At 66.4% G+C, this 55888-nt stretch carries 57 protein-coding genes (2 of these 57 running past the window's edge); 38 read left to right on the top strand and 19 right to left on the bottom strand.

All coding sequences use genetic code 11. From position 1 onward, the window contains the following. Positions 1 to 70 carry the 3' end of a hypothetical protein gene (locus BJQ95_RS19570; protein ID WP_130178684.1) on the top strand. It extends 479 nt beyond the left edge of the window, so the window shows 70 of its 549 coding nt (coding positions 480-549); the start codon falls outside the window, past its left edge; its stop codon occupies positions 68 to 70. Here the strand turns inward: BJQ95_RS19570 and BJQ95_RS13660 are convergent. After that, entirely contained in the window at positions 42 to 611 is a 570-nt protein-coding gene (locus BJQ95_RS13660) for a sce7726 family protein (protein ID WP_130178685.1), read from the bottom strand. The two genes, BJQ95_RS19570 and BJQ95_RS13660, sit on opposite strands and share 29 nt — an antisense overlap. 575 nt (positions 612 to 1186) lie before the next feature. Here BJQ95_RS13660 and BJQ95_RS13655 point away from each other — a divergent pair. Next, positions 1187 to 1945, top strand: a complete 759-nt coding sequence (locus tag BJQ95_RS13655; protein ID WP_130178686.1) for a hypothetical protein — start codon at positions 1187 to 1189, stop codon at positions 1943 to 1945. Further along, entirely contained in the window at positions 1945 to 2808 is an 864-nt protein-coding gene (locus BJQ95_RS13650) for a DNA-processing protein DprA (RefSeq protein WP_130178687.1), read from the top strand. Before BJQ95_RS13655 ends, BJQ95_RS13650 begins: the two co-directional genes overlap by 1 nt. 198 nt (positions 2809 to 3006) lie before the next feature. On the opposite strand, the gene deoC is transcribed toward BJQ95_RS13650, so the two are convergent. Continuing rightward, positions 3007 to 3702: a deoxyribose-phosphate aldolase gene (deoC, locus tag BJQ95_RS13645; protein ID WP_130178688.1), complete on the bottom strand. Its 696-nt coding sequence runs from the start codon at positions 3700 to 3702 to the stop codon at positions 3007 to 3009. Positions 3703 to 3713: 11 nt separating this feature from the next. Continuing rightward, positions 3714 to 5795 carry a transketolase gene (gene tkt, locus BJQ95_RS13640; protein ID WP_130178689.1) on the bottom strand — a complete coding sequence of 694 codons (2082 nt, stop codon included), beginning with the start codon at positions 5793 to 5795 and terminating at the stop codon, positions 3714 to 3716. Between the two features lie 94 nt (positions 5796 to 5889). Between tkt and BJQ95_RS13635 the strand changes: the two genes are divergently transcribed. The 4 genes from BJQ95_RS13635 (at position 5890) to BJQ95_RS13620 (ending at position 9616) form a co-directional block, all read left to right on the top strand. Then, the gene (locus tag BJQ95_RS13635) at positions 5890 to 7074 is read left to right on the top strand and encodes an ROK family protein (RefSeq protein WP_130178690.1); all 1185 of its coding nucleotides are present in this window, start codon (positions 5890 to 5892) and stop codon (positions 7072 to 7074) included. 183 nt (positions 7075 to 7257) lie between these two features. After that, positions 7258 to 7716, top strand: coding sequence for a PTS sugar transporter subunit IIA (locus BJQ95_RS13630; RefSeq protein ID WP_130178691.1), 459 nt, complete (start codon positions 7258 to 7260; stop codon positions 7714 to 7716). Positions 7717 to 7774: 58 nt separating this feature from the next. After that, a complete protein-coding gene (locus tag BJQ95_RS13625) occupies positions 7775 to 8047 on the top strand; it encodes a PTS sugar transporter subunit IIB (RefSeq protein WP_066597021.1) in 273 nt (90 codons plus the stop codon). A gap of 42 nt (positions 8048 to 8089) precedes the next feature. Continuing rightward, complete coding sequence (locus BJQ95_RS13620; protein ID WP_130178692.1) at positions 8090 to 9616, top strand: PTS ascorbate transporter subunit IIC; 1527 nt, start codon at positions 8090 to 8092, stop codon at positions 9614 to 9616. 225 nt (positions 9617 to 9841) lie between these two features. On the opposite strand, the gene BJQ95_RS13615 is transcribed toward BJQ95_RS13620, so the two are convergent. Next, entirely contained in the window at positions 9842 to 10099 is a 258-nt protein-coding gene (locus tag BJQ95_RS13615; protein ID WP_130178693.1) for a hypothetical protein, read from the bottom strand. Between the two features lie 43 nt (positions 10100 to 10142). Between BJQ95_RS13615 and BJQ95_RS13610 the strand changes: the two genes are divergently transcribed. Continuing rightward, entirely contained in the window at positions 10143 to 11246 is a 1104-nt protein-coding gene (locus BJQ95_RS13610) for a YhcG family protein (RefSeq protein WP_130178694.1), read from the top strand. A gap of 75 nt (positions 11247 to 11321) precedes the next feature. Here the strand turns inward: BJQ95_RS13610 and BJQ95_RS13605 are convergent, their stop codons facing one another. Then, positions 11322 to 11984 carry a hypothetical protein gene (locus tag BJQ95_RS13605; RefSeq protein ID WP_130178695.1) on the bottom strand — a complete coding sequence of 221 codons (663 nt, stop codon included), beginning with the start codon at positions 11982 to 11984 and terminating at the stop codon, positions 11322 to 11324. Positions 11985 to 12163: 179 nt separating this feature from the next. Further along, complete coding sequence (locus BJQ95_RS13600; RefSeq protein ID WP_130178696.1) at positions 12164 to 13096, bottom strand: NYN domain-containing protein; 933 nt, start codon at positions 13094 to 13096, stop codon at positions 12164 to 12166. A gap of 175 nt (positions 13097 to 13271) precedes the next feature. Here BJQ95_RS13600 and BJQ95_RS13595 point away from each other — a divergent pair, with 175 nt between their 5' ends. From BJQ95_RS13595 to BJQ95_RS13530, 14 genes are all read left to right on the top strand, one after another. Beyond that, positions 13272 to 13619 carry a DUF4234 domain-containing protein gene (locus BJQ95_RS13595; RefSeq protein ID WP_130178697.1) on the top strand — a complete coding sequence of 116 codons (348 nt, stop codon included), beginning with the start codon at positions 13272 to 13274 and terminating at the stop codon, positions 13617 to 13619. Between the two features lie 39 nt (positions 13620 to 13658). Then, positions 13659 to 14909, top strand: coding sequence for a hypothetical protein (locus BJQ95_RS13590; protein WP_130178698.1), 1251 nt, complete (start codon positions 13659 to 13661; stop codon positions 14907 to 14909). A gap of 122 nt (positions 14910 to 15031) precedes the next feature. Continuing rightward, positions 15032 to 15475: a hypothetical protein gene (locus BJQ95_RS13585; protein ID WP_205750201.1), complete on the top strand. Its 444-nt coding sequence runs from the start codon at positions 15032 to 15034 to the stop codon at positions 15473 to 15475. Positions 15476 to 15685: 210 nt separating this feature from the next. Continuing rightward, positions 15686 to 16399: a CPBP family intramembrane glutamic endopeptidase gene (locus tag BJQ95_RS13580; protein ID WP_130178700.1), complete on the top strand. Its 714-nt coding sequence runs from the start codon at positions 15686 to 15688 to the stop codon at positions 16397 to 16399. 91 nt (positions 16400 to 16490) lie between these two features. Then, the gene (locus BJQ95_RS13575) at positions 16491 to 16742 is read left to right on the top strand and encodes a type II toxin-antitoxin system Phd/YefM family antitoxin (RefSeq protein WP_130178701.1); all 252 of its coding nucleotides are present in this window, start codon (positions 16491 to 16493) and stop codon (positions 16740 to 16742) included. Between the two features lie 12 nt (positions 16743 to 16754). Beyond that, a complete protein-coding gene (locus BJQ95_RS13570; protein ID WP_130178702.1) occupies positions 16755 to 17150 on the top strand; it encodes a type II toxin-antitoxin system VapC family toxin in 396 nt (131 codons plus the stop codon). 705 nt (positions 17151 to 17855) lie between these two features. Further along, positions 17856 to 19154: an ABC transporter substrate-binding protein gene (locus tag BJQ95_RS13565; RefSeq protein ID WP_165384999.1), complete on the top strand. Its 1299-nt coding sequence runs from the start codon at positions 17856 to 17858 to the stop codon at positions 19152 to 19154. A gap of 78 nt (positions 19155 to 19232) precedes the next feature. Then, positions 19233 to 20111, top strand: a complete 879-nt coding sequence (locus tag BJQ95_RS13560; protein ID WP_130178704.1) for a carbohydrate ABC transporter permease — start codon at positions 19233 to 19235, stop codon at positions 20109 to 20111. Positions 20112 to 20119: 8 nt separating this feature from the next. Beyond that, positions 20120 to 20998, top strand: a complete 879-nt coding sequence (locus tag BJQ95_RS13555; RefSeq protein WP_130178705.1) for a carbohydrate ABC transporter permease — start codon at positions 20120 to 20122, stop codon at positions 20996 to 20998. Continuing rightward, on the top strand, positions 20995 to 21708 hold the full coding sequence (locus BJQ95_RS13550) for a GntR family transcriptional regulator (RefSeq protein ID WP_165385000.1): 714 nt from the start codon (positions 20995 to 20997) through the stop codon (positions 21706 to 21708). Before BJQ95_RS13555 ends, BJQ95_RS13550 begins: the two co-directional genes overlap by 4 nt. 55 nt (positions 21709 to 21763) lie before the next feature. Beyond that, complete coding sequence (locus BJQ95_RS13545) at positions 21764 to 23260, top strand: DUF4127 family protein (protein WP_130178707.1); 1497 nt, start codon at positions 21764 to 21766, stop codon at positions 23258 to 23260. Beyond that, positions 23260 to 24870 carry an FAD-dependent oxidoreductase gene (locus BJQ95_RS13540; protein ID WP_130178708.1) on the top strand — a complete coding sequence of 537 codons (1611 nt, stop codon included), beginning with the start codon at positions 23260 to 23262 and terminating at the stop codon, positions 24868 to 24870. Before BJQ95_RS13545 ends, BJQ95_RS13540 begins: the two co-directional genes overlap by 1 nt. Then, positions 24863 to 25606, top strand: coding sequence for an N-acetylmannosamine-6-phosphate 2-epimerase (locus BJQ95_RS13535; RefSeq protein ID WP_130178709.1), 744 nt, complete (start codon positions 24863 to 24865; stop codon positions 25604 to 25606). The genes BJQ95_RS13540 and BJQ95_RS13535 overlap by 8 nt, the downstream gene beginning before the upstream one ends. Further along, the gene (locus tag BJQ95_RS13530) at positions 25599 to 28250 is read left to right on the top strand and encodes a glycoside hydrolase family 38 C-terminal domain-containing protein (RefSeq protein ID WP_256041384.1); all 2652 of its coding nucleotides are present in this window, start codon (positions 25599 to 25601) and stop codon (positions 28248 to 28250) included. Before BJQ95_RS13535 ends, BJQ95_RS13530 begins: the two co-directional genes overlap by 8 nt. 386 nt (positions 28251 to 28636) lie before the next feature. Here the strand turns inward: BJQ95_RS13530 and BJQ95_RS13525 are convergent, their stop codons facing one another. Beyond that, positions 28637 to 28774 (bottom strand): hypothetical protein, encoded by a 138-nt coding sequence (locus tag BJQ95_RS13525; RefSeq protein WP_256041383.1) that lies wholly within the window; start codon positions 28772 to 28774, stop codon positions 28637 to 28639. 83 nt (positions 28775 to 28857) lie between these two features. Between BJQ95_RS13525 and BJQ95_RS13520 the strand changes: the two genes are divergently transcribed. Next, positions 28858 to 30147, top strand: coding sequence for a bifunctional alpha/beta hydrolase/OsmC family protein (locus tag BJQ95_RS13520; protein WP_130178711.1), 1290 nt, complete (start codon positions 28858 to 28860; stop codon positions 30145 to 30147). Continuing rightward, positions 30144 to 31961 carry a glycoside hydrolase family 15 protein gene (locus BJQ95_RS13515; RefSeq protein WP_130178712.1) on the top strand — a complete coding sequence of 606 codons (1818 nt, stop codon included), beginning with the start codon at positions 30144 to 30146 and terminating at the stop codon, positions 31959 to 31961. Before BJQ95_RS13520 ends, BJQ95_RS13515 begins: the two co-directional genes overlap by 4 nt. A 147-nt stretch (positions 31962 to 32108) precedes the next feature. Here the strand turns inward: BJQ95_RS13515 and BJQ95_RS13510 are convergent, their stop codons facing one another. The 8 genes from BJQ95_RS13510 to BJQ95_RS13475 form a co-directional block, all read right to left on the bottom strand. Beyond that, positions 32109 to 32369: a Txe/YoeB family addiction module toxin gene (locus BJQ95_RS13510; protein ID WP_130178713.1), complete on the bottom strand. Its 261-nt coding sequence runs from the start codon at positions 32367 to 32369 to the stop codon at positions 32109 to 32111. Beyond that, on the bottom strand, positions 32366 to 32617 hold the full coding sequence (locus tag BJQ95_RS13505; protein WP_130178714.1) for a type II toxin-antitoxin system Phd/YefM family antitoxin: 252 nt from the start codon (positions 32615 to 32617) through the stop codon (positions 32366 to 32368). Before BJQ95_RS13505 ends, BJQ95_RS13510 begins: the two co-directional genes overlap by 4 nt. Before the next feature lie 429 nt (positions 32618 to 33046). Next, entirely contained in the window at positions 33047 to 33679 is a 633-nt protein-coding gene (locus tag BJQ95_RS13500) for an HNH endonuclease family protein (RefSeq protein WP_130178715.1), read from the bottom strand. A gap of 258 nt (positions 33680 to 33937) precedes the next feature. After that, positions 33938 to 34318, bottom strand: coding sequence for a hypothetical protein (locus tag BJQ95_RS13495; RefSeq protein ID WP_130178716.1), 381 nt, complete (start codon positions 34316 to 34318; stop codon positions 33938 to 33940). After that, the gene (locus BJQ95_RS13490) at positions 34315 to 34860 is read right to left on the bottom strand and encodes a DoxX family protein (protein ID WP_130178717.1); all 546 of its coding nucleotides are present in this window, start codon (positions 34858 to 34860) and stop codon (positions 34315 to 34317) included. Before BJQ95_RS13490 ends, BJQ95_RS13495 begins: the two co-directional genes overlap by 4 nt. A gap of 17 nt (positions 34861 to 34877) precedes the next feature. Next, positions 34878 to 35867: a radical SAM protein gene (locus tag BJQ95_RS13485; protein WP_205750202.1), complete on the bottom strand. Its 990-nt coding sequence runs from the start codon at positions 35865 to 35867 to the stop codon at positions 34878 to 34880. A gap of 2 nt (positions 35868 to 35869) precedes the next feature. Next, positions 35870 to 36694: a phosphate/phosphite/phosphonate ABC transporter substrate-binding protein gene (locus BJQ95_RS13480; RefSeq protein WP_130178718.1), complete on the bottom strand. Its 825-nt coding sequence runs from the start codon at positions 36692 to 36694 to the stop codon at positions 35870 to 35872. A gap of 7 nt (positions 36695 to 36701) precedes the next feature. Continuing rightward, the gene (locus BJQ95_RS13475; protein ID WP_205750203.1) at positions 36702 to 37835 is read right to left on the bottom strand and encodes an acyl-CoA dehydrogenase family protein; all 1134 of its coding nucleotides are present in this window, start codon (positions 37833 to 37835) and stop codon (positions 36702 to 36704) included. A gap of 129 nt (positions 37836 to 37964) precedes the next feature. Between BJQ95_RS13475 and BJQ95_RS13470 the strand changes: the two genes are divergently transcribed. Next, a complete protein-coding gene (locus BJQ95_RS13470) occupies positions 37965 to 38144 on the top strand; it encodes a Txe/YoeB family addiction module toxin (RefSeq protein ID WP_130178740.1) in 180 nt (59 codons plus the stop codon). A 151-nt stretch (positions 38145 to 38295) separates the two neighbouring features. On the opposite strand, the gene BJQ95_RS13465 is transcribed toward BJQ95_RS13470, so the two are convergent. After that, on the bottom strand, positions 38296 to 38904 hold the full coding sequence (locus BJQ95_RS13465) for an N-acetyltransferase (RefSeq protein WP_240694875.1): 609 nt from the start codon (positions 38902 to 38904) through the stop codon (positions 38296 to 38298). A 266-nt stretch (positions 38905 to 39170) separates the two neighbouring features. Here BJQ95_RS13465 and BJQ95_RS13460 point away from each other — a divergent pair, with 266 nt between their 5' ends. The 3 genes from BJQ95_RS13460 (at position 39171) to BJQ95_RS13450 (ending at position 43190) form a co-directional block, all read left to right on the top strand. Further along, positions 39171 to 40241, top strand: a complete 1071-nt coding sequence (locus BJQ95_RS13460; RefSeq protein WP_240694876.1) for an extracellular solute-binding protein — start codon at positions 39171 to 39173, stop codon at positions 40239 to 40241. Positions 40242 to 40322: 81 nt separating this feature from the next. After that, positions 40323 to 41333, top strand: a complete 1011-nt coding sequence (locus BJQ95_RS13455) for an ABC transporter ATP-binding protein (RefSeq protein ID WP_130178719.1) — start codon at positions 40323 to 40325, stop codon at positions 41331 to 41333. Positions 41334 to 41342: 9 nt separating this feature from the next. Continuing rightward, positions 41343 to 43190 (top strand): iron ABC transporter permease, encoded by a 1848-nt coding sequence (locus BJQ95_RS13450; protein ID WP_130178720.1) that lies wholly within the window; start codon positions 41343 to 41345, stop codon positions 43188 to 43190. Positions 43191 to 43347: 157 nt separating this feature from the next. Here BJQ95_RS13450 and BJQ95_RS13445 read toward each other — a convergent pair whose 3' ends face one another. Together BJQ95_RS13445 and BJQ95_RS13440 are read right to left on the bottom strand one after the other, a co-directional pair. Then, positions 43348 to 43548: a hypothetical protein gene (locus tag BJQ95_RS13445; protein ID WP_130178721.1), complete on the bottom strand. Its 201-nt coding sequence runs from the start codon at positions 43546 to 43548 to the stop codon at positions 43348 to 43350. A gap of 23 nt (positions 43549 to 43571) precedes the next feature. Next, positions 43572 to 44225, bottom strand: coding sequence for a hypothetical protein (locus BJQ95_RS13440; protein WP_130178722.1), 654 nt, complete (start codon positions 44223 to 44225; stop codon positions 43572 to 43574). A 194-nt stretch (positions 44226 to 44419) separates the two neighbouring features. Between BJQ95_RS13440 and BJQ95_RS13435 the strand changes: the two genes are divergently transcribed. From BJQ95_RS13435 to BJQ95_RS13400, 8 genes are all read left to right on the top strand, one after another. After that, the gene (locus BJQ95_RS13435; protein WP_240694877.1) at positions 44420 to 44986 is read left to right on the top strand and encodes a hypothetical protein; all 567 of its coding nucleotides are present in this window, start codon (positions 44420 to 44422) and stop codon (positions 44984 to 44986) included. A gap of 96 nt (positions 44987 to 45082) precedes the next feature. Beyond that, on the top strand, positions 45083 to 45304 hold the full coding sequence (locus BJQ95_RS13430) for a DUF6290 family protein (RefSeq protein ID WP_130178723.1): 222 nt from the start codon (positions 45083 to 45085) through the stop codon (positions 45302 to 45304). Continuing rightward, positions 45301 to 45567: a type II toxin-antitoxin system RelE/ParE family toxin gene (locus BJQ95_RS13425; protein WP_130178724.1), complete on the top strand. Its 267-nt coding sequence runs from the start codon at positions 45301 to 45303 to the stop codon at positions 45565 to 45567. The genes BJQ95_RS13430 and BJQ95_RS13425 overlap by 4 nt, the downstream gene beginning before the upstream one ends. 291 nt (positions 45568 to 45858) lie before the next feature. Beyond that, complete coding sequence (locus tag BJQ95_RS13420; RefSeq protein ID WP_205750204.1) at positions 45859 to 48000, top strand: hypothetical protein; 2142 nt, start codon at positions 45859 to 45861, stop codon at positions 47998 to 48000. A 556-nt stretch (positions 48001 to 48556) separates the two neighbouring features. Continuing rightward, positions 48557 to 49186, top strand: coding sequence for a heme-binding protein (locus tag BJQ95_RS13415; RefSeq protein ID WP_130178725.1), 630 nt, complete (start codon positions 48557 to 48559; stop codon positions 49184 to 49186). Positions 49187 to 49229: 43 nt separating this feature from the next. Then, complete coding sequence (locus BJQ95_RS13410; protein ID WP_130178726.1) at positions 49230 to 49499, top strand: hypothetical protein; 270 nt, start codon at positions 49230 to 49232, stop codon at positions 49497 to 49499. 124 nt (positions 49500 to 49623) lie between these two features. Beyond that, positions 49624 to 50658 (top strand): NADPH:quinone reductase, encoded by a 1035-nt coding sequence (locus tag BJQ95_RS13405; protein WP_130178727.1) that lies wholly within the window; start codon positions 49624 to 49626, stop codon positions 50656 to 50658. 405 nt (positions 50659 to 51063) lie between these two features. Further along, positions 51064 to 51474: a DUF2256 and DUF3253 domain-containing protein gene (locus tag BJQ95_RS13400; RefSeq protein ID WP_130178728.1), complete on the top strand. Its 411-nt coding sequence runs from the start codon at positions 51064 to 51066 to the stop codon at positions 51472 to 51474. Positions 51475 to 51537: 63 nt separating this feature from the next. Here BJQ95_RS13400 and BJQ95_RS13395 read toward each other — a convergent pair whose 3' ends face one another. Then, a complete protein-coding gene (locus tag BJQ95_RS13395; RefSeq protein WP_130178729.1) occupies positions 51538 to 52806 on the bottom strand; it encodes a hypothetical protein in 1269 nt (422 codons plus the stop codon). A 134-nt stretch (positions 52807 to 52940) separates the two neighbouring features. On the opposite strand from BJQ95_RS13395, the gene BJQ95_RS13390 reads away from it, so the two are divergent. Then, a complete protein-coding gene (locus BJQ95_RS13390) occupies positions 52941 to 54500 on the top strand; it encodes a plasmid pRiA4b ORF-3 family protein (protein WP_130178730.1) in 1560 nt (519 codons plus the stop codon). Between the two features lie 214 nt (positions 54501 to 54714). Then, a protein-coding gene (locus tag BJQ95_RS13385; RefSeq protein ID WP_130178731.1) for a DUF3375 domain-containing protein crosses the window boundary here: on the top strand, positions 54715 to 55888 show its 5' portion. Its footprint extends 278 nt past the window's final position; only the first 1174 of its 1452 coding nucleotides appear in the window; the start codon lies at positions 54715 to 54717; the stop codon falls past the right edge of the window.

Raw genomic sequence — 55888 nt, 5'->3', positions numbered from 1 at the left:
GACATGGAGGACCTGGGGTACCTTGCGTCACATCGAATCCGTCAGCCATCAACTCGCCACGATGCCCTAGCCTTCAGCGTTTCGCGCACGTCGGCCTTCAGGTTTTTCGGCGGTGTAACCTCGACGAGCCGTTCCCACAGGTGATGGTTCGCTTTGCCGCGCAACCCTTTGGCGCTTCCAGAACGGTCTAGGAGTTCCAGCGCTTCATCCCGCCAAAGGAGTGTAGCGAGGAACCAAGGGTCGATCTGACGATTAAGCTGCGCGGGCTTCACTCGCCGAAGTCGAATACCTCTTGGCGTCGACTGAGCCTCGATGACTCCCCACCAGGTGGGCAAGAGTGCAGCTGCGTGAACGACATGGCCGCTGGCTACAACTAACGTGCAGTAGTCAAGCACCTTTGAGTATCCCTGCACTTGTCGCGGAAGCCGACGTAGATTATCGGAAGCGCTCTTGATCTCATAACCTGAGAACGCTCCGTTCAAGACGGCCAAGTCGATTCGGACTTCTCCGGCGACACCAAGTTCGTTTACGAATCGTGTCGATGAAAGCTCTCTGCGATGAGTCCGTTGGAGTCTCTCGTGGAGCGCAATGCGCACGTCGATGTCGTGCATAGCTACCTCATCCCAGTAATGGAGGGCTGTTGCGGGCTTCCCTCGGGGCGACGATTCACGAGCAACCTGCTAGCGACGGACTTGTGACACTCGTCAGTCCTTCAGGATCACGTCGAACTGGTCCTGCACTTCGAGACTACCGGAACCAGGGAACGCTAAACCATGGCATGACCGGACGGGAATTGGGATGTGGCGCTGCCGCCCATTGCGAGAGTCTTACCAGCTGGTGGCCTTCGGCCACACAACGATTGGGGTAGAGACTTGGGACACATCTGCCGAATCGATAGGGCGGCTCCTTCGCGGGTGACTTCTTCGCAAAGAACGAACTCAACCCGAGAAAGAATGCCCGGTACTGGAACGCGAGTGGCCAGGTCGGGGTGGCGGCAATCGCCGAGTTTGGACCTCGCAGGCCAGCGTTCTGCCCACCCTCAAGTGACCTAAAGGGGGACTAGCCCACCGAACCTGTGCGCGGCCAAAGTAGAGAACACGAGCAGAAATCAAACGGAAAGCGTAACTTGACCAGGCTGACAGACTTCGAGCTTCCCCCGTATATCCCAAACAGGCGAGGGGGAAAAGTGGAGCGATACAAAATCAGCGCGAACTCTAGGGAGAAGCCCGGCGATCTGCTGTTTCTGTGTGGCCCGCACGAAGCGTATGAGCAGATTGCCAATTTGGCTGATTCGCGCTTCAGAGCGCGCGAGCTCACCGAGAGCGGAACCAAGAACTGGACGCACGTGCTTGAATTCCCTGCTGGCGTGGGGCCGGACGTCCGTCAGCTGCTTGGCATCCTGACGGAGGTCCTATCAATTCCATGCCCCGAGTTCGTAGACATTGCCATAGCGCTCGACTGGTACACGGTCCCGGGTGGCGAAGATCTCGTCCACACGGAGATGGGGGATTGCATCAACTGGACAAAGCACGCAACGCATCCTGAATGGAGCAACTCACGCAGAGCTCGGCAACGAATGGTGGGCGGGCTCTCGGAGTTCATCTCCAGCCACCCGCTGTATTCATCTGCGGAGACCATCATCGCTGCACCGGGACATCTCGGAGACGGCGAGAGCTTCGGCGAGATTCTTGCCAGAGAAGTCGCTCGCAGAGTCGGCATCAAATTTGTGGAGTCTAGGTCCGATGGCCCCCGTCCTGCTCAAAAAGAGGTTAAACAGGACCTTTCACATTCCTTCGAAGTGGATCTGGCGCTCTGGGGAACGGTGATCGTCATCGATGACGTCTATCAATCAGGTGGTAGTGCTCGAGGAGCTGGAGCTGCGGCTCGGAGGGCCGGCGCCAACAGCGTATTCTCGTTGGCAGTGGCCCGAACGATTAGTAATTAATGGAATCAGAACTTCTCTCGCTAAAACTCGCTCTCCTCGCGTTCGGTGTTCTCAGAACCCCGGCGCGTATTGCTGCGGCGCTGAAAGCAGGAGGCCGTGACGCTATAGCGCAAGCGGCTCGCGCAGCTGAATCATCGATGGCAGCAAATTCCGATCTCAAAGCGTCTCAGCTGCACTCCGACGGGGTACGAGCGGTTATCTATGGTGATTCGGACTTTCCGGGAATGCTTGTTGCTAACGGCAAGCCACTTGCGCCAGTCCTGTTCTTCAAGGGAAACAAAGACCTCCTGTACTCCGATGGAGTCGGCATGTGCGGCTCCCGACACGCTTCGAGGCAAGGCCTCATCGCTGCGGACCGCTGCGGGGCTGCCGTGAGTCTGAGAGACCTTACGATCGTGTCCGGCTATGCAAAAGGAGTTGACACTGCCACGCATCTCGCGGCGCTCCAAAACGGAGGCCGCACAGTCATTGTTCTCGCAGAAGGCATAGACCATTTTCGAATCAAACGAGAGTTTGCCGAGGATTTTGACCCCGAGCGCACCCTCGTGATCTCACAATTCTCCCCCACGCAGCCATGGCAGGCCCACGCAGCTATGGCGAGAAACAGCATCATTTTCGGGTTGTCCAGGGCTCTCGTGGTGATTGAAGCGGGCGAGAAAGGTGGAACGCTAGCCGCCGGTGAGGGCGCTATGAAACTTGGCCGACCAGTCATGGTCGTGGACTTCGGAGATGCCACGCCAGCAGGAAACAGAATGCTCCTAGAAGCTGGGGCAACACCAATCCGAGCTCCGGGGGCACTGCACGCATTTCTGGACAATCTTCCGAGGGGACCGATGACCGACAGCCCCGTCGAGCTGTTTTAGGCCGCCCCACTCGTAATTCGAGTTGTGTGTGTGGACGTACTGGAGCTGCGCACTGGTGCCAACCTGTTTGGGGGAGTTGTCCGAACGATTTTTGGGTCGTAGGGAGCCCGCAGAAGTACCGCGCGGGCCATGGGTAGGAATCGTGCATACTTGACAGGTCAACGGCGTCACCAAGACAGGTGTCGCCGAGCGGTGGGATCAGTAGCTGCCTGCCAGGTCGACCGCGGCGGCGTGCGAGAGGACCGCAGTGCTGCCGGAGACTCCGAGCCGCGTGGCGCCGGCATCGAACATGGCCACGGCGTCGGCGAGGCTGCGCACCCCGCCCGAGGGCTTCACCTGGGCCCGGTCGCCCACGGTCTGCATCATCAGCTGCACCGCATGCACGGTCGCGCCACCGGCGGGGTGGAAGCCGGTGGAGGTCTTGACGAAGTCGGCGCCCGCGGCCACTGCCGCCTGGCAAACGGCGACGATCTCGGCATCCGTCAGCGCCGCGGACTCGATGATCACCTTGAGCACCTTTGGACCCGGCACGCTGGCGCGCACGGCCGCGATGTCGGCCTGCACATCGGCGAAGCGGCCGGCCTTGGCGGCGCCGACGTCGATGACCATGTCGATCTCGTCGGCGCCCTGCTCGATGGCGAGGGCGGCTTCGGCGGCCTTGATGCTGCTGTGGTGCTTGCCGCTTGGGAAGCCGCAGACGACGGCGACCTTGAGGTCGGTGCCGGCGGGGATGGTCAGCGGCAGCATCGAGGGGGAGACGCACACCGAGTAGGTGCCCAGCTCAATGGCCTCGGCGATGAGGGCGGTCACGTCGGCGGCGGTGGCCTCGGGCTTGAGCAGGGTGTGGTCGATCATGCGGGCGACGGTGGCGGCGTCGGGGTAGAGGGAAGTCATGGGGCGCGTCCTTAGCTGGTGACGAGTTCGGGGGTGCCGTGGGCCGTGGCGGGGTCGCCGGATGCGGTGGCGAGGGTGGCGTGCGCGGCGGCGATGACCGCGTCGAAGTGGATGCCACGCAGGCGCAGCACCTCGGGGCCGCTGCCGGACTCGCCGAACTCCTCGACCGAGACCACTCGGCCGTCCAGGCCCACCCAGCGGTACCAGGCGTCGCCGCGGCCGGCCTCCACCGCGACCCGAGCGCGGAGGGCTGCGGGCAGCACCGACTCGCGGTACTCGGCGGTCTGCTCGGCGAACCACTCGACGCAGGGCATCGAGACCACGCGGGCGTTGACGCCTTCGTCGGCCAGCCGGGTGGCGGCTTCGATGGCGAGGTGCACCTCGCTGCCGGTGGCGAGGATCGCCAGGTCGCCGCCGTCGCCGTGCTGCCAGCGCACGTAGCCGCCGGCCGTGACCCCTGCTTGCGTGCGCTCGGTGCTGGGCAGCACGGGCAGGTCTTGCCGGCTGAGGATGAGGGCGACCGGACGGTTGGGGGAGGCGAGGATGCGGCGCCAGGCGGCGACGACCTCCACGGAGTCGGCGGGGCGCACGACGTCGAGGCCCGGGACGGTGCGGAGCGACGCGATCTGCTCGACCGGCTGGTGGGTGGGGCCGTCCTCGCCGACGGCCACGGAGTCGTGGGTGTACACGTAGACCGCGCCGAGACCCATCAGCGCGCCGAGGCGGATGCTCGGGCGCATGTAGTCGCTGAACACCAGGTAGGTGGAGGCGAACGGGCGCCACGGACCCTGCAGGGCGATGCCGTTGAGAATGGCGGCCATGGCGTGTTCGCGGATGCCGAACCGGATGAACTCGCCGGCGGGGTTGGCGGCGGAGAACCTGGCGCCGTCAACCTCCACGGTGGTGGACCCGGCGAGGTCGGCCGAGCCGCCCCAGAGCGGAGCCGAGCCCTGCAGGGCTCGGAGTACGGCGCCGTTGGTCTTGCGGGTGGCGATCAGGTCGCCGGGCTCGCCGAGCTTCACCGTGTCGAGGGCGGCGGTATCGACCTCGCCGCCGCGGAAGGCCCGCCACCGGGCGGCCGCCTCGGGCTCCCGGGCGGCCCAGGCGGCGAGGTCGGCCTCCCAGGCGGTGTGCATCCGTTCGCCGCGGGCCAGCGCCTCGCGGGTGTGCTCGAGGGTCTCGGGGGAGACGAGGTCCTCAATCGGAGCGTCTGGGGCGAAGCCCAGGCTGGTCTTCACCACGGCGAGCTCGTCGGCGCCGAAACCGCCCGAGTGCGCGGCGGAGGTGCCGCCGAACTTGGCCGAGGGTGCGCCGATCACGGTGCGGAGGGCGACCAGGGTGGGGCGGCCGGTGCGTTCGGCGGCCTTGTGCAGGGTGGCCTCGACGGTCTCGAGGTCGGTGGGGGTGTCGATCTCGAGCACCCGCCATCCGTAGGCCCGGTACCGGGCGCGCACGTCTTCGGTGAAGGTCTCGTCGGTGCCGGAGTCGATGGTGATGCCGTTGTCGTCCCAGATCAGCACCAGGTTGTCGAGGCCGAGGGTGCCGGCCAGGCTGGACGCCTCGCCGGAGACGCCCTCCTGCAGGCAGCCGTCGCCGGCCAGCACCCAGGTGGTGTGGTCGAGCAGGGCGGAGCCGGGGGTGTACACGGCGCTTTCGTGCCGGGCGGCCATGGCCATGCCCACCGCGGAGGCGACACCCTGGCCGAGCGGGCCGGTGCTCATCTCCACACCCACGGTGTGATGCACCTCGGGGTGCCCGGGGGTCTGGGAGCCGAGGGTGCGGCTCTTGGCGAGGTCGTCGAGGGTGAGGCCGTAGCCGGTGAGGAACAGCTGGGTGTAGAGCAAAAGACTGGCGTGACCGGCCGAAAGAACGAACCGGTCGCGGGCGGGCCAGTCGGGGTGGGAGGGGGTGTGGCGCAGAACTCGGGAGAACAACACGTGGGACACTGGTGCCAATGCCATGGCGGTGCCGCCGTGTCCATGTCCTTTGGCCTGCACCACGTGGGCGGCCAGGGCCTGGGCGCTTGCGACGGCGCGGGCATCAAGGTCGGCGGGCGTCGTCTGTGACGGGAACTTCTTCGTTTCGGTAGCCATGCGAGATACTTTGGTATACAAATGTACTTAAGTCAAACAGTTGGTTTTGCACCACCCGCAGGCCGGGCGGATGCGTTCGAAGGATGGGAATTCCATGGCACACGCTCTGTCCACCGGTTCGGGTGTGGTGCTTGACCTCATCCGCTCCGGCCGTGCCACCACCCGCACCGACCTCATCGAGCAGCTCGGCTGGTCGCGCATCACTCTGGCCCGCCGGCTCGACGAACTGCTGCACGCGTCCATCGTGATGAGCGTGGGGCAGCTCGACTCCCGCGGCGGCCGGCCGCCCGAAGAATTCGCCGTGAACCCGGATGCCGGCCTGCTGCTGGCCGTGGACATCGGCGGTTCGCACACCCGCCTGGCCATCACCGACCTGGTGTCGACGATCCTCAGTGAAGACGAGGCCGACATCGGCCTGAGCGAGGGCCCCGCGCAGATCTTCGAGTGGGCCGGCCAGGTGTTCGATTTCATGCTCGACAGGCTCGGCAAGACCCGCGCGGACGTGGTGGGCATCGGCGTGGGAGTGCCCGGCCCGGTTGACTTCGTCACCGGCAAACTGGCCACCCCGCAGGTCTACGCCGAGTGGGAGGGCGTGCTGGTGAAGGACTACTTCGCCGGCCGCTACGACCACGCCGTCTTCGCGGTGGACCGGGACGTGAACATCATGGCGCTCGCCGAGGTGCGCCGGGCCTGGAGCGACTACCGCGACGTGGCGGTGCTCAAGGCCGGCATCGGCGTGGGCCTCGCCTTTGTGCTCGACGGCTCGATCTACCACGGCTCCCGCGGCGGAGCCGGCGACCTCAGCGCGGTGGGTGCAAATGGTGCCCGGATGCAGCGCCTCGAGTCGATCGCCAGCGGCGCCGTGATGCGCCAGGAGCTGCTGAGCCGGGGCCGCAGCGTGCGCACGAGCAACGACCTCGTGGCCCTCGCCCTGGCCGGCGACGCCGACGTGCTGCGGATGCTCGGCGAGACCGGCACCGCCATCGGCCGCAGCCTCGCCCACGTGGTGGGGCTGCTCAACCCCCAGGCCGTCGTGATCGGCGGCAACCTCGCACAGGCCGGCGAACCGTTCCTCGGCCCGATCCGGGAGGCCATCTTCGCCGGCGCCCGGGACTTCGCCCTGCAGGGCCTCGTGGTGGAGAAGACCCGGCTCGGTCACACCGCCGGGGTCACCGGCGCCTCGCTCATCGCGCAGGACGCCCTCTTCGACGCCGACCGCATCAGCCGGCTCACCCGCGGCGGCGGCGCCGGGGTCTCGCTGCGCACCCAGTCGGCGTAGTTGTCTCGACAGGGCGGCGGCGCTTTCGACCGCCCCGACTGCGAGTTCCCGTGTTCGACGACCTCGGGCACACTTCTCGAATTACTTTGGTGCACTTGTAGACAAAAGGTCGCTTAGGCTTATACAGTCATCCCAGTCGCTCTTGCGTGCGAAGCGGCTTGCACCCAACAAAGGAGTTCCCCCGTGGCTTTCAACCTCGCTGAATCGCTGTCGTCGATCCAGACCCAGGCGACCGCCTCCGACTGGCGCGCGGCGATTCGTCTGGCGGGCGACGGCCTGGTCTCCGGCGGTGCCACCACGGATGCCTACACCGACGAGATGATCGACGGCGTCGAAAAGCACGGCCCCTACATCGTCATCGCCCCGGGCGTCGCCCTCGCGCACTCCCGCCCCTCACCCGCCGTGCTCACCGGGGGACTGAGCTGGGTGAGCCTGGCCACCCCCGTGGAGTTCGGCAACAAGCACAACGACCCCGTCACCCTGGTGATCGGCCTCGCCGCCAAGGACCACGACGCACACCTCCAGGTGATGCGGGCCCTGGCCGGGGTGCTCTCCGACGCGCCGGCCATGGAGAAGCTCCGCACTGCCGACACCTCCGACCAGGTGCGCGCCGTGCTTGGCGACCTCGCCGCCGCCGCGTAAACCGGCCCCCACGCATCCACTTCTCACTTACTTGTCTCACCCAATCGAAAGGCACCCCATGAAGATCGTCGCCGTCTGTGGAATGGGCATTGGAACCTCAGTGCTGCTCAAAATGAACGCCGAGAAGGTTCTCGCCAAGCTCGGCATCGATGCGGATGTTGAAGCCGCCGACATGGGCGTGGCCCGTGGCGCCGCGCAGACCGCCGAGATCGTGCTCACCTCGGAGGAGCTGGCCGAGGAGCTCGGCGATGTGCCCGCCGAGGTCATCATCATCAACAACTTCTTCGATCTCGAGGAGATCACCGAGAAGCTCACCGCCGCCGTCGAGTAACCCCGTTACCGTCTCTCTCTCACAGAATTAGGAGCTCCCACAATGGAGTGGCTTGTCGTCGTACTGAATTTCATCGGGCAGCAGATTCTCAACGTGCCCGCGTATCTGATCGGCATCATCACCGCGATCGGGCTGATGGCCCTCAAGCGCAACTCCGGGCAGGTGATCGGCGGGGCGCTCAAGGCGGCCCTCGGCTTCCTGATTCTCGGCGCCGGCGCCAACGTGGTGGTGGGTTCCCTCGACCCGCTGGGCCAACTGATCCTCGCGGTGACCGGCGCGCAGGGCGTCATCCCCACCAACGAGGTCATCACCGCCATCGCGCAGGACAAGTTCGGCGCCCAGAGCGCCTATGTGCTCACCCTCGGGTTCCTGGTGATGCTCGCGCTGGCTCGCTTCACTCCTCTCAAATACGTGTTCCTCACCGGACACCATATGGTCTTCATGGCCACCATGCTCACCGTGGTGCTCTCGGTCGGCTTCGGCGACGGCGCCAGCTGGCTCGTAGTGCTCATCGGCGCACTGCTGCTGGGCGTGATCATGGTCGTGATGCCCGCGTTCGTGCACCCGTGGACCAAGAAGATCACCGGCAACGACACCATCGCCATCGGGCACTTCGGCACCCTCGGCTACATCGCCGCCGGTGCCGCCGGCCAGGTCGTGGGCCGCAACAGCAAGTCCACCGAAGACATCAAGTTCCCCCAGGGCCTGAAGTTCCTGCGCGACTCGATGGTGGCCACGTCACTGTCGATGGTGCTCATCTACATGGTCTTCGCCATCTGGGGCCTCATCGCCCTGCCGATGCAGGAGGCGCTGGACATCTTCGGATCCGCCGACGCCGGCGCGTTCATCATGGCCGCCTTTGCGCAGGCGCTGCAGTTCGGTGTGGGCGTCGCGGTGATCCTCTACGGTGTGCGCACCGTGCTCGGTGAGCTGGTGCCCGCGTTCCAGGGCATCGCCGAGAAGGTCGTCCCCGGAGCCCGCCCGGCCCTGGACATCCCCATCGTGTTCCCGTTCGGCGCCAACGCCGTGCTGATCGGCTTCCTCAGCTCCTTCGCCGGTGGCCTCATCGCGCTCGGTGTGCTCGCGGTGTGGCTGAACCCGGTGTTCGGTCTCGCGCTGATCCTGCCCGGCATGGTGCCGCACTTCTTCACCGGTGGTGGAGCCGGTGTCTACGGCAACGCGACCGGCGGACGCCTGGGCGCGATGATCGGTGGCTTCGTCAACGGCGTGATCATCACCATCCTGCCCGCCATTCTGCTGCTGGTGCTCGGTGACTTCGGCTTCGCCAACAGCACCTTCGGCGACGCGGACTTCGGCTGGTTCGGCACCCTCGTGGGTGTGAGCGTCGGTGTGGGCGGCGGCCTCGCGGTCATCCTCGCGATCCTCATCGCCGTGGTGCTCGTCGGCGTCGCGATCGTCTACCAGATCCGCGTCGTGGACAAGGGCTGGGTGCCCGGGGCCAAGCGTGACGTGTGGATCGCTGCGGAGAAGGCGGCCGAGAAGGCTGTGCTCGACGCCGAGAAGGCGGAGCGCAAGGCCACGAAGGAAGCGGCGGCTGAGGCCGTGTAGTTTCGGTTCGTTTGTCTCGTCAGAGGGCGGCTCCGCGGTGCGGGGCCGCCCTCCGGCGTGTGCGGAGCGTAGGGAAGGCGGACCTGTCGCGGTCCGCGTGTTGCGCGTTCGAGGCGCCGCTTCGCGGGTGGCGCGCCTCGCACGAAACGGCGCCATACCGGCGGACCGCCGCATGGGCCCGTTGAAAGGTGGCCCGCGCGGGCGCAGACGGACGTTGTGACCCGGTCACGGCATCCGTAGTGGAGTTGCGGCGTTGGCGGGGTTGGCATAGTCGAGCACGGCGTACGCCTCGAGTTCCACGAGCACGTCGGGTTCGAAGAGGAAGTCCACGCCGATGACCGATACGGGTGGCAGCGGCTTCGGCAGGCTGACTTCGTCGATGGGTGGGCCGAGGTGCAGCGGGCGCGGGAACGGTTCGATGCACCGGAGGCGTGGTGCCGGGGAAGGGGAGCGTTCGCCTTCAATGTCGGTGGTCGCGGGCATCCTGAAGACCTCGTGCCTGTCGAATCGACGAAAGGCTCCTCACATGCGTGAAGATGAATCCACTCGCATTCCGGCTGTGCCCGCTCGGTCTGCACTGCCGCGGTGGTATCCGGACCTGCTCGCATCCGTCACTCGGCGGATCGCTGATGGCCGAGTTCGGGCGACTGCTGCTGCCAATCAGCACCTTGTGGCCACCTACTGGGCCATCGGTCGTGACATTCTTGAGCGCCAGGAGCAGGAAGGCTGGGGGTCGCGCGTCATCGACCGGCTTTCCGTGGACCTGCGCGAGGAGTTCCCAGGGACGACGGGGTTCTCGCCGCGCAATCTGAAATACATGCGAGCCTTCGCTGAGGCCTGGCCGAGGAATGCAATTGTGCAAGCGCCGCTTGCACAATTGCCGTGGTACCACCACGTCGCCCTTCTTGAGAAGCTTGGCGCCGCTGAATTGCGGCTCTGGTATACCGCAGCGGCCGTGGATGCAGGGTGGTCCCGCAACGTTTTGGTGCACCAGATCGCCACCCGGCTACATGAACGCTCCGGTGCTGCAGTGACGAACTTCTCGGCGACGCTACCCCCGGCGGAGTCTGACCTTGCGCAGCAGGTGACCAAGGATCCCTACATCCTTGACTTCGTCGCGATGACCGGTCGAAGCGACGAACGGGAGCTGGAGACGCAGCTGATTGCCCATGTGCAGAAGTTCCTGCTCGAGCTCGGTCAGGGGTTCGCCTTCGTGGGGCAGCAAGTGCGGTTGGAGGTCGGTGGCGACGAGTTCTTTGCCGACCTGCTGTTCTACCACCTGAAGCTGCGCTGCTACGTTGTGATCGAGTTGAAGGTCGCGCCGTTCGACCCGGGTTTCGTCGGTCAGTTGGGAATGTACATGGCTGCGGTGGACGAGGTCCTAGCGCAGCCGGACGACCAGCCGGACGACCAGCCGGCCATCGGGCTGCTGCTGTGCAAGACGAAGAACAACATGGTTGCAGAGTATGCACTGCGGAGCTCCTCAGCGCCGATCGGGGTGGCAGAGTGGACGAGCACCATCTCCGACTCGCTTCCGAAGGAGTTCGCCTCCAGCCTGCCCTCGATCGAGGTGCTGGAAGCGGAGCTTGGCGGAGAACCCGGGCAGCGCGAACGCTCCACACAGGAGTGAGAACGGACGCGCGGACAGCGCTGTGATACTGGCGGTCGGCCCCGTCAGCATCCGCTCGCCGGCTCTGACTCGCTTCTAGTCCGCCAGGACGGCCATGTTGAGGTCGTGCACGCTCTGGTCTGTCGCGTCAGCCCAGGTGTGGAGGGTTCCAGCGACCGCGAGGATGCTTCCCTCAAGGATCGTCAGTCCGTCGTAACGGCCGTGAAGAGCCGCAATCGACTCGAAGGCCCGACCCTTTCGGGCCAGGGCGACGATGTCCGTGCCCGCGGCCCTGGAGCGGCTCGCCCAACGCGGAACCCGGGTACGAACCAGTAGCGGGGTGAGACTCGGATCACGATGCCAAAAATCGAGCAGGCCGAGGCTGGCTCCGATGAGGTGAGCGACGGATGGTTCGCCGGGCTGTTTAGGCTCGGGCGCGATGGACAGGATTGTGGCCTGCGCATCCTGCGTTTTGCTCGCGCTGATGGCCTCCGACGTCGATCGGAGCACGCTCAACGCATTGGACCTGGTCACACCAATCGGGGTAAATCGTTCCAGATTCGTTCGCTCAACCGCGCGGCTAAGCGCCGTGTTGAGAGAGGCCATGTCGAAGGTCGACGGATCATTGATATCGATGCCGTCTTCAGCGAGAAGCGGTGCCATTTCCTGCAGTAGATCATTGGCCATGCCTGGCTGGTGAACTATGCCTGCTGCGCCAAAGGCGTTTCGGAGGTCAGGGTCATCGAAGGGGTTGGACATACTCGAAGTTTAACGCCGGGCGCTGTGGGCCGCGACGGTGGCGTCCTCAGTCATGGCCTCGACACTAGCGACCTCGGCAACTCGCTCGGTGTGACCGCGACACTGAGGAGCGGTAGGTCGGCTGGCGGCGGGTTGTCGGAGCCTGGAAGGAAAGAAGGCGTGCAATCTCTCCGGAAGGTTCAGCTCCGTAGGCGCAACAGAATCGGGCTGGACGGGCTCTTCTGGTCAATCTCGATCGCCGCGTGGCGGGACTTGAGGAAATCCGAGAACTGACGGAATCCCAGCGTGCGTTCCTGGAACGACGGGTCCATGCGCTTCATCTGCTGCTTGAGAGTGGAGGCATGCTGCCAGTCCTGGTCATTCTTGGCGAGTAAGTCCATCGCTCTCACGAGCAGGGCGGTTGCGGCTTTGCGAGCGGCTGGGCTCGACGAATCCTTACTCGGCAATCCGGCGTTCGGCGTCGTGACGGCTGGCACTGAAGGCGCTGGCACCGGCGCATCCGTTGGCTCGATCGGCGACTCGGTGAGCAGTGCCGCACTCACCACTCCGGGCAGGGAGTCGTAGTCGGCGAACTCGTGGCAGGCCGCAGCCAGGGCGGTACTGGTCGCGCCGGACACGCCGATACCGATGACGTACCGCCCGAGCCGCTTGCAGCGTTGGGCGAGCGGGATGTAGTCCGAGTCGCCGGCGACGATGACGATGTGGCTGAGGTCGGCGGAACGGAACGAATCCTCCATCACGTCGATGGCCAGGCGGATGTCCGCCCCGTTCTTGAGCGACGCCACCGTGGGGAAGAGCTGAATGAGATCGACTGCGCGGTCGGTGAGTTGCCGCTGATAGCGTGCGTTGACGGCGGCCGACCAGTCGGCGTAGGCGCGGCTGATGACGATGGCGCCAAACGATGAGGCGTAGTCGAGCACGGCGCCCACATCGATCATCGCCAGCTGGATGCGTGCGGTGACCGCGGGGTCGGCCTTGGCATGGCCATTGGTGTGGTGGCGGGCCTTGTCTTTGGCGAACTGATTGGTTCCGTGAAGCTGGTTGTAGCGGGAGATGACGATGTTGTCGAAGTCCAGATAGACCCCAACCTGATCTTCTGACTGCTCGGCCATCCGGTGCTCCTCGTGAGTGACGCACGTGCGACCCCCGCTGGTCAGTCTTTCGGTTGGGGTACGGTCGCGCAACGGGAGTGACCCGGTGAGACCCGGACTGGGGGTAGGACGTGGTCAGGGCTCACCTAGCCGGGATGCGACGCTGACTATTGATCATCAACACCGGGGGAAGCTCATGAAACGTCGTAGTCCCGCAGCGCCGCTGCTTTTGCCCTTCGTCACCTTCGGCATCTACACGTTGGTGTGGTTTGTCAAAACCAAGAACGAGATCAATCTCGTCGCGCACAGCAGGATCCCCACGGCCTGGCTGCTGATTCTGCCGGTCGTCAGCATCTGGTGGGAGTGGAAGCTTGCCGTCGGAGTCGAGGAAGCCACCAATGGTGGACTCGGCCGGCACGGCGCGTTCTGGCTTCTCTTCCTGCTCGGCCCGCTCGGCGCTTTGTTCGTGCAGATCGCGCTCAACGTGGCGGCTGATTCGCCGGCTTCGAGCAACAGAGCGCTTCAGGAATCGGTCCTCGCCTAAGCGGCGTAGATCGAGCCGATTGCTAGACAGGAACCCCGAATGACCGACATCGTGCCCTTCATGCTGGAGGCGGAGATTGTTGAGGAAGAAGCCGCGCGTGACATCGCGAAGGCGGTGAGCGCCCGGCATTCAATCGCTCGCAAGTACGTGATGCGGCTTCGTCGCCGGCATCCGGAGGCGACGCCCGCCGAGGTGATCCAGATGCTCGAGCGTCACTATGGCACGTCGATTACCACCGCGGGCGCGGTCATCGCCGCCGGAGCGATCGCTGCCGACGTCGGCATCGCGCTGATCCCCGTCGTTGGGGCCGCCGCAGCCGGCGCCAAGAGCGCGGGCCAACAGGCCGCCAAGAAGGCCACCAAAGAAGTCACGAAGGTAGCGGCTAAGTCGGCTGCGAAGATGGCCGCCAAGAGCATGGCGTTGGGCGTGGCGAAGACCGGCGCTCAGCGAGCAGCAGCGTTCCTCCCAGCGGGTGACGAACAGCTGCAGTTTGAGATCACCGCGATCTTCGCACTCGCAATCGCCGACATCCACGGCATGGACCTCGACCAGGACCAGGCTCACGCGCTGGTTTACGGGCTGTCGAACGGCCGCGTCAGCCCTCAACAGATCGCGACGATGGCGGCGGACCTCGCGGACGTGTCGTCACAGGGTGTCACCGCTGTCGGGCACAAGATCGCAGCTGGCCGCACGGACTGGTCACATTGGGCGAACACGCTCTCTGACACGCTTCCGGAGGGCGCGGCGCAAAGCCTTGTTCAGACCATCCAAACCGGCCAGCTCGACACTGTGCGGGACACGCTGAGTGGGAAGCAGCAGGCCACCATCGAATATGGCGTGGGAGCCTTGGCAGGAGGCGTCACGCGCTTTCTGTTCGGACGCGAGGTCATCGTAGCCTCCCGGTCCGCCTTTGCCGCTGCCCCCGACGAGTTCCCCGCGCACCTGGCCGTTCCGGTGACGCCTGATGCCGATGACCGCGAGGCCGAGCCGAACCGGGCACTGGCTGCTCTGGACGATGCAGCGAAAGCGACGGGAACCTGGATCTCCGATACTGCCAGCACCGTCGGAGGCGGTGTCGCGACGAGTGCCGTCGCAGTGGGGACCGGTGTTGCGTCGGCGGCCGGGACTGTGACCCGCGTGTTCCGGAGTGTGGACATCGACGGGGACGGTATCCCGGATGAGGCGCAGGCGCTGACCGCCGTCAAGGGCGTCGGCGGTGCCATCGCCGGTGCGGCGGACTCGGTGGGCGGTAGCATCGCGGGGCTGTTCAAGTCGAAGAAGCGCGGCTAGCTCTCTCTGGGCAGCCTGGGCGCATGTGGCACACGATGAATGCGTCGCGGGAGCGGGTCGCCGAACTGCACGAGGCCTACCTCCGAAACCTTGAGCCGGCTCAGGCCAGGCTACGGGCTCGGATGGTGGAAGCTGACGATCCGGATCCGGACGGCACCCTCGATAGCTTGACCGCCGTCACCCGATGGTTTCTGACGCGCATCCTGGAGCCGCGGTGGGACGAGCCGGCTGAGTTGCCGTCGCGGTGGGACCCGGCGACCCCGACCGCCACAGAATCACATCCGGAAGCTAACCCGTTCTCCTCGGCCCAGCTCGCCCTCATCGACGAGATGCAGGCCTATGTGGCGGAGGTGACGACCAACGCGCGCCCGGACGCGACATGGGTCATCTTCTGGGGGCACAAGAAGGACTTCCGCAACGGCCAACCGATGCTGCAAACGGGAAAGGGGATGCCCTTCGGCATCAGGGGAATCGTCTACGGTTTTGCCCTCAAGGCGGCCTACTACCACCGTGAGGTGCGGGCAGACGAACTTACCGAACTCGTACGGGAGGCCATCGCCAAGTGATCGGCGGATTCGAGGGCGATGGCGCAGGTCTTTTCTCCTTCGCAACGTGTGACCACGGGGCACCGTCAAGTTCAGTCGGAGGCTGCGTGCGATCCCACCGGTGAGGACCACCGTGTGAGAGTGCGCGACCTCAGCTTGACACTGCCCCCAGGGCATAGCCTCTAATCGGTCTCGGGCGATAACGCGCGCGATCAACATCAAGGAGTGACCATGACCACCGCAACATCCCAGACGCACACGGAACCAACACGGCGGATGGCACCGGGCTGGCCAGAGCTCCTGGCCGGAGGGGCGGCATACATCGGGTGCCTAGCGCTGGTGTATCTGCTGCTCCCGCTTGTCCAGAACGATGCCGTAGCGGGGGTCGTCGGGTTCGTCGTCTCTGGCGCCATGGGGATGGTCGCGCTGGCGGTCGCAGCGCTCGTGCGCATTCGCGGGCTCGCCGCGTTCGGCATCCGCCGCGCCAAAGCACGACATCTCCTTGCCGGAGCGGGACTCGGTCTCGTCGCGTTCATCCTCGGCGGGATCGCCTCCGCCATCTACTCGGTCCTGAGTGGCGACGCCCAGAATGTGCAGACGGACTACCAGGCAGGCGCCGCGGCCGGCCTGCTGGGGCTGGTCATGACGGTGATCGCCGGCTCGATCATCACTCCGATCGGTGAAGAGGCCTTCTTCCGCGGTGTCGTCGCCAACTCCCTGTTCAACCGATTTCCCGCTTGGCTCGCGGTCATTGCGAGTGCCACGATCTTCGCCGTCGCCCATGGCTTCAACACGGTGCTGCCCGTGGCGTTCGTCGTCGGTGTTCTCACCGCCCTTCTCTTTCGCCGCACCGGCTCCATCTGGCCGGGGGTCGTGCTGCACGGCGTCAACAATGTGACGGCGACGATCATCGCGCCGCTCGTTATCGCGGCCGCGACAACCTGATAATGGCTTCGGCGATGTGGGCGATCACGGCGGCGATGACCGCACAATACCGACACGGGTGGGGTTGTGCTACGAGTGCTACGCTCGCCGTATGAAAACCATCCCGCATCGTGAACTCAGAAACAACAGTGCGGAGGTTCTTCGCTCGGTTCAATCTGGAGAGTCTTTCGAGGTGACCAACAACGGCGAGGTTGTCGCACTGCTGACGCCGCCGACCTCCGCAGCCCTTCGGGGCATTCGGTTTCGCCCGCAATTGTCACGAGGAGGGTTCTCCGAATTGACGCGACACTCGTCCCCCCAGGCTGTCGGCGGCGTTCTGGACGACCTCCGCGAAGAGCGCTGAGAAACTGCGCCGGTGATCGTCTACATCGATACCTCCGCCGTCCGGAAACTTATCTTGGAGGAACCCGAGTCGACCGCGCTCGCCCAGTACCTCGACGAGTTGTCGGCCAGGGACGGTGTAACCCTGGTTTCGGCTGCACTCCTGGAGACTGAGCTGCGTCGATTGGCGGATCGCACTGCGGTGTCGCAGCTCGCGGTCACCGACGTGCTGAGACGGATCACTCTTGTGGACATCGAACGCGGGTCGTTTCGTGAAGCGGGTCTCATCCTGCCCGGGTCGTCGCTTCGGAGCGTGGATGCACTCCATATCGCGGTTGCCGTGAGGGTGGCGACCGATGAATTCATCACGTATGACCGTCGTCAGGCTGAAGCTGCGCAATCGGCGGGCCTAACTCTCGTCCAGCCGTAACCGCAGCAATCTGGAGCATCGAGCCGATGGTGGATGCCAGGCAAAGTGGGAGAGGGTGCTGGGACCGGTAGGGAGCGCGCTCGCCAACAACCGTTCACCCAGTTCGGCCGACGGTTGCGCAGCGAGTGTAGCGGGCTCGACCGGCGGTGGGGCTCGACCGACGCTGGTTGGCGCGGTGCCGCGCCGGTTCCGCTGGTGGTGAGTGAAGCGGTCCCAGCTGTCACCTCGCGAGAGTGCTCCCGCCGAGGTGGCAGTTGAGACCCGTTGGTCGTGCTGCAGGGAACCGAAGCGACGTCTCGGGAGGTCAGTAGGCGCCGTCGGGCCCGGTCGGCGTGACGCCACCTCGGCAGTTCCGTGCCGGTGCCCGGTGGTTTCGGCCCGTAACAGGCGCGCCGAGAGCATAACTCCTGCAATTTCTCACCGTTGGCCACCGGATGCCCGGAACCACTGGCATCCGTTGCCCGCTGTAGGAGGAATGCAGGAGTTGTGCTCGCCACCACGGCTCGACAGGAGCAGTTGGAGCCGGTGAGGCCGACCGCCGCACGGCTCCCACCTGCACTCCGGCCCTTCTCCTTGTGGCCAAAGTGGTAGGGACCAGTAATCCAAAACTTCTTGACTTGACTCATAATGTGCGCAACCATTGCCAGAGTGGTAGGAACCACTACGGACGCACCCGATTCGAGAAAAGTTATGGGAGTACTGTCAATGAAGAAGTTGCCCACTATTGGATTTGCCCTCGCGGGCGTCGTGGCCATCGGGCTGACCGGTTGCGGTCTCGGCTCGGGCACCTCCACTGATTCGGGGTCGTCCAGCGATGAGATCACGGGCGAAATCACGTTCTCCACCCTTCAGCTCAAGCCCACCTTCACCGACTACATCGAGGGCGTCATCGACGACTTCGAAACCGCGAACCCGGGCACCGCCGTCAAATGGATCGACGTTCCCTTCGATGGCGCCCAGGAGAAGATCTCGACGGATGCGCAGGCCGGGACCCTGCCCGATGTCATCAATCTCAATCCCAACTTCGCTCAGCCGCTCGAAGCGCAGGGCGCCTTCGTCAACCTCGACGACGCCATGCCGGGTCTGAGTTCGAAATTCGTCACGGGCGCGTGGGACGCATTCCAGGTTCCCGGGGAGGACGGGTCCTTCGGGTTCCCGTGGTACCTCAGCTCCGAGGTCACCATGTACAACAGCTCCATGTTCGAAACGGCGGGGCTCGATCCCAATAGTCCTCCCGCCACCTACGACGAACTCTTCGCGGACGCTCGCACCCTGGCCGGTGCGGGTGCCGACTTCACGGGGATGCACCCGGCGTTGGAGAACCGTTTCATCACCGACCTGGGGCGCATGGGCGTTCCGCTCATGAACAAAGCCGGCACCGAGTGGACCTTCAATACCCCGGACGCCGAAGCCTACGTCGCAGAACTCGCCGATCTGTACCAGTCCGGCGTCTTCCCTCCTGACTCCTTGACCCAGGATCACGCCAAGGAGACCGAGGCCTACCAGGCCGGCCAGATCGCCCTGTTCCCGTCCGGCGCCAACTTCCTCACCATCATCGAAGAGAACGCTCCGGATATCGCCAAGGCCACGAATGTCGGGCCTCAGATCACAAGCGAGGGCGGTCCGACGAACGTGTCCGTGATGGGTTTGCTCGTTCCGAAGTCCAGCGAGAACAAGGCCACAGCTCTCGCGTTCGCGGAGTACATCACCAATGCCGAGAACCAGCTGGCGTTCTCGAAAATCGTCACGATCTTCCCATCTGTCACTGAAGCTCTCGCCGATCCGTACTTCATGGATGACTCCGACGGAACCGTGGAGTCCAAGGCCCGTCGTATTGCAGCCGAACAGCTTCCAGACGCAGAGAACATCGTGCCGGTGCAGTTCGACGACAGGATCAAGGCCATCGTCATCGGCAAAGTCCAGCTCGCCATGAAGGGCGATCTGACTCCCGCAGAGGCGTTGGACCAGGCCGTCGAAGAGGCAAACGCCGTCACAGCCAAGTAGAACCCGAACCATTCCTCCCGGGGGCTGCCCACCCGCAGCCCCCGGCCCATCCACTCGAACTACGAAAGTTCAGCGCTCATGAAAGCACAGTACAAATGGCTGCCGTGGCTGTTCCTGACGCCGGCACTCATCATCGCCCTGGTCTTCACAATCGGCCCCTTCCTGAACACGATCGTGCTCTCCTTCACCAACTCGACCACCCTCGGCGGCGGCACGTTCAACGGCATCCAAAACTACCTCGATCTGGCCAACAGCCCGCAGTTCTGGATCTCAACCCGGAACACGCTGCTCTACGTCGCCGTCGTCGTCCCGCTACTGATGGTTCTGCCACTGTTGCTTGCGGTGCTCGTCGAGCGCAACATCCCACTTATCGGGTTTTTTCGGTCGGTCTTCTACTCCCCGGTCGTGGCGTCCATGGTCGTCGTGGGTCTCATCTGGTCCTGGCTGCTCTCCTCGGACGGAGCCGTGAACGGTCTGCTGGAGGCCCTCCACATCATCCAGAAGCCCCTTCCCTTCCTCACCGACACGACACTGTTGTTGCTGAGTTGCATGCTGGTGACCGTGTGGAAGGGCCTCGGCTACTACATGGTCATCTACTTGGCGGCCCTGGGCAACGTGCCCAAAGAACTGCACGAGGCCGCCCAGGTCGACGGTGCCGGCTCCGGCCGCCGCTTGTGGTCGATCACGTTGCCGGGTGTGCGCCCGACCATGCTTCTCGTCGGACTGCTCGGGTCCATTGCTGCTATGAAGGTTTTCGCGGAGATCTTCGTGATCAGCAGCGGAACCGCCGGGCCGGGCGGTCAGGCTCGGAGTCTGGTGTACACCATCCGTGAAGTTGGTTTGGGTCTCAGCGGCGAGATCGGCTATGCCTCCGCCATGAGCCTGGCGCTTTTCATCCTCACCATCGGCTTCTCCATACTGTACCTACGCTCCCAGAGAACGGACCAATTGCGTTGAGCACCACTATGGCGCGCCCGATTCAGGCGCGCACCCCCGCACGCACGCACCGGCGCCGCGGCGCCACCAAACGCAAAACCGTGGAATACACGATCCGCTACGCACTACTCATGTTCGTGTTCGTGCTTCTGGTCGGCCCGTTCATCTGGCAGTTCGGCACGTCGCTGAAGGGAGCAGGCGAATCGATCTACACGGCGAATCCCTTCCCGGCTTCGCCGACCCTCGCGAATTACGGCATGGTCGCCGACACGATTCCCGTCTTCCGGTACCTCGGCAATTCCCTCGTCGTCGCGACGTCCTCCGCGATTCTGAACTGCGTGCTGGCCTCCCTGGCCGGCTATGTGCTCGCTCGGATGCGCTTTCGCGGCCGTACCCTCGTGGATCTGGTCTTCCTCGCAACGATCATTATCCCCTTCGAGGTGATCATGGTCTCCGTCTTCCTCACCTCCAGGTCGTTGGGCCTGGTCGACAGCCTGCTCGGGGTTATTCTGCCCACGGCCGTCACGGGGCTGTCCATCCTCATCATGCGCACAGCCTTCATGGCCCTGCCTCGAGAGATCGAAGAAGCCGCCATGATCGATGGCGCCTCGGACTGGCAACGGTTCATCCGCGTGGCACTGCCTTCCGTGCAGGGATCCCTCGTCGTGGTCGCGATCTTCGCTTTTGTGTTCGCTTGGGACGATTTTCTCTGGCCCCTGGTCATCCTCAAAGATTCCGCGAACTTCACCCTCACAGTCGGCATCCAATACCTGTCCGGCACCTTCACCAGCAACCAGAGAGTGGTGGCGGCCGGCACAATGATTGCCGTGATTCCCCTGCTCGTGCTCTTCTTTTCCCTGCAGAGATGGTTTTTCCGTGGAGTCGGCGAAGGAGGCCTCAAAGGATGAATGTTCCCAAGTACGCGATGCTGAGTGCAGAGCTCGAACGATTGATTCTCGCCGGGATGCCCGCCGATTCGCCGCTGCCCAGCGAGCGCGACCTGATGACCACGTATGGAGTGTCGCGAGTAACGGTTCGACAGGCCCTCACCCGGCTCGTCGACGACGGCCTCATCTACCGGGTGCACGGTGCCGGTACCTTCGTTGCGGATGCGGCCAAGATCACGAAGTCGCTCACGCTCACGTCGTTCAGTGAGGACATCCGCTCTCGTCGGATGGAGCCCGGATCAATTTCTGCGACCTTGCATCGGGTGGAAGCCGATGCGCGCATCGCCAGCATTCTTCGTGTCTCGCCGGGATCTGACGTGGTGCATCTTGAACGCGTTCGCACCGCGGACGGCGCCCCGATGTGTCTGGAGAACATCTGGATTCCCGGTGACATCATCCCCGAGGACTTCTCGCTCGATACCCAACCGTCGGTCTACGAATATCTCGAACGCATAGGACGGGCACCGGAGACGGCGACACAGACGATTCAGGCCACTGTTCTGGACTCCGGTCAAGCCGCGCTCTTGGATGTTCCCCCGCAGTCGCCGGCCATGTCGGTGACGCGTGTTGCTGTTGATGAAGCCGGTCGCGAGGTTGAGTTTGCCGTGAGCCTCTACCGCGCCGACCGATACGACTATCGGCTCACGGTGAAACGGGAGCGGCCCCGGTGATCCCCGCCCGTGAACCGATAGCGTCCGCCGGCGCCGCTGGTCGGGCCGGCGCTCGATGACGGCCATTGCGCTCATTCCGCTTGATGAACGCCCTGTCTGCACAAGTTTGCCGGCGAGCATCGCACGGATCTCGGGGCTAACCTGCCTTGTCCCGCCTGCCGAGTTGTTGCCGAGGATTCGCGAACCCGGTGACACCGTCCTACTCAGCACGTGGCTCAGCCAGGCGCGTCGAACCGCGTCACACGCGGTCGTCTCCCTTGAGGGACTCGGCTTCGGCGGCTTGATTCCGTCCCGGATCGGCACGGAGACCTCCCACGAGGTGGCCGCCCGCTGGAACGCGCTGAGGATGCCAGGGTGCGCGGTCTTCGGTTCGGTCCTGGTGCCTCGAACGCCGGACTCCTCCGACGCCATGGAAGAACCTGACTACTGGAACCCGCACGGGCCAGCCCTGCACCGGTTGTCAGCTGCCCTGAGCACCGGCGTCGGCGTGGATGAGGCCCGGGCAGCTCTCCCCGAAGCGGTGCGGATCGATTGGATCTCCCGACGACTACGCCAGCAGGCCCTTGCGCTGTATTCCCTCGAGCTCGCCGCTGACACCACGATCAGCAGGCTGGTTGTCGGCATCGACGATGCAGCCGAAGAGTCCCTGTCCGCGTGCGATCAGCGTGCGCTTCTCGACTGGGTCGACCGACGAGAACTCGGTCGGCGGGTGTCGGTGCAACCGGGAGCCGACGAAATCGGCGCCGTTCTCGTCGCCCGGGCCTCACTCGAGGTGCACGCCGTTCGGGCTCCCCGAATCGGGATTGCCTGTTCCAATCTGCAAGCCCTCGACCGGGTGGCGCCCTATGAGTCGTCTCCGGTGCGTGAGACGATCCGGCGTCAGGTGGAGGCAGCGGGAGGACAAGCCATCTTCCCCGATGCAGGCACAACTGACGTCGACGCCATCATGGTCATCCACCCGCCAGAGCTCACTCGCGGAGTGGTCTCGGATTGGGCTGTGGCCCCCAACAATGATCTGGACCCGGAACAGGCGGATTCCACCGTCACTGACGTCATCGACGCTCTCGCCCGCACCGAGATCGTCGGCGTCGCCGATGTCGGCAGGCCCAATGGTGCCGACCCGCTCCTCGTCGCCGCCCTCGACGCGGCGGATGCTTGGCGCGCTCTGTGCGGGTTCGCCGCGTGGAACACGGCGGGCAACACTGTCGGCACGGTGGCGGCCCAACTTGTTGCTACGTGGGCTGGTCGCCAGGCCGGGACCTTCGATGACAACCAGCTGCGACTGGCCGTTGCTCGCCGGGTCGTGGAGGACTACGGCTGGATGACCATCGAGAGGACACGGGTGCGCGCCGAACTCGGCTCGTCCCACACTCAGCACGACCACATCTCGCCGGCGACCACTGACAACCCCGTACTGAAAGCGGCAGAAACCCGGCTCGGCATGCTTCTCGCGGCCAGACCGGGCTTCGAAGAGCTTCGAATCACCCCCGACAGTCTCTCGCTCCCGTGGCAGCGGTCCTTTGAGATCGACCTGCGCCTTGAGGTGGGCTGATGCCATTTCTTGCCCACGACACCCTCGACTTGGCGGCCGATATCGCAGTGATCGGTGGTGGCCTGGGCGGCATCGCGGCAGCTCTTGCCGCAGCGGATACTGGGTCGTCAGTGATCATGACTGCCGAAGAGTCCATGATCGGGGGGCAGATCACTGCTCAATTGACCGCACCGCTGGACGAGCACCCGCGAATCGAGACCTGGGGGGCAACACGAAGCTATCGCCGCTTCCGAGATCTCGTGCGCGCGGAGTCTGGGGGCGTCGACAACCCGGGGGACGGCTGGGTCAGCCGTCTCTGCTTCGAACCCCTCGTGGGCCTCCGGGTTCTGGAGGACCTGCTCCGAGCGCACACGGAGTCTGGTCGGCTACGGATCGTCAGAAACGCCCGGCCGGTGGCGGCAACGGTCGCGGTCGGTTCCGCGGAGACCCGCGCCGACCCCACCATCGAAGCTGTGCGTCTTGTGGTGCGGGGGAGGCCCGACCTGATTGTGCGGGCATCCGTCTTCATCGATGCCACCGAGCTCGGTGATCTTCTTCCGCTCACCGACACCGCGTGGACGATCGGGTCTGAAGGCAGTTGCGCATTTGCCGAACGGGATGCTGTACCCGGCGCGGCCGATGCCTTGGCAGAGCAATCCTGCACCTGGGCGGCTGTCTTGGTGCGTGAGGCCGAGCCGCAGCCCGTCGTTGAGCGCCCTCCCGGCTATGTTGCTTTTCGTGACTCGCAGCCCTTCACGCTCGACCTGGTCGGCACGGACGGGGCCGTGGCCAGACGCGGGTTTTTCACTGCGGGGCCGACCGGTCTGCCCTCGTTCTGGAGTTACCGACGTATTCGCACGGCCGGGGACGCCGGTGTGCTCGAAGCCGCCGTCATCAACTGGGCGGGAAACGACTACCGCGACAGTGGCCTTGTGCACAACCCTGAACAGACACGACAGGGCGCCCGAGCGCTCACCCTGGCCTTCGTCCACTGGCTCCGCACCGAAGCTCCCCGGGATTCTCCAGACGGTCCCGGCCCACACGGAACAGGGCGGGGATACCCAGAACTCCGCCTTGCCCCCGAGCTCACCGGCACACCAGACGGTCTGGCCGAAGCAGCCTACGTGCGGGAGTCCAGGCGCCTGGCCAATCCGCGTCCGATAACAGGCAACGATATCGCCGCGTCCCTACCCGGCATCGCTGCGCCTGAGATCACCGATTCTGTTGGTATCGCCTGGTACCAGATGGATCTTCATCCTCGAGTGGGCCATCCAACCTCCGTGTATGGCGACACCGCCCCGTTCCACATTCCTGCCAGGGCGCTCGTTCCTGCCCTCGGCATCGGCCCAGCGAACCTGTTGATGGGGGCGAAAAACCTGGCAGCGACGCAGGTGGCCGCCGCAGCGTACCGGGTGCATCCCGCCGAGTGGGCTATCGGCGAGGCTGCCGGCACCATCGCAGCTCGCTGCCTGGCCCTGCACACAACCCCTCGACGTCTGATCCACGATGATGCTGCTCTGGCGAGCGTGCAATCCGCCCTGCACGAGCGCGGAGCACCCGTGAGCTGGCAGCAGCATCCTCAGCCTGACTGCGAACCTGCACCAAACCCAACGGAGAATCCGAATGACTGAATACCGCACTGCGCCCCCGCTGACCACGCCGTCCGCACTGATCGAGAGTCTGCGGGGCCAGCTCATCGTGTCCTGCCAGGCACGCCCCGGGGAAGCCCTCTTCGGCTCGGATCACATGGTCGCGATGGCCTTGAGCGCGGTTTCGGGCGGAGCGCGGGGCCTGCGGATCGAGGGACCCTCCGACATCCGCGCGGTGCGGGCAGTGACTGCGCTGCCGATCATCGGGCTCTGGAAGGTCGGCGACGAGGGCGTGTACATCACTCCAACGCTTGCCTCCGCCAGAGAGGTGCGTGAAGCCGGCGCCGACATCGTGGCCCTCGACGGCACCGCCCGCGACAGACCCGACGGCCTCAGCCTGGCCGAGACCATCAGGCGGCTCAAGGATGCCTCGCCGAACGTCGTCGTCCTCGCCGACGTGTCCACTGTCAGTGAGGGGATTGCCGCCGTCGCCGCTGGTGCCGACCTGGTCTCGACGACGCTCTCCGGTTACACGCCGCACAGCCGCCCCGGGCCCGCGCCGGATCTTGAGCTGGTGGCTGAACTGGCTGCGGTGCTTGACATCCCGATCCTTGCCGAAGGGCGCATCAGCACTCCCGCCGAGGCGCTCGCAGCTTTGCAACACGGGGCTGCAGCCGTCGTCGTTGGATCCGCCATCACCCGCCCGCAGGTCATCACGGCGGGCTTCGTTCAGCAGACCTCGAGTCTGCGTTCTACCGGAGGTCACGCCGTTGATTGAGCATCTGGACACCTGTCACGTCATCTCCCACGTGCACTGGGACCGGGAGTGGTACCGCGGGTTCGACGGCTACCGCGGGCGACTGGTCGACCTCGTTGAACGGGTCTGCGATTCGTTGGACGATGACACCTATGCAACCTTTCACCTGGACGGGCAGACCGTTGTGCTCGCGGATGTCCTCGAAATCCGGCCCGACCTCGAGCCCCGTCTCGCGGGTCTGATCGCTGACGGTCGGCTCACCGTCGGTCCGTGGCATGTTCTCGCGGACAATCAGCTGGTCTCTGCGGAAAATCTCGTGCGCAATCTGTTCCGCGCCCGTCGCTGGGGAAACCGGATCGGCCGGCTGTCCACGGTGGGATACTCTCCGGACGCGTTCGGCCATCCCGCCGATCTACCCCGCCTGCTCGTCGGCTTCGGCATGGACACGGCCCTGGTGTGGCGGGGAGCCCCGCCGGAACTGGCCCGATTCCGGTGGCGGGCACCCGATGGCAGTGAGGTCTTCACCGTCAACCAGTCGTACCACCAAACCGAAGTGCTCTGGGACGCTGACGCCAGCAGCGTGCAGCTCCGAGCCTACGTTGACGCCGAGAAGGTGCGACTGCCGGACGGGCCGTGGTTGCTGCTGAACGGCGGCGACCACCTGGTGCCGCAACCGCCGTCGACACGGGAACAACACAGCGCCGAAGCCAGGGTCGACCTGATCGAGTCCACCCTCGCGGACTTCTTCGCGGCCGCACGCGAGAGCGGCGCATCCCTCCCCGTGATCGACGGAGAACTGCGCCGGCCGGGCAACAGACTCACGTTCCTGTTGCCAGGCACGCTCTCGGCCCGCACCTACGTCAAGCTGGCCAACGAGCACGTGCAAACCCTGCTCGAACGATTTGTTGAGCCGCAGCTGGCCCGGCTGGAGTTGCGATCAGGACCGAGCACCATCCCCGTTTCAGATAGCCGTTCGCTGTCGGGATTGCTCGACCATGCCTGGGACCTGGTTATCAAGAACTCCCCGCACGACTCCATCTGCGGGTGCAGCGTGGACGAGGTGCACAGAACAACAACCGTGCGCGCCGAACGCGCCGTCGAAACAGGCGAGCTCCTCGTTCAGCGGATGCTCCTCGAGGAGGGGCTCGACACGCGCCGATATGGAACGCCGCCGACAGAAAAGGTCGACCTGGTCGTATTGTCCGGTCTTGGCGCTGTGGTCTCGGGCCCCGTGGTGGTCGAGGTGGCCACGGACGTCGGCTCCAGCGTCACCGCACTCGTCACCCCGGACGGGCACGAGATCCCCTTCGAAATCGAATCGACCCGGCTCGAAACGGTCTTCGAAGCGGACCTGGACCTGCTGCCCGATTCTCGCCAGTGCGCCATCCACCGGATCGCCTTCACCGCCACAGACGTGCCCGCATTCGGATGGAAGGCGTACACGGCCCGCCTGGGAGGTGCGGTGGTCGCACGGGCTCAGGAGGTGGAAACCGGCCAGCCGATCGTGTCCGGACGGTTCTCGATCACCGTCAACCCCGACGCATCCGTGCGCGTACAAGACCGCGACACCGGAGTCGTGCACGACCACATCGGACGGCTGGTCTCCACCGGCGACCGCGGGGACAGCTACAACTATGACCCCCCGGCGAACGACAGCGCGGTCGAGCCGAGAGTTACCGGTGTGCGAGTGACAGAAACCCCGGTGCGCACCCGCCTCGAAATCACGGCGTCCTTGCTGCTGCCGGCCGCCCTGACCGCCGACCGCGACTCCCGCAGCGCCGAGTGCGTTTCGGTGCCCCTCACCATCTCGATCGAGCACTGGAGAGATCGCGACCAACTCGACTGGGCGGTGAGCATCGACAACAAGGCCGATGACCACCGTCTTCGATTCGAAGTTCCGGTCGACAGCACCGCCACGCAGTGGACGGCGGACCAACACTGGTCTGCACTCACCCGTCCGATCGGGCCGGAGCTCGGTGAGTTGCCAACGGGACCGGCGCTGGAGGCGGCGAGCGGGGTCGCCCCCGTGCATTCTTGGGCAAGCGTCGGCACGGGGGCGAACGCGGTCGCTCTGCTGACCCGCGGCCTGCCGGAAATTCAGGCCTACACGGCGGGCGGGGCCAGCGTGCTCGCCGTCACTGTGCTTCGGGCTGTCGGCTGGATGTCCCGGTTCGATCTCAGGACGCGCACTACGGGCGCGGGCCCCATGCTGCCTGTCCCGGAGGCTCAATGCCACGGCGTCTTGACGGCGCATCTGTCGATCATTTTCGGCACCCGTGCAGAGGCCGGCTCGCTCCATCTCCCCGCGGCGGCCGCTCTTCGCCGGGTGCCGCTGCAGGCGTTCCCGCTTCGCCCGGGTCACCCCGCGCCGAGCGCTCAGTCGGAGCCGGGCGACGCGCCCCAGGTGATCGGCGCGCTGGTATCGACCTGGAAGCCGGTGGATCAGACGACCGGTGGCGGCGGCAGCGTGTTGCGCATCAGCAACCCCACCCCACAGGCCGTGACGGCCTCGGTGCACCTGCCGACCCGCGTGGGCACCGTCGAGCGAGCTCGGATCGACGAGACAGTCCTGGCGACATTGCCGATCGCCCACGGCAACCGGCTCACTGTCGAACTGGGTCCGTTCGGCCTGGAAACCCTCATCCTGCGGGCGGGAGAGCGCTAGCGGCAGGCGGAGGCCGTGGCAGTCGCGTCGGTGAAACCGTTGGGGCACCGCAAGGGGGAGCGCGGTCAGGTGACCAGGTGCTGCACCTGCTCGTGTACCGGGACGGCGCTGCGCGGGTGAGGCGCCGCTACGCGGGTGGCGCGCCAGGCGCATAGCGGCGCGGCACCCGCGAATCGCGCGAAACGGTCAGGGCTGACGCGGCGTGCTCGGATGCCGTGGGCTGAGGACCCGGCGCGGGTCGCGCGTTGGGCGGCCGGGCTTTTTGGAGCTACGCGGGCAAGGCGCCGCTGCGCGGGTGGCGCGCCACCCGCGCAACGGCGCCTGACCCGCGGATCGCAGCTACGGCCATCCGCGTGCCTGGGCCGGCGGCAACACGAGCGCCGCGGTCAGTCGACCACCGCGTAGGCCTCGAGCTCCACGCGCCTGTCGGGTTCGAGGAGGAAGTCGATCGGCATCCCGGCCGGCGGGTGGGGGTGTCTCCGCCCGCCGGTCTTTTCGCGCCGGGCCACCGAGTGCGGCTCCATGCAATAAAAGAGACTGATCGGCCGTTGTGTTCAGTGAACCAGGTGAGGCCGCAGCACTGACCCAACGAGAGAACGGGCAACGTATGAGCAGGCAGAGCGAGAGACTGGAATTCCCCGGGTCCCAGGGGTCGGCACTGGCGGCGCGTCTCGACTTGCCGGAATCGACGCCCCGGGCCTTCGCGCTGTTCGCGCACTGCTTCACGTGTAGCAAAGACGTGCTCGCGGCCGCCCGCATCTCCCGGGCACTGACCGACTTCGGCATCGCGGTGCTCCGGTTCGACTTCACCGGCCTGGGCCAATCCGGGGGAGATTTCGCCAACACCAACTTCAGCTCCAACATCGAAGATCTGGTGCACGCCGCCGACTACTTGCGGGAGCACCACGCGGCGCCGTCCCTGCTGATCGGGCACTCGCTGGGCGGCGCCGCCGTGCTCGCCGTCACCCACCGCATCCCCGAGGTGCGGGCCGTGGCGACGATCGGCGCGCCGGCCGATCCGGACCACCTCTCGCACCTGCTGCGCGAGAGCCGTGCGGAGATTGAAGCCTGCGGGGAGGCCGAGGTGCAGCTCTCCGGCCGCACCTTCCGCATCCGTCGTCAGTTTCTCGACGACATCGCTGCCCAGCCTCAGGCCGAGCGCATCCGCACCCTGGGGGCGGCCCTGCTCGTCATGCACTCGCCGACCGACACCACGGTCGACGCCGACAACGCGCGTCGCATCTACGAGGCAGCCCGGCACCCCAAATCCTTCGTGGCGCTCGACGGGGCCGACCACCTGCTGACGAAGCCGACGGATGCCGTCTACGCGGCCGCCATGCTCGCCACCTGGGCCGGCCGCTACGTGTTCGCTCCCCTCCCGGAGCAGGCTGCGCCCTCCACGCCGGAAGACCCGGCTGAAGGGCTCGTCGAAGTGGCCGAAACCGGAACCGGAGCATTCGCCCAGCAGATCAGGATCGGCCGGCACCGGCTGACCGCTGACGAACCCGCTCCCATCGGCACCGACACCGGACCGTCGCCCTATGATTTCTTGCTGGCCGGCCTGGGCGCCTGCACATCGATGACCGTCCGAATGTACGCCGAGCGCAAGAGATGGCCGCTGGAAAAGGTCACTGTTTCACTGCGGCACTCCCGAATCCATGCGCAGGACTGCAACAACTGCGAAAGCGAAACCGGCCGGGTAGACCACATCGAACGGATCATCCGCCTCGACGGCGACCTTGACGACGATCAGCGTCAGCGCTTACGCGAAATCGCCGACAAATGCCCGGTGCACCGCACCCTACACTCGGAAGTCGTCATCGACACGACCGTCTCGGGAGACGGTCGCGGTCCGACAATGATGAGAGATGAGCTGGATGTCGGAGTGCAGGCATGAGCGCACTCCCGATCGCCGAGCACGCGCTCCTGTCGGACCGGCATTCCGCTGCTCTGGTGACCCGGAACGGGTCCGTCGTCTGGCTCTGCTTCCCCCGATTCGACAGCGAATCCGTCTTTGCCGCAATTCTGGACGATGACGCCGGGCACTGGTCGATCCAGCCGACCGAAACAGCAACGTCAACGCGGCAGTACGTGGACGAAACGATGGCACTGCGCACCACCTTTCTCACGGCGACGGGCGTTATCGAACTCCTTGACGCCATGGAACTGGGGGACTCGTCCGATCCGCACCGCCTGGGCGAGCACGCCCCGCACACCCTGCTTCGCGGCGTGCGCTGCACCACCGGACGAGCAGTGGTTGAGATGACGTATCGGCCACGTCCGGAATACGGCTTGGTGGTGCCCATCTTCAGCGAGATCCTTTCCGGTTCCGTTGCCACGGGTGGGTCGGGTCGGCTCACGCTATCGATGCCGGAGACGGTCGTCGCCGCTGACGGGGAGATCTCGGTGCGGTTCACCCTTGAGGCCGGGGAAGAACGGTTTTTCGCCTTGCAGCGCACCCGGCTCGGTGAGCCTCTTCCTCCGGCGTACACCCAGGGTGAGATCAAGTGCGCGCTGGACGCAACGATTGCGAGCTGGCGGGGCTGGTCCGAACTACATCAGAACTACGACGGTCCCTGGCGCGACTTGGTTCGTCACTCGGGGCGGGTGTTGCAGGCGCTGAGCTATCAACCAACCGGCGCGATCGTAGCCGCTGCCACAACATCCTTGCCCGAGGAAATCGGCGGTGATCGGAACTGGGACTATCGGTACTCCTGGGTGCGTGACGCAAGTTTCACCATGAAGGCCCTGTGGGTGGCGGCCTGCCCTGACGAGGCCCAGGAGTTCTTCGGCTTCATGGCCGCGGCGGCGGCGCACTTTCGCCCCGACCGTCATCTGCAGATCATGTTCGGCATCGGTGGGGAACACGACTTGTCCGAGCGCCTCCTCCCGCAGCTGTCCGGGTGGCGCGAGAGCGGGCCGGTCCGGGTCGGCAACGGCGCCTGGGACCAGCCGCAGCTCGACGTGTACGGCGAGCTCCTCGACGCCGCCTTCCGGCTTCGAGAGCAGCTCGGCGATGTTGAACCCGCCACGCGAGAGTTCTTGATCGCACTGGCCGATGCTGCCGCGCGCCAGTGGGAGCAGCCGGACAACGGTATCTGGGAAGTCCGCGGCGAGCCGCAGCACTTCCTCTACTCGAAACTGATGTGTTGGGTCGCGCTGGACCGGGCGATCGGCCTGGCTGAGCAGTTGTTCGCCGTCCACCGCGTTGCCGAGTGGTCGCGGATGGCCGCCACCATCCGCGCCGCCATCCTCACCCGAGGGTGGAACGAGGAGGCTGGTGCGTTCACGCAAGCCTTCGATTCGCCCGACCTCGACGCGGCGGCGCTGATGATGCCCATTGTCGGCTTCCTGCCGGCCTCCGATCCGCGGATGGTGTCCACCGTGGACGCCATCATTCACCGGCTCACCGACGCACGCGGACTCGTCTACCGCTACGAAACTGAGTCCGGTGTCGACGGAATCACCGGCAACGAGGGCACCTTCCTGCTCTGTACTTTTTGGCTGGCCCAGGTCCTGGCCGACGCGGGCCGGACCGGTGAAGCCCGCACGGTGTTCGAGAACGCCGTGAGCCACGTCAACGATGTCGGTCTGCTCGCCGAGGAGATCGACTCCGTCACCGGCGAGCAACTCGGCAACTTTCCGCAGGCCTTCAGTCACGTCGGACTTGTGAACGCAGCCTGGGCCATCCACCAGGCCGAACTGCACTGAGAATCCTCGAGCGAAGTCGCACACGCAGTAGTCATCTGCGCAGGCTACCGGACCCCACCGCGACAGACTCGCGGCCAGTCGGCCCATGGCCGAGGGTGCCACTGCCGGGAAAGAAGAGAACCTTGGACGGGCGGCGTGGATTTCTGGTCAGTAGTGTTCGCGGGCTTGCAGGATGACGATGCGGTCGTCGGTGACGTAGTAGACCAGGCGGTTCGTGTCGTCGATGCGGCGTGACCAAGCGCCGGAGAGAACGTGCCGAAGGGGCTCAGGCTTGCCGATGCCCGCGAACGGATCGCGCAGCGTGTCGGTGATCAGCTGATTGATCCGCTTGAGCGTCTTGCGGTCCTGGGTCTGCCAGTAAACGTAGTCCTCCCACCCATTCGGGTCGAAGGCGATCGTCCGACTCACGCGTCCAGTAGGTCGTGCTGCTCGAACTCGCCGCGCCGGACTCGCTCGATCGCTGCGAGCAACCGCTCCGCGTTCGCAGGGTTCCGCAGCAGGAAGGCCGTTTCGGTCAACGCGTCGTAGTCCTCCTTTGACAGGATGACCGCGTTTCCGTGCCGGGAGACGACCTCGATAGCGGTGTGGTCGTCGTTGACCTGCTGGATGAGTCCGAACAGGCTCTTGCGTGCTTCGGTCGCGGTGATCGCCGACATGATCGCCTCCTCTGAGTAGTACTTGATAGCGTACCAGTCAGAGCGGGGGTGACGGAAGCACGGTCAGCATGCCGGTGGGCAACTACTGCGTCGAATGGGTCGGACCGGACCGGCCCGGCCCGGCGCGGCGTGGAGTGAGCGTTCAGCTCGTCGACATCCGGGTGCTGGTGTGGGCGGCACTTCGCCCCCACCCCGACGGCCCGCTCACCTGGGCCGTCGACCGGGCCGACAGCCGGCACCGCCACCAGCTCGTCGCGGAGAACGCCGCCCCGGATCGGCGCAATGCTTCACGACAGGATTCCTGTCGCCGTCAGCACCGATCGCGATCATCGCCGCGGCCGTCAGCTGGGTACTCCTGTTCGCCGCCATAGTGGCGGTACCGAGGGTGCACCCTCGGTGCGATTGCACCTAAGTGGGTTGGTGCCGCCGTCAGCAGGTGGCCAGCATCGTGTTGATCGCAGTCTTCTCCGCGGAGTCCATTGACAGGCCCCATCCGTACTTCACGTGCACGACGTGCTTGGCGTAGGTGCAGTGGTAGGTGGCCAGCGGCGGCTGCCACTCCGCCGCGTCCCGGTCGGACTTTGACGCGTTGACATTGTCGGTGACCGCGATCAGTTGGCCGTCGCCGAGACTGTTGGCGAACTGCTGGCGCTTGCTCGTCGTCCAGGTCGAGGCTCCGGAGCCCCAGGCCTCGGACAGTGCGACGACGTGGTCGATGTCGACATCCGACGACGCGTAGTTCCAGGCGCCGTCATAGACGGAGTACCAGCTTCCCGAGGTCGCTGAACAGGTCGAGCTGGTCACGACGTCGACGCCATCCCGCTGGAGCGCGATCTCTTGTGCGTCGCAGCTACCGGACTGCGTGGACCAGTGCGGGAAGAGGTCTCGGGAGTACCCGGCCGAACTGGTCTCCACATTGGTGGGGATCGCGGCCAGCTCGCTGTTGATCGTGCTGAGCGCCGGCGGGTCCGGCGGGGAGGCGAAGGCCGGGGTGACCGTCAGTTGAGTCGCCACAACGACGAGTACACCCGTCAGTAGCAGGGCCGGGTATGGACGTGTCATCGAGACTCCTAGGATCGACCGCGAACCGGAATTATCGATTCATCGGATTGTCTCGATCCTCTCGGGTGGCAGGTCGGCACCGCAGGCCTTTCCAGGTGAACACCCGGCAACTTTCGAACGGGAGCGGGTAAGACCGCCCGCCTCGCACGTGACGGTGACGTGCAACAGAGGGGTGTTCGCTGCCTGTCGACTCAACGAAGAGTGCTTCCGAGGAGTATCAGGATGCATGTTGGAGATGGCCACTCAGCCTTCGTGTCTTCAACTACTCTTTGGCATTGGCCGCGAAGTGATCCAAATGGCGATGAGGGCGGTGCCGAGTCCGGTCATGAGGGCGGCGGCGTTGACAGAGCCGGAGATGATTCCGATAGTCGCATCGTAGGTGACGAGGCGCACCAGTCCGACGACGATAAGGATCGCGCCTGCTGCAAGCAGGAGCGCGGGCATTCGCAGGGCGCAGCCGAGCGCGGCGACGGCACCGAGTACGACCAGGACGAGTGCTTGCACAAGGCTGACCGATATGAACTGTAGCGGTGTGTAGTCAAGCAGCGAGAACAAGGAGCTGAGAGCCGTGAAACCGGCGACGATCAGGCCGCGGGTGCGCCAAAGCGCTGTGCTCCCGGTGGATGGGGTGGCGCTCATGAGAGGGCCATCGCGATCCGACCCGGCCGGCCTGTGCCGAGCGACCACCGGGGTCTCAGCAGCCCATCAACACCGGCGATCCTTCCGGCGGCGGTTGCCAGGATGACAAATTGCGCTGCGAACATCAGGTAGTAGCTCCATTGCCACTCCCCGGGAGTGTTCAGCACCGACAGGGTGATGGCAATGGTCTGGAGGATGCCGATGGCCGCCCAGAAGCGTGTCAGGAATCCCACCAGCAGGAACGCGCCGAGGCAGAATTCCACGATCAGCACACCCCAGCCGAAGAGCGCGAAGTTGGGAAAAATGACATTCTGCACCAGCCAGCTGAAGGCTCCGAGCACCGGATGCTGCACCGCATCCTCAGTGTATTGGTAGAGGCCTTTCTGGGAAGCTTGCCCGAAGTCGGGCGGGCGTTTCCAATTCACATTCTGTAGCCACATCAACCCCACTGCGATCCGCACTGCCGCGAGCACTGCACGAGTGAAACGCCCGGTCTCGATCTGGTTGATATCTGTCAGTGCGGTGGTGCGGGTGGTGGTCATGGCGTTCTCCTTTCGTTTCAGGCGCAGGCGAACATCGACGTGGCGGACGTTGCCGATGACCACTGTTGGGTGAAGAGTTCGCTGACCCGGTCGAGCGCGGGAGCCAGGGGGAGTATCTGACGACTCACGAGCGCGTCTTCGTCAAGGGCGGCGACGGGATGCCAGTAGATGCCGTCCGCGGTCACGGTCACCTCGGGGATCAGCGATTCGCGCGTGAATGCGACACCCTCTTCGGCGACGCCTTGGAGCGCGATGGGGCGGATAACCTGGTCGGCTCGCGGGATCCCGAGCCCGTCAAATAGCGCGTGCAGCTGATCGAGGGCCGGGTCGTCGTGCGCCGAGATCGTCGCGGCGACCCGCACGGTGAACCCCTCGTCGAGCGCTACTCGAATCCCGGCAAGGGCCCGTTTCCAGCTGCCGACACCGCGGTGGGAATCGTGCACCTCGGGAGTGGGTGAATCCACACTGATTTGGAGCGCGAAGCCTTGACGTGGCATCGCCTGTAGTTTGCGCAGCCCGAGGCCTCGGAACAGCATCCCGTTGGTCAGCAGTGTGGTCGGCAGCCGGTCGACGCAGGCTTGCACGATAACGGCGATGTCCGGCAGCAGGAACGGCTCGCCGCCGGTGAGATAAAGCTCCTTCACCCCCCAGTCGGCGGCCTCGGTGACGAGTGCCTGAATATTGTCGATGCCGAGCAGACGCGGATCGGCCTTCGGCGACGACGCGACGCAGCAGTAGTCGCAGGCCAGGTTGCAGTGAAAGTTGGTGTAAAGCCAGAGCCGCGCTCCGGGCATACGGTCGGCGGGGATCATGCTGCCGGGGTTGCGCGGCCGTCCTCGGCTCACGGTCACATGGCCGGTGTCCTGTTCGACCATCAGGGTGCTGACGACGGTGTTGCCTGTTTTCTCGCACCATCGGCGCACGAGTTCCAGTTCGGTGGCCGACGCCACCGCAAACTCTGCCGTGTCGCCTTCGGCCATTTTCTCCAGGGTGCGCATCAGCGCCATGACTACCATCGGGCGTCGACGCCCTGTTGCTTGATCGCCGCAAACAGTCCGTTGTAGCCCTCGAGGTGTGGTTCGACCCATCGGGTCAGACCCTCCAATTCGAGGATGCGACGGTGCGCTGGCACCTCCCAGTCCATGGCGAGCAGCTTCGCCACCCACGGTGCATAGACCGACTCGGGCAGGGTGTCGAGCGCGGTGAACATGCAGTGCGAGTAGGTCTCGGTCTGCCAGACCGGCTCCAGCATGCCCGGCATCAGGTCGCCGCGGCCGAGGTTCTCCCACACCGTGATACCTATCGCAGCGACATCAGCATCACCCGCAAGCACCGCATCGATCGCGTCCAGCTCACTGCGACCGGTGTCACCGTGCTTGCCGATGTCACTGTTGAAACGCTGTACGTGCATGTGATCGACATCCACCCCGGCTTCGCGCAGATAATGCAACGGCAGAATCGCGGCGTGCGCTGAGTCCGCCGATCCGAGTGCCAGGCGCCGAGTCGCGATATCGCCGGGCCCGGACCAGCCGCTTCCCGCTGCCGCGACGAACACCGTCGAAAATGTGGCGTCCGTGTCGCGCATGGCGAGTGGTCTCACGTGCCCGTCGGTCTGAAGCACGGACCGCGCATACGCAAGATTCGTGTTCCAGGCGATGTCGATCATCCCCGCCTGCAGCGCGTCGACCAAGCGGCCATAGTTCGAGAACAACACGAAATCCATCGCCGTTGCCGGTTCATCGAAATATTCGCGGATGCCTTCCCAGATGGGAACGACGTTGGGGGTGTAGGCGACCGCTCCGATGAGCAGGGGGGCTCCGACGAGTTTCGACATCAGAAACTCAGAACAGCGGAAGGCCGGTGACGGCCTTCCCGTAGAAGTCGTAGAGTACGTCGGCGGTCGGGGCCATGACCGACCCGGCGCGCGCATCCCGGAACGCGCGCTCGATAGGTAGGTGTTTTGAGAACGCCGCTCCGCCGCACACCCGCAGAGCCGATTCGGTGATGGTCAGCGCAGCGTCATTGGCGGAGGCCTTCACCCCGAGCACGAACAGCGGAGTGTCCTCGGCCGGGCTCGCCACCTTCGCGGCCGCCTGTGCAAGATAGGACTTCTGCGCCGTCAAGGCGATGCTCATCTTCGCGATCTGTGCCCGAATCGTCGGTAACGCGGACAGAGCCTGGTCCAGGTGCTCCAGCCGGGCACCGGTCACGTGTGCGACGGCGGCATCGACAGCGGCGGTGGAGAGTCCGAGCGACACTGCGGAGTTGCCCAGGTTGAACCAGGGAAGCACGGTGGCCATCATTGTGCCGAACCCGCTGCCCGGCTCACCGATACGATAACTGGCCGGAATTGTGACCGCGACCGTCATCGGGCTCGACGCATTGCCGCGCAGGCCCAGTCCGCTCCACGGGCCGGCAATGTCCAAACCCGGCGTCGAAGCCGGGATCGCGTACAGGTCAACGGCCTCCGGCTCGACCGCGCTTTTCGACGACATCACGTACACGTCGGCGTGCCCGGCCGAGGTCACCCAGCTTTTGTAGGCCGTGAAACGAAGGTCGTCCCCGTCGGCGATGGATTCAGACACGGGAGCCCAGAAGTGAGATCGCGACCCCTTCTCACTGAACGCGAGGGTGCCGAGCACCTCCCCGGAAGCCATCCGAGACAGGAGGTCCGGCATCGCGGCCGACGGAGCAGATGCCACCGTCACCGCGGCCGCGACATGCATCAGGTAGATCATCGCCGTTGAGCCGCACGCCGCCGCGATTGCGGTCAGCACCTCAGTGAACTCGACGGGCCCGGCCCCCATGCCGCCGGCCTCCTCGCTGATCACGAGGCCGAGCAGCCCGCTCGACCGGAGGGCCGCGACTGAATCAACGGGGTAGCTGCCATCGGCATCGACCTGTTGGGCGTGAGCGGCGGCTACCGCCGCTACCTGCGCCACAGCGTCTTCGATGGTCAACTGCGTCATGGTCATCTGGTCTCCTGGCATCGTTGCGCAAGTTTCTTGACACCGCTGCTGCGGGCCCGACCACACCAGTATGCCCCACAGGAATGTCAGGGCGGCAGAGAATTCCTTACAGGTGTCTAACGGCGGTCGACAGGCCTGACACTGACTGCCGCCGGACTGCGCAACGGCAACGAAGGCATCGGCAAACCCGACCCCCTCAAGAACGGCTTCCATGGGTATTGGTCACGTCGGATTACCGACGAACACCGCCTGATCTACACGGTCGAGACCGACGACCTCCGTGTCGCCGGATGCAGGGACCACCATGGGCGCTGACACACCGCTCGCAACACCAACGCTCAGCGGACAGTCCGGGCAGGAGTGGAGGCTGCTGGCAAAGCCGTCGGGAGCGCTCGATAGTGCTGTCCGTGCGAAGCGGTGAGCGCTGCCGGCACGCCTTGTCGGCTTCCCTGCCGCCTGCAGAATCCTAGATCTCCGCGTCGGTGCGGATGCCGAGTACGGTCTCGTTGGTCGGGTCGATCGGGAGCGGGCGGAAGCCGACCCGCGAGTAGAAGGCCCTCGCCCCGAGGTTGTGGATGCCGACGCCGAGGTGCACTCCCGGCACGTCACGTTCCCGCAGCGCGGCGAGCAGCGTGCGCAGGAGGATTCGGCCCAAGCCCTGGCCCTGGAGCTGAGGGAGCAGGTCGATGTGTAGGTGTGCCGGAAAGAGTTCGGTTCCGGGAGTGATCATCGAATCCGGGTTGTGGCCGCGTGCGACCATCTTCTGGTTAGCGGTCACCGCCGGTTCGACGAGGGGATATCGGGCGTCGAATCGGGGCAGCCAGTCCTCGCGGTACTGCTTTACGAACGAGCTCGTATTCGCAGTCCCCACAAGGTAGCCGGAGACCCGGTCGCCGGTGTCCACCACGAACGCGAGTTCCGGTTCGAACGTCGCGTACGGGGCGGCGAAGATGTCCCCGAGCAGGTTGTCCGATTCGTACTGGCCCGTCGCGTCGCCGCCGGACGCTCCGGTGCGCACGCAGATCTCGTAGAGGTCGGTGAGGTCCCTCGGTTCGTATGGGCGTATCCGGTTCACCCGTTGAGTCTCTGCCCCCGGGAGGGAGCGGGTCAAGGGAAGATGACACGTTATAAACCCGGCACTATTGCTATGCGGCGCCCTCGATCGGTGTGAATCGGATGCCCCATCCGCCGATGTACAACGAACAAACACGAGGCGAACAGTCACTCGAACGGACAGGGGCCGGTTTCGCACCGCCGTAGCGTGAAGTGACGATTGCCAGACGCAGATACGGCCGGTGAGCGCCCTCGGCGCCCTCGCGGCCTGGAATAGGACGAACACAATTGCACAAGCGCACCTTCAAGACGGCCTCCGTTGCCACCCTCATCCTCAGCACCCTGGTGCTGGCGTCGTGTGCCATGGCGGACGCCGGCTCCGGTGATGGCGGCGACGCCGGTGGCACCCTGATCGTCTACACGAACTCCAACGGCGACGGTCGCGGCGAATGGGTCACCGCGCAGGCCAAGGAAGCCGGCATCGACATCGAGATCGTGGGCCTGGGCGGCGCCGACCTGGCCAACCGCATCGTGGCCGAGAAGAACAACCCGGTGGGCGACGTGGTGTTCGGCCTGAACAACATGTTCTTCGAAACCCTCAAAGACGAAGAGGCCGTCAGCGCGTACGAGCCGTCGTGGTCGGCCGAGGTCGACCAGGAGTCCGGCGACCCGAAGGACGGCCTGTTCTGGCCGCTGGTGGAGCAGGCCATCGTCACGGTCTACGACACCAACAAGATCCCCGCCGCCGACGCCCCCACCGAGGTGGCCGACCTGTGGCAGGACCCCGCTTACGACGGCCGCTACGAAGTGAACACCGCCCTCGGTCAGGCCACCCCGCAGCTGGTGCTCGCCGGCCTGCTGGCGCCGTACCTCGACGAAGACGGCGACCTCGGCGTCTCCGACGAGGGCTGGGACCAGGTGAAGGAGTACTACGCGAATGGCTCGCCTTCCGAAGAGGGCACCGATCTGTACGCCCGCATGGCCCGCGGCGACGTCGACTTCGGCGTGCTGCCGTCCAGCGGCATCACCAGCCGTGACGCCGAGTACGGCACCACGACCGGCGTGATCAGCCCGGCGGATGGCGTGCCGTACGTGACCGAGCAGATCGCCGTGATCGCCGGCACCCCGCGTGAAGCCGCGGCCGAGAAGTTCATCGACTGGTTCGGCAGCGCCGAGACCCAGGGCAAGTTCGCGGCCGAGTTCGCGTCGTACCCGGTGAACGAGAAGGCTCGCGCCGAGGCGCTGCCCGAGGTGGTGGAGCTGATCGAGTCGCTGCCCAAGCAGGACATCGACTACGCGCTCACCCGCGAGAACATCGGCTCCTGGGTGGAGAAGACCGAGCTCGAGTACCTGCCGTAACCGGCGGTCGCACTCCGCTCATCCCTCGCCGGCACCCGAGGCCGCCGTTGCCCGTCGAAGACCGCACGAGAGAGCATCACCATGATCAGGTTCGAGAACATCGAGGTCACCTTCGGCGAGCAGGTCGCCATTCCGCAGCTGAACCTTCGGGTGGAGCAGGGTGAGTTCTTCACCCTGCTCGGCCCGTCGGGCTGCGGCAAGACCACGGCGCTGCGCACCCTCGCGGGCTTCATCGAGCCCAGCGCGGGGGAGATCTACATCGACGGCAAGGCGGCCAGCAAGCTGCCCAGCGAGAAGCGCAGCGTGGGCATGGTGTTCCAGAACTACGCCCTGTTTCCCAGCATGAGCGTGCGGGAGAACATCGGATTCGGCCTCAAGGTGCGGAAGACGGCGAAGGCCGAAACCGACCGGCTGGTCGACGAAATCGCCGCGCAGGTGGAGCTCACCCCGGAGCAGCTGACCAAGAACGTGTCCGAGCTGTCCGGCGGTCAGCAGCAGCGGGTGGCCATCGCCCGGGCGCTGGTGCTCAAGCCCCGCATCCTGCTGCTGGACGAACCGCTCTCCAATCTCGACGCCAAGCTGCGTGTGCAGCTGCGCGAGCAGCTGAAGAACCTGCAGCGGGAGCTGGGCATCACCACGGTGTACGTGACCCACGACCAGGAGGAAGCCCTCACCATGAGCGACCGGATCGCCGTGTTCAACCACGGCGTGGTGGAGCAGGTGGGCACCCCGGAGGAGATCTACAACCGCTCGGCCACCGAGTTCGTCGCCACGTTCGTGGGCGCCACGAACCGGCTCTCCGGCGAGTTCCTGCAGCACCTGCGGGGCAGCGGCGGGGAGTTCCTCGCCGCCGGGAAGAGCTCCTACCTGCGGCTGGAGAAGGTGGGGTTGCAGCCGCCGGCGCGCGGCGCATCCATTCGGCTGGACGGCGTGATCGCTGACCGGGTCTACCAGGGCTCGCACAGCACCTACACGATCGACAGCAACGGCAGCCGGCTGCGGGCGCTGGTTCCCGAGAACGGGGCGCTGCCGCTCGCGCCGGGTGCCAAGGCGCAGCTCTACATCGACCCGTCGTCGATCCTGCAGTACTAGGGGCATCGGATGCGTAACTCCTCCTGGCGGGCGATGCTCCGCTCCCCACTCGTCGTCGTGGTGCTGGTGGTACTGGTCTGGTTCGTGGCCACTTTCCTCGTGCTGCCCAACGCCACCCTGCTGATCAGCACCTTCTTTCCCGACGGGACGATCAGCTTTCGGGCGCTGGAGAAATTGGTCAGCTCCGAGCGGGCGATCAACAGCCTCTGGCACAGCTTCGCGCTGGCCGCGACCCTGGCCGTGACGGTGAACGTGGTGGGCATTTTCATCGTGCTGGTCACCGACTACTTCACCATTCGCGGCTCCCGGGTGCTTTGGCTCGGCTACGCCACCACCCTGATCTACGGCGGCATCGTGCTGGCGGCCGGGTACAACTTCATCTACGGCAAGTACGGTTTCATCACCAACGCGGTGCGGAACGTCGTCCCCGACATCGACCCGAATTGGTTCTCCGGCTACTTCGCGGTGGTCGTGGTGATGACCCTGGCCACCACCACGAACCACATGCTGTTCCTGGGCTCCTCGCTGGCGAAGATCGACTACCAGACCATCGAAGCCGCCCGCAATATGGGCGCGTCGACCTGGCGCATCCTCTGGCGGATCGTTTTGCCGGCCCTTCGCCCGATGATCTTCGCCGTCACCGTGCTCACCTTCCTCACCGGGCTCGGCGCGTTGACCGCGCCCCTGGTGCTCGGCGGCACCGACTTCCAGACCATCGCCCCGATGATCCTCACCTTCTCCAAGAGCAGCGGCTCCCGCGACCTGGCCGCGCTGCTGGCGATCATCCTGGGCCTGGCCACGATCGTGCTGCTGGCGATGATGAACCGGGTGGAGAAGAGCGGCACCTACTTCTCGGTGGCCAAGGTGGCCACCCCGTTGCAGAAGCAGCCGATCCGCAACCCGGTGGCGAACGTGCTCGTGCACGTGGTCGCGTATGTGTTGTTCGTGATCTACGCGCTGCCGGTGCTGTTGATCGTGCTGTTCTCGTTTCTCGAGGCCACCGCGATCAGCACCGGCACCATCACCTGGGACGCCTTCACGCTGGCCAACTACGCCACCGTGTTCGGCACCCCCGCGGTGCTGAAACCCTTTGTGGTGAGCGTGGTCTATAGCGCTCTGGCGTCGCTGATCGTGGTGCTGGGCATGCTGTTCGTCGCCCGGGTGTTCCAGAAACACCGGAACCCGGTGACATCGCTGCTGGAATACCTGCTGCACATCCCGTGGATCCTGCCGACGATCCTCATTGCGCTGGCGCTGGTGATGACCTTCGACCGGCCCAACCCGCTGATCGGCGGGCAGGTGCTCACCGGCACCACGATGCTGCTGCTGGTGGCGTACGTGATCATCAAGATCCCGTTCACGCTGCGGCTGCTCAAGGCGGCGTTCGCGTCGGTGCCCGAATCCCTCGAGGATGCCGCGCGCATCCTCGGCGCCGGCCCGCTGTTCACCCTGCGCACCGTGCTGGTGCCGCTGGTGCTGCCCACCGCCGCGGCCATCACCGCGCTCAACTTCAACAGCCTGCTGGATGACTACGACGCGGCCGTGTTCCTCTACCACCCGCTCTACGAGCCGCTGGGTCTCGCTATTCGGGCGAGCACCGAGGGGGAGAACAACCTCGACGCCATGTCGATCACCTTCGTGTACACGGTGCTGTTGATGATCATCATGGCGTTCACCATGTGGTTGGTTTACGGGCGCGGGGGAGCGTCCCGGCGGCGGCGTGGGCGGCGGCTCGGTCGGCCGCGGGGTGGTGCGGGTGCGGGTGCGGCTGCCGGGCCGGTGCCGGTGCCGGTCGCTGCCGCGGCCGTGCCGGCAGTGGCGCCCGCGCCTGCAACTGCGCCCACTCCGCAACCGTAGCGACCCTGGTCGGTGTAGCCGTGCGCTGGGCGGGTGCTGCGGGGCCCCATCGCACAGGTGCCCGGGCGTGCAAGAGACACCGGATGCTGCGGTGACGAGGACCGTCGGCGGCGCTCACGGCGCAGCTCGGCCTGCTGGTGATTGTCGGGGTGCTCGGCTAGTCCTGGTGGCGACGGAGACGGACGATCCAGCCGGATAGCAGCACCACGATCACAACCATGCCGACCGTGAGCCCGGAGCCCGTCCGCGAGAGTTGCGCGCCGGTCTCCGTATCGACACCGGCGATGAAGCTGGTCACGAGCAATCCGGCAGTCACAACCAAAGCCAGCACTGCAATTGACAGGACCACCTTGGCCACGACAAGGCTTCTTGCGATACTCATTACTGCCCCCAGCATGTCGGCGGTGCCAGAGGACTGCCGCCGTTCAGATAGATCGATCCGGTGCCGCTGGCATCACGGCAGATGTTCAAGAAGCCCACGCCGAGTGCGGCGACAGCAGCCACCACGCCGACCACAGCCGCAGCGGGTAGACCGGCGACGGTCAGCGCTGACGCGGCGGCGTAGACGCCGCCTCCCGCAGCCGCGATGCCCACCCCGTTGATGAAGGCGCTCGTGCCGCACGAATCCAGCGCTACCTGCGAACCGAACCAATACAATCCGGTGTAGCCGCTGGTTCCCTCGCAGGCGGCAAGGGCCGCGAGCCCTTCGGTGGCGGCGTCCTGGGTGAGAGCGGATGCGTGCGCTGTCGTCACGTCGGCCAGGGTACCGCCCGCGGCCACAAACGACGTGGAGTACTCAACGATGGACGCGTCGGATGCCCCGAGCGTCGACGCGAGTGCGGCGTCGAAACTTGTGTGGTCGCCGGTGTGGCTAGCAGCCAGGAGCGCCTCCAGATTGGCCGTCTCCGAGGCCGGGAGAGCCGAAGTCGGAGGCGCTTCCGCTGCAGCGTTGGCGGCCACCGGGGCGCCGAAACCAAGGAGGAGTGCGAGCGGGAGTGCGAAGATTAGCTTCTTCATCTGCGATTCAGATGTCATGTGCATTGTGCACCTTCCGTGTCGAGGTGACGCCCGCAACCATCCACGCATTCCCTCTGGATTGATAGTCGGCGTAAGTGACGACTTGTGGGGCGGGGAGGATCGTTGCTACCGTGCAGCTACAGCGCACTGAGTTTGGCGACGGCGCCGCGGCGCCCTATCGCAGGAGCCCGGGCCCCGGCTACCGTGCAGGCGTGCGCGAGACATCGGATGTGGCGGTGACGGAGGACCGTCGGCGCCGCGACGTGCCCACCGGGGTGATCATGGTGGGCATGGCCGCCATCGCCTGGTGGCCGGCGTTCACCCTGGGTGCCTGGGGCGAGATCTTCTTCGACGATATCCTGGCGCTCTGGGCCGCATCCGTTGCCGCCCTGGTCTTCGTGCTCGTCGAGCGGCGTCCCCTGCGCGGCAGGCTTGCCCGCGCGGGTCTGTTGCTGCTGCCCTCGGTCTGGCTGCTGCTCAGCTTCGTCGCCCACGACACGGTGACCGATGTCAGTATCGCCCTGTTGGACCTGGCGGCGTTCGCGGCCGTGATCGTGGGCATCCCGTTCACCCTGTGGGTGCTGGTGCGCATCGTGTGGCCCGACTTCGCGGCAGGCACCCCGCTGCGGTCGAAGTGGCTCATCGCCGTGGTCGTGCTCGGCATCGTCATCGCGTCGTACGTGCTCGGCGCCAACCAGGCCCGGTTTCTCAGCTGTGGGGACTTCGCGATCAGCGGGAACTCGCCCCCGGCAGGGTGCAGCCCGGCGAATGCTCGGTGAGTGGCCGGCAGCCCGGCTGCTCGGGCAGAGACTGGACGGACTTTAGAGATGGTCGTATCCTTTGTGTAAACATGTCTTATCTATGGAGGTGGCACCGTGACGATCTCGATCCGGCTCACGCTCGATGAAGAAGAGCGCCTGGAGAAGCTGTCGCAGCGCACGGGGCGCTCCAAGAGCTTCTATGTGCGAGCCGCACTCCGCGCGCATCTGACCGACCTTGAGGATGCCTTCGTGGCGGACGAGGCAGTGGATGCTTTTGAGGCAGCCGACCGTCGCTCCCGACCGCTCTCGGAGCTGAAGGCCGAGTCTGACTTGTGACCGCCCGGTGGCACGTTGAGACCACCGAGCAATTTGATCGTCAGTTCCGCAGGTTGGACCGCGCTGTGCAGCGGCGAGTTCTGACGTACCTCGAAGGCGTCGAACACCTCGACGATCCACGCCAACGCGGGAAAGGCTTGACTGCCAGCCACTCCGGCGTGTGGCGCTACCGCGTGGGGGACTATCGCATTCTCGCCCAGATTCGGGACGACACGATGGTTGTCCTTGCCCTGACCGTGGATCACCGCAAGGACGCCTACTGACCCGGCCCCGGTCGGGCAGGACCGCCGGGGACGCTCTCAACGTGCGCGTCGTTCTCACCCGGAACGCCGTCGCCGCACCCCGGATGGGCGACCGCACCCGCTATAGCGGCTGCGGTGACCGGTAGGAGGTGCGGGCACCGCGGCGGGCGTGCTGAGCGCTTCGACCCGGGTGTCACAGGTTCACCCCGTGTGTCGCGGGAGGGCGGTCGGGGTCACCGCGGCGCATCCGTTACGGCGGTCGAAGTGAGATTTACTCTTGACTCGGCCCAACTTAACCGGTTTAGTTGACCCATGACGTACAACGAAGTCCGATCAAGCTCCTATCCATGCACCCACTCCCGGGCGGGCCGGTTCGCCCTGGCCGCGACCCTGTCGGTCGCCCTCGTGGGCACCGGCGCGCTGGGGATCGCCCCGGCCTCGGCGGTCGCCCCGACGGCGGGCAGCGGCCCGGCGACGCTGCCGGCGGCCGACGCATCCGCCCCGCTGACCAACCTCAGCCACCTCAATTTTCTGTTGGCTGAGGTGCCGCTGCCCGTGCTCGCCGGGCACACCACCTACCGGGCCGCGGAGGACCCGGTGGTGGAGGCGCCGTGGACCTACGCCGACAAGAACGACGACGGCAGCTACACGCCGATCGGCGGCGGCGACCTCGACCCGGCCACCGGGAATTACACGCAGGGCGCGTTCAACGCCGACGATACCTCCCGCGCGGCGGTGGTCTACCTGCGGCACTGGCAGCAGACCGGCGACACCGAAAGCCGCGACCACGCCTTTCAGACGCTGCGCTCGCTCACCTACCTGCAGACCGCCGAGGGGCCGGGCGCCGGCAACGTGGTGCTCTGGCAGCAGGCCAACGGCAGCCTGAATCCCAGCGCCGAGCCGGTGGAGCTGCCCGACCCCAGCGACTCGGCGGAGTCCTACTGGCTGGCCCGCACGGTGTGGGCGCTCGGCGAGGGCTACGCCGCGTTCGTGGATGAAGACCCCGAGTTCGCCGCGTTCCTCGAGGAGCGCCTGGACCTGAGCTTGGCCGCGCTGAACCGCGGGTCACTCGGCGAGTATCCCGCGTATGACGTGGCTGACGGTGACCAGGTGCCGGCCTGGTTGATCGCCGACGGGGCGGATGCCTCGGCCGAGGCTGTGCTCGGCCTCGCCGCGTACCTGCAGGCCGGGGCCACCGGGCCCACCGCCGCCACCGCCGAGACCGCGCTGGCCCAGCTCAGCGAGGGCATCGCGGCGATGTCCACCGTGGAGGGCGCTGGCGGCGACTGGCCGTTCGGCGCGATCATGCCGTGGACCAAGTCGCCCAGCCTGTGGCACGCCTGGGGCGGGCTGGCCCCCGCGGCGGCCGCGGTCGCATCCGAGGTGCTCGACGACCCGGCGCTGCTCGCCGCCGCGGTGCAGGACACCGCCCAGTTCACCCCGCAGCTGCTCGCCGCGGGCGGACCGGACAACGCCTGGTCGCCGACCCCCGGTGAGGCGCAGATCGCGTACGGCGTCGACTCCCGGCTGCAGAGCTTGGTCGCCACCGCCGACGCCGCGGATGCCCCGGGGCTGCTGAACGTGGCCGCGATCACGGCCGGCTGGTACTTCGGCGCGAATCGCAGCGGCCTGCCGGCGTACGACCCGGCCACGGGCACCGCGATCGACGGCATCGAACGCGACGGCCGGGTGAACACCAACTCCGGTGCCGAGTCGACCATCCACGCGCTGTTCTCGATGCTCACGCTCGACGCTCACCCCGAGCTCAAGGCGGCCGCCCTGGGCGTCGACGCCACGGTGGGCACGCACGGGCTGAGCGTGGTCGAGGCCGAGTCCGGGGTTGTCACCGGCGGCACGGTCACCACGCCGGCCTCCGCCTGGACGGGCGAGGCCAACTGGTCCGGCGGCGCCTACGTGGAACTGGCCGCGGGCGGCACGCTGCGCATCACGGTGCCGGCCGACGACCAGGCCCGCCGGGTGCATCCGATCGTGAACCAGGCCGTCGACCCGGCCGGCATCACGACCTGGAGCACGGGCAAGTCGGCGTCGCTCGGAACCACCGCCAACGGCGGCGCCGGTGAACAGGGCGTCACCGAGGCGCCCGGCCAGCTGCTACCCCTGCCGCTGACCAACACCCTGCCGGGCCGTTCGACCGAGGTCGTCGGCTCGACGGATGCGGCGGTGCAGCTGGACGCCCTGCTGATCCAGCCGCTGATCTCCACGGTCACGGTGACCGGGCCGGCCGGCGACTCGACGCTTTTCGTGAGCGCCGACACGGCCGACTCCGAGCGCCGCATCGACGTGCCGCGCGGCACGCAGCTCGTGCAGCAGGCGTTCGACGCCACCGGGCAGCCGGTCGCCGACGCGCCTGAGGGCAAGGGCGATGCGCGCAGTGGCAAGGTGTTCATCGCCGCCGGCGGGTTCACCCAGGTGTGGTTCGAGGCGCGGAAGTAGGTTTCCCGCGAGGGGGCGCCGGGTTGCGCGTGGTGTGCGCGACCGGGGTGCCCCGTTCTCGCCGTGGGCGGTCGCCGTGGGGTGAGCACCGTGGGCGTCACTGTGGGGCGTCACCGTGGGATGAGCACCGTGGGGCGTCGGCGTGGGGCGTCGCCGTGGGGTGAGCACCGTGGGGCGTCGGCGTGGGGCGTCGCCGTGGGCGTCACCGTGGGGTGAGCACCGTGGGGTGAGCACCCTGCCGAGGCGCGATGTGGCGGGGTAGGCGCGATGTGCGGGGTAGGCGCCGGTGTGCTGGTGGCGCGCCACGCGCATAGCGGCGCCTACCCCGCCTGAGGGGTTTTTCGACCCGCGCGGCGGCGCCTTTCGTCGCGTGCCGAAGGCCGTTTGCCCGCGCCGAGCGCCTTAACCCGCCCCGAAGGGGTTCTCGACCCGCGCCGAGGGGTTTTCGACCCGCGCGGTGCACTAGTTCAACCCGCGCGGCCCGAACCCCGTTCGCGCCGGGAATCCCCTGCCGCACGACCGACCTGGAGTCAGGAGAGCGGAGTAGCGTGGTCGTGTGACCGAACAGCAGCCCTACGATCTCGTGCAGAGCTACGACACTTTCGAGGTGCGGCGCTACCCCGAGCATGTGCTGGCCGAGGTTGTCGTCAGAGGGGCCTTCGATGACGCGGGCAATCGGGCCTTCCGGTACCTGTTCGCGTATATCAGCGGAGAAAACGTCTTTCGCACGAAGGTCGCGATGACGGCGCCGGTGGTGCAGGATGCAGCGTCGTCGCGCATCCCGATGACCGCCCCGGTGGTGCAGCAAGCCGTCGAGACCGATGCCGAGATCGATGCCGATGCCGGTGCCGACAGCACGGCGGGCGGGAGCTTCCGGGTGGCTTTTGTCCTTCCCGCCGGCCTCAGCATCGACACGGCACCACGGCCGACCAGCCCCGAGGTGCACCTGCGCGCAGTGCCGGAGAGTCTCGTCGCGGTCATCCGTTACCGCGGTCGCTGGACCCAGGACGGATACACGCGGCACCTGGGTGAGTTGCGCCGTGCTGTGGCTGGCGCCGGACTCACGGCGACCGGCCGTCCGCGATTCGCCCGGTTCGACCCACCGTTCAAGCCCGCGTTCCTGCGGCGCAACGAGGTTCTGCTCGATCTGAGCGTCTCGGAGCAGCCCGGCCAGGGTCGCGGCTGAGTTGCACCCACCCCGCCTCATAGCTCGGAGCTATAAACCCGGCATGAGACGGCGACACGTGATGACTCACGAATTCGACCGAACGGATGCGCTGCTGGCAGACATCCGTGACCTGGTTCGCCACGCGAACCTCACCACAGCGCGCTGGCGAGAGGCGTTCTTCGACCGAACCGATCGCACTCAACAGCTGGCAGCGAAGGCCATCGTGATCCGCGCGCTCCGGCTGCCGGTACGGCTCCGCGAGGCGATGCGCGGGTCAGGCGCCGCTACGCGGATGGCGCGCCACCCGCGTAGCGGCGCCTGGCCCGCGTAACCGGCGAAAGCGGCGCCTGACCCCGCGAAACCCGAGAAGTGGCGCGCGGCACCTGCGAGCTGGGCCGTGCCGCCCAATGGGCGACACCGGGAAACATTCCACCCGCGCCGGTGTTGCCCCTGATATGAAAGCCATTGTGTACAGCCAGACAGGTGACCCGTCCGTGCTTCAGCTCGTCGATCGGCCGGTGACCGACCCCGGTGCCGGCGAGGTGCGCGTGCGGATCGTGGTCGCCGGGGTGAACCCCACCGACTGGAAGTCGCGTCGCGGCTCCGCGCCGGGCGACAAACTGCCCTTCGACGATGTGGTGCCCGGCCAGGACGGCGCCGGCATCGTGGATGCCATCGGCGCGGGCGTGCACCACGTCGCGGCGGGCGACCGCGTGTGGTTGGCGCTCGCCGCGTACCAGCGGGCGAACAGTGGATCCGTTCAGGAGCAGGCCGTACTGCCCGCCGAACGGGTCTTCCCGCTGCCGGCCAACGCCAGCTTTGACCAAGGCGCGAGCCTGGGCGTGCCGGCGATCACGGCGCATCGCGCGCTGACCGTGGCCGAGGACGGCCCGCGGCGGCTGAGCCCGGGAGCGCTGGCCGGCCAAGTGGTTCTCGTGGCCGGCGGGGCCGGTGCGGTCGGGCATGCCGCGATTCAGCTTGCCCGGTGGGCCGGGGCATCCGTCATCACCACCGTGAGTTCACCGGCCAAGGCGGCGCTGGCCACCGCAGCCGGGGCGCAGCACGTGCTCACCTACACCGATCCGGATGTCGTCGCCCGGATCCGGGCGATCGCCCCGGACGGGGTGGATCTGATCGTGGAGGTCGCTCCGGCCCAGAACTCCGAACTCGACCTGGCCGTCATCCGCAACCGCGGGTCGATCGCGGTCTACGCCAACAACGGCGGTGACCAGATGACCCTCGATGTGCGGAAGCACTTCAGCCTCAATGTGCGCTACCAGTTTGTGCTGCTCTACACCGTGGGCATGGAGGAGATTCGGGCGGCGGCCGAGGACATCAACGCGGCCCTCATCGATGGCGCGCTCGCCGTGGGGGAGGACGCGGGGCTGCCGCTGCACCGCACGGACCTGGCGCAGGCGGCGGATGCGCATGCGCTGGTGGAGAGCGGTGTGGTGGGCAAGGTGCTCATCGACGTGTCGGCCGGGGAGTAGGGGCCGATTCGAGGCGCGGGCCGGCGCTGGATCGTCGCCGGTGCGCCAGGTGTGGCCGGTTGCGCCCCGTGTGGCTGGATGCGCCAGCTATAGCTGGCGCACTGGGCCACACGGGGTGCAGCGAGCTCCCCGGGCGCGGCGCGAGGGGTCCGGATACCGTGACCGCGCCTCGTGCGGATGACCGTGCCCGCTAGAGCGGGCGCGGTGGCCTGCACGGGGTGCGGCGAGCTCCCCGGGCGCGACGCGAGGCGTCCGGATGCCGTGACCGCGCCTCGTGCGGATGACCGCGGGTCGTGTGGATGACCGCGCCTCGACGAAGTGCAACGGGCCGCGGCGCACACATGGGCCGGGCCGCACACCCGCAGCGCACCCACGGGCCGGGCCGCATCCCGCAAGATAGAAGGCATGGCCCACCGTCAACGCACCCCCGCCGAGTCGGACCCCGCCGGTGACCGGGGCGACAAGACCTGCGCATCGTGCGGGCGGCGCATCCAGTGGCGGGCCAAATGGGCCAAGAACTGGGATGCGGTGAAGTACTGCTCCGACGCGTGCCGCTCCCACCGCATCGACGACACCGATCTGCGCCTGGAGGAGACCATCGCGACCCTGCTCGCCGCCCGGGCGCTGGATGCCTCGATCTGCCCGTCCGACGCGGCTCGGGCGATCGGCGACGACCAGTGGCGCGACCTGATGGAGCCGGCCCGCCGGGCCGCCCGGCGGATGGTCGCCCGCGGGGACCTGGAGATCACGCAAGGCGGCTCCGTGGTGGACCCGTCGACCGCCAAGGGGCCCATTCGGCTGCGGCGGCCGCGGTAGCGGGCATCCGGCAGCACGCCCCGATGCCCCTGCCGGGTAGACCGGCGGCGGGCCCCGTGAGGTCTAGAAACCGGCGCGGTCGAAGGCCCGGATCAGGGTCGGGCGGCGGCGGTTCTCCTCGCGCAACTCGTCCATGAGGATCGTGAATAGCGGGCTGGCATCCGTCGCCTTCAACGCCCGGCGCAGCTGACGGAGGCGGGCGAGCGCGGACTTGTAGTTCTGCGGTTTGGCCACCTCCAGATCCTTCTGGATGAGCTGGATGAGCACCGGCACCACGACGGCCGGATCGGTCTTCTCCCGGGCGGCCACGAGCGCGGTCCACAACACCGGGTCCGTCGTGAGTCGCTCGGCCGACTCCCAGGCGCGGTCGACAAGACCCCGGCCGAGCAGGGTGGTGATGAGTTCGCGCGGATGCTGCGTCTCGAGCTTCGCGTAGACCGCCTCGGCGAGCGAGGTCCACTCCACGGCGCTGGCCTCGTCCTCGGCGGTCCGCGCCAGGGCGAGCGCGTTCTCGGCCGACGGCCACCGGTCAAAGACCAGCCGCCGGGCGGCGAGTTCGTCTTCGTGCGGCCACTCTTCACTGAGGAGCTCGCACCAGTACTGGCCGGCTTGCTCGGCCTGTTTGGTGGTCTCGAGAAGCGTGGCGCGCTCGGCGTAGGCGATGGCTTCGTCGATGTCGCCGACTTCAACCAGAGCCTGGGCCAGGGCGTGCAGGCGGTACGAGCGGGTCAGTTCGCCGAAGCTGGCGACGACCTCGTCAGGGTCGCCGCCCGCGACGGCGGCCCGTTCCCGGTAGTGGCCGATCAACCAGCGGGCGCTGTCCCAATTCTTGGTCCGCGGGGGCAGCGCCGCCTCGAGGGCGTGCAGGCGTGAACCCAGCAGAGCGAGGCCGTGCGGGCCGAGGGCATCGGTGTAGGCGGCGATGTCGGGCTCGAAGAAATACTGGGTGCCGTCAAAGCGAAAGTCGATGAGCCAGTCGACGAGGGTGCCCGATTGCGGCGGCTCGTCGGTGCACAGATCGGCGTGCAGCGCGAGCAGTTCGCGCACGAGGTCGCCGATCTCGTCGTAGGAGTTGTGGGCGCGCAGAACCACCGTGACGACGCTGGACAGCGCCTTTTCGGTCGTGGGGATCACGGCAGCGCTGCCCCAGCGCTCCGCCGCGACACGCAGGTCATCCACTCCGACGTAGGCCTGGTCGAGGTACTCGGAGACGGCATCCCAGCGGATCATTTTTCGCCGGCTGCGGAACATCGCCAGGATACGGGTGTGCGCCTGGGCGAGGGTCTCGGCGGATGCCTCGGTGGGCGAAACGACGGATAGAGTGTGGGGCACGTTCGTGGACCGATTTGTTTCTGGTGGGCACATGAAACTAAGTCTGGCAGCAGCTGGCGTTTGGTGCCCAAGCCGGTTGAGTGGTAGCGGCTCGAGCGAAACTGCACCGTACGACGATCGAATAACCTGTCGCTATGACAAATCCGGCCAACCCCGACTCCGAGCCCGCCAACGTGACCGACTTTGCCGACTTCAAGGCGAGGTTCGACGCCGCCACGTCAGGTGCGGGATCGGAGGACCTCATCCGCGCCCTGATGGGGGAGCCCGGTGCCGGGGTTCGCGGGTTCTTGGATGCACCGTTGAAGCCGCTGCCGCTGCTCACGCCGCCAGAGACGCCAGTGCAGTTTCGACTGCGCGTCGCCCTCGCCGGGTCCCACCCGCCGATCTGGCGCCGGCTCACCATGCCGTCGCACCTGACGCTCGACGTGCTGCACGACGTGCTGCAGACGGCCTTCGGCTGGACCGACAGCCATCTGCACAGGTTCTCGCTCTCTGCCGATCCCTTCGCCCGCGCGACGCAGGGGATCTTGACCTCGTTCGACGTGGAGGAGGGCGACGAAGGCGTGCTGGAAAGCGAGCTGCGGCTCGACCAGCTGCTGGCGAAAAAGGGCGCTTCGCTGCACTACACCTACGATTTCGGCGATGGCTGGAACCACACGATCAAGGTCGAAGCCGTGGCGCCGCTGGCGGCCGAGGATGCTGCGGTGCGCTGCATCGACGGCCGGCGCCGCGGTGCGGCCGAAGACGTGGGCGGCATCGACGGGTGGGAGCAGCTGCTCGCCGTGGCTGCGGGAACCGTCGCTCCGAATTACCCTGAGCAGTTGGAGGTGGCCCTCGACATGGGCTTGCGCGGGTTCGTCGACGAGATCGATCTGGCCGAGATCAACCGGGGCCTGGACCGCCTGGCGGGCTCGGCGGACGCGCTCGACTGGCTGGGTGGCCTGACCGGCGCCGCCGGCACGCCGTCGCCGTTGGCCGGCCTCTTTGCGAACGTGGGGCCGGATGCGCAACGCCACCTGGCCGGGTACCTGGCCTCGGCACGCGCAGCGGAATCCAGCCCGATCGATGTGGCCGAGGCCGAGGCGGCCACGGCGGTGATCCGTACGTTCCTCGGGCAGGTGGGCGACGGCATCCGTCTGACCAGTGCCGGCTACCTGCCACCCGCGCGGGTGCAAGCGCTGATGCGGGAGCTCGACACCGAAAAGATCTGGCGGGGAGGCGCCAACCGGGAGTCGCAGACCTACCCGCTGTTCATCCTGCGGGAGGCGGTGACGCGGTTGGGCCTGGTGCGCAAGCTCCGGGGCGACCTGGTGCTGACCAAGCGGGGGGCGCAGCTCCGCACGGCACCGGTGCAGCTGTGGCAGCACGTGGCCGAACGTCTGCCGCTTGAGCGTGACGCGTGGGGCCGCGACTGTGGGCTGCTGTTGCTGATGCTGGTCGCCGCCGATGAGGCAGGGTCGTGGGAGCACACCCGCGAGTCGCTGGATCTGCTCAGCTCGATGGTGGGTTGGAGTTTTGGCGGGCGTGGTCGGTACGGCAACGACGCCGCGCTGAGCGAGGCGGCAGAGACCCGGAGCGTGCTCGGATGGGCGGCAACGGGTAGCCTGCTGCCCGCGCGCGGCACGGCCGCACGGGGACTGGACTCGGCCGCCGCCCGGCGACTCGCCCAGGCCGCGCTCACCAGCTGGGCCTGAGCCGGCGCGCGTGTGCAGGCGCGCTCCCACCCGCAGATCAGCCTGCCGCTCGGCCTGCCGCTCGAGCCGGGCCTGAATGCGCCTTCTGTGGCTGGATGCGCCGACGGTTTCGAGAGGGTGCTTTGGTCGCTAGTGTCGTTTGCAGGCACGATGTTTTTGAGCCGCTGGTCGTTGACCCGGCCCCTCCCGCACCCATGAGAAGGAGATTCGCCGCGTGTCCGCACTGAGCCAGACACATGCGCTGAGGCAGCTGGTCGACACGGATGCCACCTGGCAGCTGCTGCGCGCCGACAACGCTCCAGTGATCGCGGCGTTGCTCACCGAGCATCTCGGCGGCGAAGACCGGCGGTTGCCCACCGACGAGTTGCACGAACTCATCGACCACGACCTCGAAGGGCTGCGCGCGCACGGGCTCACTCTGCCGCTGAGCGGGCAGGGCTATTGCGCCGAGTGGCGGAAGGCCGGGTACCTCACCCGGCGGCCCGCCGACGCGGCGCGCGGCGAGACCTTCGAACTCTCGCCAGGAGCCCTTGGCGCGATCCGGTTCCTCGAGCAGCTCGCTGCTCCCCGGCAGACCGTGACCGAATCGCGCCTGGCCAGCATCGGCGTGCAGCTGGGCCAGTTAGCGATCGAAACCGACCCGGACGCCACCCGGCGACTGGAGCAGCTGCACGCCCAGCGCGACCGCATCGACGCGCAGATCGAACGCATCCACGCCGGTGCGCTGGACACCCTCGACGACGCCCGGGCGTTGGAGCGCATCCGCGACATCCTGTCCCAGGCTGAGGAGATCCCCTCGGACTTCGCCCGGGTGCGCGCCGAGTTCGAGACCCTCAACCGCGATCTCAGGGCCCGGATCGTGGAATCCGACGATAGCCAACGCGCGGTTCTCGACGAAGTGTTCCGCGGCGTCGACCTGATCGGCGAGTCCGACGAGGGGCGCAGCTTCGCCGGGTTCTCCGCCCTCGTGCTCGACCCCGTGGTCGGCAGCGCTTTCGACGACGACATCGCCCGGGTGCTCGACCGTGGCTTCGCCGGCGAGCTCAGCCCGGCCCAGCGACGCTACCTGCGTCGCTTCATCGGCACCCTCAAAGACCACAGCGGTGAGATCCACGAGGTGATCACGACCTTCGCGCGCGGTCTGCGCCGCTACGTGCAGTCGCAGGACTACCAGCGTGACCGCGTGCTGCGAGGCCTCCTGCGCACGACGCTCGCCGCCGGCGTGGAGGCATCCGGGCACACGAAGCCGTACCAGCCCACCAGCCTGCACCTCGAGCTGTCGTCGGTCGCGCTCGGCAGCGTGGGAGCCATCCACCTGCACGACCCGGCCGAGCTCGACGCGACAGCCCTGATCGTGGAGCATGTGCCCGGCGTGGCCGACCTCGAGG

This window comes from Cryobacterium sp. SO1, assembly GCF_004210215.2.
GTDB lineage: Bacteria > Actinomycetota > Actinomycetes > Actinomycetales > Microbacteriaceae > Cryobacterium.
Note: the sequence above shows the minus strand (reverse complement) of the source record. Positions and strands in the feature narration are given on the sequence as shown.

Coding starts and splice junctions, on each gene's coding strand:
- BJQ95_RS13660 (WP_130178685.1), bottom strand. CDS start 611: ATGCACGACATCGACGTGCGCATTGCGCTCCACGAGAGACTCCAACGG.
- BJQ95_RS13650 (WP_130178687.1), top strand. CDS start 1,945: ATGGAATCAGAACTTCTCTCGCTAAAACTCGCTCTCCTCGCGTTCGGT.
- deoC (WP_130178688.1), bottom strand. CDS start 3,702: ATGACTTCCCTCTACCCCGACGCCGCCACCGTCGCCCGCATGATCGAC.
- tkt (WP_130178689.1), bottom strand. CDS start 5,795: ATGGCTACCGAAACGAAGAAGTTCCCGTCACAGACGACGCCCGCCGAC.
- BJQ95_RS13635 (WP_130178690.1), top strand. CDS start 5,890: ATGGCACACGCTCTGTCCACCGGTTCGGGTGTGGTGCTTGACCTCATC.
- BJQ95_RS13625 (WP_066597021.1), top strand. CDS start 7,775: ATGAAGATCGTCGCCGTCTGTGGAATGGGCATTGGAACCTCAGTGCTG.
- BJQ95_RS13620 (WP_130178692.1), top strand. CDS start 8,090: ATGGAGTGGCTTGTCGTCGTACTGAATTTCATCGGGCAGCAGATTCTC.
- BJQ95_RS13615 (WP_130178693.1), bottom strand. CDS start 10,099: ATGCCCGCGACCACCGACATTGAAGGCGAACGCTCCCCTTCCCCGGCA.
- BJQ95_RS13610 (WP_130178694.1), top strand. CDS start 10,143: ATGCGTGAAGATGAATCCACTCGCATTCCGGCTGTGCCCGCTCGGTCT.
- BJQ95_RS13605 (WP_130178695.1), bottom strand. CDS start 11,984: ATGTCCAACCCCTTCGATGACCCTGACCTCCGAAACGCCTTTGGCGCA.
- BJQ95_RS13600 (WP_130178696.1), bottom strand. CDS start 13,096: ATGGCCGAGCAGTCAGAAGATCAGGTTGGGGTCTATCTGGACTTCGAC.
- BJQ95_RS13595 (WP_130178697.1), top strand. CDS start 13,272: ATGAAACGTCGTAGTCCCGCAGCGCCGCTGCTTTTGCCCTTCGTCACC.
- BJQ95_RS13590 (WP_130178698.1), top strand. CDS start 13,659: ATGACCGACATCGTGCCCTTCATGCTGGAGGCGGAGATTGTTGAGGAA.
- BJQ95_RS13585 (WP_205750201.1), top strand. CDS start 15,032: ATGGTGGAAGCTGACGATCCGGATCCGGACGGCACCCTCGATAGCTTG.
- BJQ95_RS13580 (WP_130178700.1), top strand. CDS start 15,686: ATGACCACCGCAACATCCCAGACGCACACGGAACCAACACGGCGGATG.
- BJQ95_RS13575 (WP_130178701.1), top strand. CDS start 16,491: ATGAAAACCATCCCGCATCGTGAACTCAGAAACAACAGTGCGGAGGTT.
- BJQ95_RS13565 (WP_165384999.1), top strand. CDS start 17,856: ATGAAGAAGTTGCCCACTATTGGATTTGCCCTCGCGGGCGTCGTGGCC.
- BJQ95_RS13560 (WP_130178704.1), top strand. CDS start 19,233: ATGAAAGCACAGTACAAATGGCTGCCGTGGCTGTTCCTGACGCCGGCA.
- BJQ95_RS13555 (WP_130178705.1), top strand. CDS start 20,120: ATGGCGCGCCCGATTCAGGCGCGCACCCCCGCACGCACGCACCGGCGC.
- BJQ95_RS13550 (WP_165385000.1), top strand. CDS start 20,995: ATGAATGTTCCCAAGTACGCGATGCTGAGTGCAGAGCTCGAACGATTG.
- BJQ95_RS13545 (WP_130178707.1), top strand. CDS start 21,764: ATGACGGCCATTGCGCTCATTCCGCTTGATGAACGCCCTGTCTGCACA.
- BJQ95_RS13540 (WP_130178708.1), top strand. CDS start 23,260: ATGCCATTTCTTGCCCACGACACCCTCGACTTGGCGGCCGATATCGCA.
- BJQ95_RS13535 (WP_130178709.1), top strand. CDS start 24,863: ATGACTGAATACCGCACTGCGCCCCCGCTGACCACGCCGTCCGCACTG.
- BJQ95_RS13525 (WP_256041383.1), bottom strand. CDS start 28,774: ATGGAGCCGCACTCGGTGGCCCGGCGCGAAAAGACCGGCGGGCGGAGA.
- BJQ95_RS13520 (WP_130178711.1), top strand. CDS start 28,858: ATGAGCAGGCAGAGCGAGAGACTGGAATTCCCCGGGTCCCAGGGGTCG.
- BJQ95_RS13515 (WP_130178712.1), top strand. CDS start 30,144: ATGAGCGCACTCCCGATCGCCGAGCACGCGCTCCTGTCGGACCGGCAT.
- BJQ95_RS13505 (WP_130178714.1), bottom strand. CDS start 32,617: ATGTCGGCGATCACCGCGACCGAAGCACGCAAGAGCCTGTTCGGACTC.
- BJQ95_RS13500 (WP_130178715.1), bottom strand. CDS start 33,679: ATGACACGTCCATACCCGGCCCTGCTACTGACGGGTGTACTCGTCGTT.
- BJQ95_RS13495 (WP_130178716.1), bottom strand. CDS start 34,318: ATGAGCGCCACCCCATCCACCGGGAGCACAGCGCTTTGGCGCACCCGC.
- BJQ95_RS13490 (WP_130178717.1), bottom strand. CDS start 34,860: ATGACCACCACCCGCACCACCGCACTGACAGATATCAACCAGATCGAG.
- BJQ95_RS13485 (WP_205750202.1), bottom strand. CDS start 35,867: ATGGCGCTGATGCGCACCCTGGAGAAAATGGCCGAAGGCGACACGGCA.
- BJQ95_RS13480 (WP_130178718.1), bottom strand. CDS start 36,694: ATGTCGAAACTCGTCGGAGCCCCCCTGCTCATCGGAGCGGTCGCCTAC.
- BJQ95_RS13475 (WP_205750203.1), bottom strand. CDS start 37,835: ATGACCATGACGCAGTTGACCATCGAAGACGCTGTGGCGCAGGTAGCG.
- BJQ95_RS13455 (WP_130178719.1), top strand. CDS start 40,323: ATGATCAGGTTCGAGAACATCGAGGTCACCTTCGGCGAGCAGGTCGCC.
- BJQ95_RS13450 (WP_130178720.1), top strand. CDS start 41,343: ATGCGTAACTCCTCCTGGCGGGCGATGCTCCGCTCCCCACTCGTCGTC.
- BJQ95_RS13440 (WP_130178722.1), bottom strand. CDS start 44,225: ATGACATCTGAATCGCAGATGAAGAAGCTAATCTTCGCACTCCCGCTC.
- BJQ95_RS13420 (WP_205750204.1), top strand. CDS start 45,859: ATGACGTACAACGAAGTCCGATCAAGCTCCTATCCATGCACCCACTCC.
- BJQ95_RS13410 (WP_130178726.1), top strand. CDS start 49,230: ATGAGACGGCGACACGTGATGACTCACGAATTCGACCGAACGGATGCG.
- BJQ95_RS13405 (WP_130178727.1), top strand. CDS start 49,624: ATGAAAGCCATTGTGTACAGCCAGACAGGTGACCCGTCCGTGCTTCAG.
- BJQ95_RS13400 (WP_130178728.1), top strand. CDS start 51,064: ATGGCCCACCGTCAACGCACCCCCGCCGAGTCGGACCCCGCCGGTGAC.
- BJQ95_RS13390 (WP_130178730.1), top strand. CDS start 52,941: ATGACAAATCCGGCCAACCCCGACTCCGAGCCCGCCAACGTGACCGAC.